We start from the raw sequence: 57,671 nt of genomic DNA on the forward strand, positions 1-57,671 counted from the left end.
CCGTGCACCACAGCCAACAGGTCGGCGCCGTGGGCCACCAGCGGCGCGGCGTTTTCCAGCGTGACGCCGCCAATGACGGCAATCGGCAGCGAGATGCGCTTGCGGGCGTCGGCCAGCATTTCGAGGCTGCACGCCGGTGCGCCGGGCTTGGTGTTGGAATTGAAGAAGCGCCCGAACGCGACATAGGTCGCGCCATCGGCCTTGGCTTTTTCTGCCAGCTCAAGCTGTGCGTGGCAAGTCGCACCGACGATAGCTTTGTGACCCAGCAGTGCGCGGGCGTCGGGCAGTGAGCCGTCGGTCTGGCCCAAGTGCACACCAACGCCGAGCCGGGCGGCGACTTCAGCGTCATCATTAATGATCAGGCGGGTCTTGTAGCGCTCGCACAGTTTCAGCAGTTCCGAGGCCTCGCGCAGGCGGCGGGTTTCATCACCGGATTTGTCGCGGTATTGCAGCAGGGTGACGCCGCCATCGAGGGCAGCCTCGACGTAAGACAGAAATTTGCCGGCCAACAGTTGGCTGTCGGTCACGGCATACAGGCCACGCAGTTTCATGGGGGTGCCTCTTTTTCGTGGCGTTACGAGCAAAAATCCAGCGGCAGACGACGAGGGACGAATTGGCCTTTGCCCAGTTGTTCGGCGTCGCGCAGCGTGCGCCAAGTGTAGTCCAGCGCGGTTTGCACGGCGCTGATCACGTCCTGCCCGAGCGCCAGTCGACCGGCCAGCGCACTGGCCAGCGTGCAGCCGGACCCGTGATAACTGCCCGGCAGTCGCTGGCAGGTGAAGGTGCGCGATTCGCCGTTACGCACGTACAGCCGGTTGTGCACTTCGTGTTCGTCGCCATGGCCACCGGTGATCAGCACATGTTCGCAGAACGGCAACAGCTTCTCGGCGCATTCGTCAGCGGTGCCTTCGGGCAGCTCGGCCAGGATGCGCGCTTCAGGCAGGTTCGGCGTGGCAATCGTCGCCAGCGGCAGCAGACGCTCGCGCATCGCGTATCCGACTTCATCCTTGCCCAGTCGGCCGCCGCCGCCGGCACGCAGAACCGGATCGCAGACCAGCGGCAGATGAGGATTGGCTTGCAGCAGCTCGACCACGGTGTCGACCATCTCCAGCGAACCGAGCATGCCGAGCTTCACCGCCGCAACTTGCGAATCGTTGAGCACGGCATTGGCCTGGGCCAAGACCCACTCGCGGTCCAGCACGCGGAAATCGGTGACGTTGACGGTGTCTTGCACGGTGAGGGCCGTGACCGCAGGCGCGGCATGGCAGCCCTGAGCGAGCAGAGCTTCGATATCTGCCTGCAAACCGGCGCCGCCACTGGGGTCGTGGCCGGAGAGACAGAGGACAACGGGGCGGGAGCTATAGATATTCATGGTGCGCGAGCTTACCACTAAAGCTTTTGCCGGGCCGCTGGTCGGCGTCAGAATTTTCGTGGGCAAACCCGTGCGGGCTCTAGACCGGGCTTCGTCGGCATGATGATGCCAGTCATCTAAATGGCGTCAGGAAAATCTGACATATGACGATACAGATGGTGTCACCCAGCTATCAGTCGCTATGCTGTCGGCTGTAAGCCTCAAATCTGTCTGAAGAGTGAATGCAAGTGCGTTGCCTGTTGAGCTCCTTTTCCGTCTCAAACCTGACGTCGTCCCCCACTGATCGGGGGCAACACATCGCTCCTCACATGAATGTCGGCGGTGTTGCATGCGCGCTCTGCTGACGTGGCTGTTGATCCTGCTGCCCACGCTGGCCTGCGCGCTCGATTTCGACGAGACCACGCGCACGCTGCCGCTGGGCCGTGCGACGTATGTGTTCGAAGACCCTACCGGCACGGCGACAATCGGCGACGTGTCATCTGTCCAAGGCCAGGCGGCATTCCGCGCGCTGGATGCGGGGGCGTTGAACGCGGGTTATTCGCACTCCGCGTTCTGGTTGAAGGTGCAGTTGACCTATCGGCCGATGAACCCGGTGACCTCTGCCGACTGGCTGCTGGAACTGGCCTATCCGCCGATGGACCATGTGGATCTCTATCTGGCCAGCGAAAACGGCGAGCCCAGCCTGACCTGGCAAACGGGCGACATGCTGCCGTTTCAGAGCCGTCAGATAAAGCAGAACAACTATCTGTTCGACCTGAACCTCAAGGCCAATGAGAGCAAGACGGTCTATGTCCGCGTCGCCAGCCATGGCTCGGTTCAAGCGCCGCTCAACCTTTGGGCCAGTCACGCGTACATCGAGGAGCAGCCTGCGAGGCTATACATTCTCGGCATGATCTACGGCGCGCTAGGCGTGATGCTGGTCTATAACCTGTTCATCTACATGAGCGTGCGCGACACCAGCTACCTCTATTACATCCTCTACATCAGCTGTTTCGGGCTGTATCAGGTGTCGGTCAACGGCGCCGGTATCGAATTCCTGTGGCCAGACAACCCGTGGTGGGCCAACACGTCCACGACCTTTTTGATTGCAGCGGCGATTTTGTTCGCCAGCCAGTTCGCCCGCAAGTTCCTGCAAACGCCGGGATTGGGTCGTTGGCTGGACGGGCCTTTGGTGCTGATGATGCTCTGCTCGGCAATTATCATGGGGCTGTCGCTGACGCTGGATTACGGCATAGCGCTGCGTCTGGTGACGGGGCTGGTGCTGCTGTTCACGCCGGTCATTCTGCTGATTGGCATCGTCGCCTGGCTGAAAGGCCGCCGCGTCGCGCGTTACTTCATCGTTGCCTGGTCAGCGTTTCTGCTGGGCGGGGTGATCAACGCCACGATGTTGCTGGGCCACTTGCCGAACAATTTCTGGACCATGTACGCCAGCCAGATCGGCTCCGTGGTGGAAATCGCGCTGCTGTCCCTGGCGCTGGCGGACCGTATCAACACCATGCGCGATCAGCAGACGCAGATCATGGCGCAGTCGAGCAAGGAGCTGGAGACCCTCAACCAGCAACTGGCGGTCAGTAATCGGCTCAAAGATGAGTTTCTGGCCACGCTCACCCACGAGTTGCGCACGCCGATGAACGGGGTGATCGGTTCGCTGGAGCTGATGCAAATGGACGCCTCGCACGATGAGATCGAGCTCTACCGGCAGACCGCTGCCGATTCGGCGCAGAACATGATGGGCATCGTCAACGGCATTCTGACCCTGACCGAGCTGCAGGCCGGACGTATCGGACTGCAAGCCGAGGCGTTCAGCCTGCGGCATCTGTTGTTTCAAGTGCGCAGCACGTTCGAGCCGCCGGCGCGTAGCAAGTCGCTTGGGTTCAGCGTCGAGCTGGACGAACGCCTGCCTGACAGCCTGATGGGAGATGCATCGAAACTGCGTCAGTGCCTGGATTGCCTGCTCGACAATGCCGTCAAGTTCACTAAAGGCGGTGCGATCAAGTTGTGCGTCAGTGGCCATGCCGACGAACGGCAAGTCCGCCTGCTGCTGGACGTGATCGACACCGGCATCGGTTTTGAGCGTCTGGATGACGACACGCTGTACGCCAATTTCTATCAGGTCGACGGTTCCATGACCCGGGAGTACGGCGGCCTTGGGATCGGGCTGGCGATCTGCCGCAAGATGATCGAATTGCACGGCGGGCGCCTGAGTCATCAGTCCGAACCAGGGGTGGGCAGTCAGTTCCGGTTGAGCGTGGACATTCGGCGAGTGCCTTCGCCGGTGACGTAGGCATGACTGATTCATTGTCGTCGCTGCCATCGTGCTTCCGGCGTCTCCTACAGGATTTGTGGCGTATCGGAGTCTTGCGTACACCCCGGGTGTTGCGGCGTTGGGCGCAGATACCGCCGACCACAGGGTCTCTGTAGGAGACGCAGGTGGGACGACGGCAGCGAAGGCGGCGTGTCAGACAAAAGCGGATCGTGCTTTCGCACATGGCAAACCCGCCGTGCTTTAGTCGGCTATGGCACTGTTTTCGGTTTCGTGCGCGTGATTCACTGACCCGCATCTGCGCCATTGCCGCACCGACCCGAAACGGAGGCCGCCATGAACCTGCATCAATTCGCCGAAACCCACGACGTCACCAATCAACCGCCCTCACTGGACGGGGTCAATCTGTATCGCATCGACCTGCCGTTGCAGGAGTGGTCCAGACGCTACGGGGCCAGCTGGGCGGAGTCGAAGATCGATGCTTACGGCGCGCTGGCGGGCGGGCCGCTGATGGAAGCTGGCTTTCTCGCCAACCAGAACAAGCCGGTGTTTGCCAGCCACGACCGCTACGGTCATCGCATCGACTTGGTGGAGTTCCACCCCGCCTATCACCAACTCATGCAAACCGCGGTCGAACATGGCATCCCGTCATTGCCCTGGACTGACCCGAGGGAAGGCGCCCATGTCGCCCGCGCGTCCATGAGTTACTTGCACAGCCAGGCAGAAGCGGGCAGCGGCTGCCCGTTGACCATGACCTTCGCCAGCGTGCCCGCCCTGCGTTTGCAACCGGATCTAGCGGACGTCTGGCTGCCGAAAATCCTCGCCACTCAGTACGACCCGCGTAACGTGGGCATCGCCCACAAGGCCGGAGCCACCATCGGCATGGCGATGACCGAAAAGCAGGGCGGCACCGACGTGCGCGCCAACACCACCCGCGCTTATCCCGTCGGCCAGCCGGGGCCCGGTCAGGCCTACGAACTGGTCGGCCACAAGTGGTTCTGTTCAGCGCCGATGTGCGACGCCTTTCTGACCCTGGCGCAGACTGACAAAGGCCTGACCTGTTTCCTGCTGCCGCGTCATCGCCCGGACGACACCCGTAACGAGTTCTACATACAGCGTCTGAAGAACAAACTGGGCAATTGGTCCAACGCGTCCAGCGAAGTCGAATTCCGGGGCGCGCTGGCATGGATGGTCGGCGAAGAGGGCCGTGGCGTGCCAACGATCATCGAAATGGTCGCCATGACCCGCTTCGATTGCATGACCGGTTCCAGCGGGCTGATGCGTCAGGCGCTGACCCAGGCGGCGCATCACTGCGCGCATCGCAGCGTCAGCGGACGCGTGCTGAGCGAGCAACCGTTGATGCAAAACGTGCTGGCGGACTTGGCGCTGGAAAGCGAGGCCGCGCTGGCATTGACCCTGCGCATGGGCCGCTCGCTAGAGCGCCTGGACGATTCCCACGAAGCACGTTTTGCGCGGCTGGTCACGGCGGTGGGCAAGTACTGGATCTGCAAACGCGCCCCGGCGATGATCAACGAAGCCGCGGAATGCATGGGCGGGGCGGGGTATGTGGAAGACACCATCCTGCCGCGTCTTTACCGGGAGGCGCCTGTCAATTCGACGTGGGAAGGCTCGGGGAATGTGCAGTGTCTGGACGTGTTGCGGGCGTTGTCAAAAGAGCCGGGGGTACTCGACGCGCTGTTCGACGAACTGGGCGACGGCCATGGCGACGCCCGACTTGCTGCACATATCGAGCAACTGAAAACCGCGTTTACGGACACCAGCGATATCCAGTACCGCGCCCGGCAACTGACCGAAGACATTGCCGTCGGCTTGCAGGCCAAGCTGCTGCTGGAGGCTGGCAACTCGGTGGTCAGCGACGGGTTTATCGCTGGCCGCTTGCAGCATCCCGGGCGCGTGTACGGCGCGCTGCCGCGAGGGGTCGATGTGGAAGCACTGGTGGCGCGCTCGACCCCGCAAGTTGCGTGACTTGCAGCGGCACTGATCTTTTCTCGTGCGAGCCAGCCTGCTGGCGAAGGCGGTGTGTCAGACACCAATGGGTTGAATGACAGACTGCATTCGCCAGCAAGCCGGCTCCCACAGGTACGAAGCTCGCAGGCTCACTGTCATCCGTGCAGCAAGCCTGCTCCCACGGATACGACGTCGGTGCAGATTTCATGACCTATGCATGGCCCTTGTGGGAGCCGGCTCGCTGGCGAATGCGGTTTGCCAGCGAGCATAGAATCCCCCACAGGTATGAAGCTCGCATGCTCACTCTCATCAGTGCAGCAAGCCAGCCCCCACGGATACGACGTCGGTGCAGATTTCATGACCTATGCATGGCCCTTGTGGGAGCCGGCTTGCTGGCGAATGCGGTTTGCCAGCGAGCATAGAATCTCCCACAGGTACGAAGCTCGCGGGCTCACTCTCGTCAGTGCGGCAAGCCAACTCCCACGGTTATAGGCCAGAATCGGATCGTATTGCGCCTTACTCATTGCGTGCCTTCCCCCGCCGTTGCAGGCAAGATGGAGCCTTGCAAGATCAGAAGGATGCGCATCGTGACTGAAGCTTTCATTGTCGTAAAAACCGCGGAGCAAGCTGTGGACCGGCTTGCCGAGTTGCACGGAGCCGCAACCTCGGCCTTGAGCCAGGCGCTTAAACGTTACCTCAAAGACCGCGTTGAGCCAGACGCCGCCGAGCGTCTGCAGTTCCGCTACCCCGAATTGCGTCTGACCTACCACTGCCACGGCGAAGTGCCACTGACCACCCGCGCCTACGCCAAGGTTCAACTGCCCGGTACCTACAGCGTCACCGTCACCCACCCGGCGGCATTTCGCAAATACCTGATCGAACAGCTTACCCCGCTGATGAACGACTTCACCGTCACGGTCGAGGTGGGCGTCAGCGAGCAGAACATTCCGTACCCGTACGTCGTCGAGCAAGGCGATGAACTGGCAGGCACCGGCGTGACAGCGGCGACCCTGGCCCGCGTATTCCCGAGCACCGACCTGTCTGCGGCCACCGATGGCATTGCCGACGGACTCTATGACTGGGCCAACACCGATCCGCTGCCGCTGGCACTGTTCGATGCCGCGCGTGTCGACTTCTCGCTGCGCCGCCTGGTGCATTACACCGGCAGCGACTGGCGCTATGTGCAGCCCTGGATTCTGCTTACCAACTACCACCGCTATGTTGACCAGTTCATCGTCCACGGCCTGGAAAAACTCCGCGACGATCCGCGCTTCGTGAAAATGGTGCTGCCGGGCAACGTTGTCGTCGACAAAAGCATGGACCACGGCGAGGCCCAGGCCATCGTCTCCAGCGTGGTCTGGCACCGTTATCAGATGCCGGCCTATCACCTCATCGCCGAAGACGGCCATGGCGTGACCCTGGTCAACATCGGCGTCGGCCCGTCGAACGCGAAAAACATCACCGACCACCTGGCCGTGCTGCGTCCGCATTGCTGGCTGATGATCGGTCACTGCGGCGGCCTGCGTCAGTCGCAGACCATCGGTGACTACGTGCTGGCCCACGCCTACATGCGCCGCGACGGCATTCTCGACCGCGTGCTGCCGCCGAACATTCCGATTCCGGCGCTGGCCGAAGTGCAACTGGCGTTGCAGGAGTCGGCGGCGCAAGTGACCGGCGAGCGGGGCGACGACCTGAAAAAGCGCCTGCGCACCGGCACCGTGCTGACCTACGACGATCGCAACTGGGAACTGCGCTGGGCGCAGGAGCGACCGCTGATCAACCTGTCCCGCGCTGTCGCCGTGGACATGGAAAGCGGCACCATCGCCGCTCAAGGCTATCGGTTGCGCGTGCCGTACGGGACGCTGCTCTGCGTGTCGGACAAACCGCTGCACAGCGAAATCAAACTCCCGGGTTCGGCCAACGCCTTCTATGAGCGCGCCGTGACCCAGCATTTGAAGATCGGCATCGCCGCGTTGGATCTGATGCGCACGCAGCTCAATTCGCTGCACTCGCGAAAATTGCGCAGCTTCGACGAGCCGCCGTTCCGTTGAGGCTAGGCGTTTAGCGAAAGGGCCACTAAAGTGGCCCTTTCTGTTTTCGCGCTTTGAGTGGTCATGCCCCGTCATCAACGTCCCGTTTCCCGCCGTCCTGCGCCTGGCTCTTCCAGTGCGCCCCGTCGCGTCGCCAAAGCCCCGCCTGCCGAACCCCGGTTGATCCTGTTCAATAAACCGTTCGACGTATTGACCCAGTTCAGTGATGGAGAAGGGCGCGCGACGCTCAAGGACTTCATCGACATCCCCGGTATCTACCCCGCCGGACGTCTGGACCGCGACAGCGAAGGCCTGCTCCTGCTGACTAACGACGGGCAATTGCAGGCGCGCATCGCCGATCCCAAGCACAAACTGGCCAAAACCTATTGGGTGCAGGTCGAGGGCGAACCCAGTGAGGAGCAATTGCAGAAGCTGCGCGACGGCGTCGAACTGAATGACGGTCCGACCTTGCCCGCTCAAGCCCGGCAACTCGATGAGCCTGCGCTCTGGCCACGCAACCCGCCCGTGCGGTTTCGCAAAAGCGTGCCCACGAGCTGGTTGGAATTGGTTATTAGGGAAGGGCGCAACCGGCAGGTGCGTCGGATGACAGCAGCGGTAGGGCTGCCGACCCTGCGGCTGGTGCGGGTGCGGATTGGCGAATGGGATATCGAAGGGCTGGATCAGGGGCAGTGGCGGGAGGTGACCGCGAAGTTGTGATGGCATTCATGCTGTGCGATTGGCTCAAGGCCGTCACCTGTAGGAGTGAGCTTGCTCGCGATACGTTCTGTCAGACATGTTCTAGTGCCTGACAGACAGCCATCGCGAGCAAGCTCACTCCTACAGAAGCTCGCGCCCAGGCCGGCTATTTATGCTGCTCAATGTAGCCAATCACCACGCTCTTGATCACAAACGCCAACACCCCCAGCCCCAACACGCCAAACAGAATGATCGTTCCGAAGCGCCCGGCCTTGGACTTCTTTGCCAGGTCCCAAACGATGAACCCCATGAAACCGATCAGCACGGTCACCAGAATGGTCATCATCCATTCTTCGAACAGTTCGGGTTCCATGGTCATCTCCTTCGAATCCGCAGTGCGGCGTGAGTGAAAAAGGTCATCAGCTTCTCAAATGCACCAGCGGCAGTTCAGTGCTGGCCAATACCTGATTGAGCACGAAGCTCGAACGGACGCTGGTCACGCCGTCGATGCGGGTCAGATGGCCCAGCAAGAATTTCTGATAGTGGTCCATGTCCGGCACCACGACCTTCAGTTGGTAGTCGGCATCGACACCGGTGACCAGGCTGCATTCCAGCACTTGCGGCAGGCTACGAATCTGCTGTTCGAAGTGTTCGAAGCGATCAGGGGTGTGACGGTCCATGCCGATCAGCACGTACGCGGTCAGGCTCAGCCCCAGTTTCTTGCGGTCGAGCAGGGCCACCTGGCGCACGATATAGCCGTCGTCTTCCAATTGCTTGACCCGTCGCGAACAAGGCGAAGGCGACAAACCGATCCGCTCGGCCAGCTCCTGATTGGAGATGCGCGCGTCGCGTTGCAGTTCGGCCAAAATACTCAGGTCATATCTATCGAGCTTGCTCACGATTGACACCTTTATGAAAGCGATTGCGCCGAATTATTCATCTGAAGGGAAAAATTGCGCAAGTGGTGTTTTCGTCAGCAACATTCGCAATCCTCTGCCGCTCCGTCAGGCCTATTCTTTTAACCAGAATCACTGCCCGGACACAGCGTCCAGCGCGGCCCGCCGAATCAGGTCAGCCGCGGCCTCCAATCCGACAGGGTTGATCAGGCCACCGGGCTACGCACTGTCCAGAAGACGATGCGAGGTGAGCCGGCGCCAAAAGCGTCGCGCCAGGACGAAGCATTCGAAAGAGGGCCCCTCAAAGGCCCTCTTTTTTTGTGCCCACGATTTCAGAACGCAAGACCTAATTGGAGCGTGGTTTGCCCCATGATCGGCTACAAAGCGGTCGTGAAGGTCTCGGCCCAGCCAGATCATTGTGTCTGGCGTGTTTGCTGCCGCCGCCTGGCAGACCATTGGACAGGCCGTGCGCGTTCAGGCGATGCTGTTCGCCAACGGACCCTCGCTGATAGAGTGCGGCGAACGGGGCTTCGATAATGCAGTCCTATCAACAGGTATCCGCGCCGTAGTGAGGAAAGCATGAACATGCGCATCTGGCGTTTGGCAGGTGTCAGTCTTTTGGCCGTGAGCATCAGCGCTCAGGTGGTGGCCGACGATAACAATCAACAACAGCAGCGCAACGAGCAGCGCCAGCAACAGCAGCGTGGCTTCGAGATGCAGCGCCAGCAGCAACAACAGCAACAACAACGCAGTTTCAACATGGATCAGCAGCGCGAGCAGCAGCAACAGCGTCAGCAGCAACAACAGCAATACCAGCAGCAGCGCCAGCAGGAGCAACTCAATCAGCAGCGGCAGATTCAACAGAATCAGCAGCAGCGGGCCGATCAGCAACGCATGCAGCAGGATCGCGAACGCAACCAACAGCGTCAGGATCAGATGCAAGAGCGGCGGCAACAGCAGCAACGCCAGCAGGAGCTTCAGCAACAGCAGCGTCAGCAACAACAACAGTTACAGCAGCGTCAGTTGCAGGATCGTCAAAGTCAGCTGCCGATTCAGAGCCGCCCCGACACCGCCATTCAGACCCAGCCGCCGCGTCAGGGTTTCTACCGCGACCAGCCTCGGGACAACCCATGGCGTGGCGGCGATAATCGTCCTGGCAACAACGGTCGGCCCATGGCCCACGGCGACGGCTGGGGCGGTGGACCGCGTTATCGTCCGGGGTATGAGATCGATCGCATTCCCGGCGGCTATTCCCGCGTGCCCTATCACGGCAACGACTATTTCTATTCGGGTGGCTATTGGTATCGCCCGCAAGGCCCGCGTTACGTGGTCGTCGCGCCGCCTCGTGGCGTGCGCGTGCGATACCTGCCGGATTACGCGCAGCAAGTCTGGCTCGGCAGCGCGCTATTCTTCGTCGCGGCGGGCACCTACTACACCTACGAGCAAAATACTCAGGAATATGTGGTCGCTGAACCGCCGCAAGGCGTCGAGCCGGTGTACTCGCCTCAGCAGGCCGTGCAAGAGCAGCCCGCAGACCCCTATGACGTGATCGCCTATCCGGCCAATGGTCAGACGCAGCAACAAATCGAGCAGGACCGTTACGATTGCTACCGCTATGCCGTACAGCAGAGCAATTTCGACCCTGCCGCTGCGACCTACCAGCCTGCGCCAGAGGTGGTCGGGATTTATCGTCAGGCCATGGCGGCGTGTTATGCGGGGCGGGGGTATAGCGTTCAGCAGTGACCCAATGAAAGGACAGACCGTGGCTGTGGGAGCGAGCTTGCTCACGAATGCCGAGTTCCCGTCTCTGCATCTCAGGCGGACACGCCGGCCCTTTCGTCCGCAAATTCCCTCTCAGAGTGAATCAGTTCATCGTCTGATGGCGGTTAGTTCATCACCGGACCATTGGCCCGATTCACCACTTCCTGAGGGTCGGCGTGCACCAGCACTTCGGCCTTGGGGAATTCAGCGATGATCGCCCGTTCGACCTCTTCGCACAGCTCATGGGCCACCAGCAGCGTCAGCGCACCGGGGAGCTCAAGGTGCAGTTGCACGAACCAGTGATTACCCGAAATTCGCGTGCGCAGATCATGCGCACCCACCACCCCTGGCACACCTTGGGCCAATTCCAGCATTCGCGCGCTCACGCCCGGTTCCAGCTCGGCGTCCATCAGCACCGACACCGTCTCTCGCGCAATGGAAACCGCACTCCACAGAATGTAAAACGCGATCGCCAGGCCGAAATACGCGTCCAGTTGGTCGTAGCCGATATACGCCAGGCCTAGCGCCGCCATGATGCTGACGTTGAGCAGCAGGTCGGAGCGGTAATGCAGCGAGTCCGCGCGAATGGCCGCCGAGCCGGTCTCTTTGACCACTTTGTGCTGAAACATCAATAGCGCGACGGTCAGCACAATCGACAGCACCATGACCAACAGCCCCAGCGCTGGCGCCCCCAAGGCTTGCGGATGCTGAATGCGCTCGATGGCCTGAAAGCCGATCAAAAACGCACTGACCGCGATGAACAGCGATTGCGCCATGCCCGACAACGCCTCAGCCTTGCCATGGCCGTAACGGTGGTCCTCATCCGCCGGACGCAGCGCGTAATGCACAGCCAGCAGATTGAGGAACGATGCTGCCCCGTCGAGCAGGGAATCGGTCAGACCCGCCAGCAGGCTGACCGACCCGCTCAACCACCAGGCGACAGCCTTGGCGATGATCAGAATGCTCGCGACGGCCAGCGACGCGCGAGTGGCGAGACGCAATAACCGGGCGTGTTCAGGGCTGCTGCTCATGGCGCTTCCTTCAGTCATGCATCGAAAACATCAGGCGGACGGCACCAGACCCAGCGACGCCAGCTGCTCAACGCTGCCCTTGTGCTGAATCAGACGCGGATCGTCCAGCGGCAGGTTGCGGCCCAGCTCGGTCTTCAGGATGGCTTGCAGGCGAAGGTTGTCCACCGAGCCATCGGCGCGCACGGCGGGTTGCAGTTTTTGTGGATCGATCTGAGCGTGCTTGCCTTCAGGCAGGTAAATCGCACCGGTGGCGAAGTCGACGCCGAACGCGATCACGCCCGGGAGGATGTAAAACAACAGGCCGATGGCGTCGAGGACCACGATGGCTGGGTCCATTCGACCGCTGCCTTGAATCTGACCCCGGCGTTCAGGGTAAAAAATACTGCCGCAAGCAGTCAGTTGCGCCAGCAGGCTGACGACCAGGGCACCGCCAATCAAACGGGAAGGAATGCGCATGAAAATCTCCTCAGAGGAAGTCGCAACTATACAAGGCAAATGCCTAAGCAATAAGACTATCCGAGTCGTAGGACGGTTCTGCGTTGCGCCGAACAAAGATGAAGTCGCGCCCGTATAATCAGCGCTCTGTTTTGGAGCCCCTATGATTTCTCTGCCCATTGATGCCGTGTTGCCTGCGTTACGCCAGGCCTTGCTCGAGCGTGACGAAGCCGTCCTCGAAGCGCCACCTGGCGCAGGCAAGACCACCCGCGTGCCGCTGGCGCTGTTGCAGGAACCGTGGCTGGCGGGCCAGACCATCCTGATGCTTGAACCTCGACGTCTGGCGGCCCGTGCGGCGGCAGAGCGTCTGGCCTCGGAACTGGGGGAAAAGGTCGGAGAGACGGTCGGCTATCGAATTCGCTTGGAAAGCAAGGTCGGCCCGAAGACCCGCATTGAAGTCGTCACAGAGGGAATCCTCACTCGCCGTTTGCAGGAAGACCCTTCGCTCGATGGCGTGGGACTGCTGATTTTTGACGAATACCACGAGCGCAGTCTGGATGCCGACCTTGCCTTGGCGTTGAGCCTCAATGGTCGTGCACTGTTTCGTGACGAGCAGGCGCTGAAGATTTTGCTGATGTCAGCAACGCTGGAGGGCGAGCGGCTGTCGAGTTTGCTGGATAACGCACCGGTGATCAGCAGCGAAGGGCGCATGTTTCCGGTGACGATGCAGTGGGGTCGGCCGTTCCAGCCGGGTGAGTTCATCGAACCGCGTGTGGTGCAGACGGTTTTGGATGCGCTGGGCAATGAATCCGGCAGTTTGCTGGTCTTTCTGCCGGGGCAGGCGGAGATCCGGCGCGTCAACCAACAACTGGCGCAAGCACTGGGCGAGCGCAGCGACGTCATACTGTGCCCCCTGCATGGCGAGCTGGACCTCAGCGCCCAACGCGCCGCCATCGAACCCGCGCCGAGCGGTCTGCGTAAGGTCGTGCTCGCCACCAACATCGCCGAGACCAGCCTGACCATCGACGGCGTGCGTGTCGTGGTTGATGCCGGATTGGCGCGGGTGCCGCGTTTTGATCCCGGCAGCGGCATGACCCGGCTCGACACCCAGCGCATCTCCCGCGCAAGCGCTACACAGCGCGCCGGTCGGGCGGGGCGTCTGGAGCCGGGCGTGTGTTATCGGCTGTGGTCCGAAGCGCAGCACGATCAATTGGCCGCGTACGGCGCGGCAGAAATCCTGCAAGCCGACCTTGCGGGGTTAGCCCTGCAGCTCGCCCGCTGGGGCGTCGAACCCTCGCAGCTCGTTTGGCTCGACGTCCCGCCTGCCGCCGCCTATGCGCAGGCGCAGGATTTGCTCGGTCGCCTGGGCGCGCTGAGTCGCGAGCCTGGCGAAGACTGGAAACTTACCCCTCACGGCCAAGCGATGGCCGAAGTGCCTGCCCATCCTCGCATCGCGCATTTGCTGCTGCGCGGGCAGGACTTGGGGCTCGGCCCGCTGGCTTGCGACGTCGCCGCGTTGTTGGGCGAGCGCGACATTCTTCGAGGGGCCGGCGCGGATCTGCACAGTCGCCTGACGCTACTGGCAGGCACTGAGCGAGCCGGACGCAGCGCACAGGGCGGCGCACAGCGGGCTAAACAGTTAGCGCGGCAATATCGCGGTTACCTGAAGGGGGCGTCGACACAACCGGTTTCCGATCCCGATCACCCGCGCTGGTTGGGCGCCCTGCTGGCCTTGGCCTATCCCGATCGGGTCGCGCACCAACGCAAGGCCGGGGGCGCCGAATACCGATTGGCCAACGGTCGTGCTGCGCTGTTTGCTGAACCCGATGCGCTGATGAAAGAACAATGGCTGGTGGTCGCGGACCTCGGCAGCCGACAGGGGCAGCGGGAGGAGCGGATCTATCTGGCAACGGAACTCGACCCGACGCTGTTCGAGTCGGTTCTGTCAGAGCAGGTGATGAGCGTCGATCAGCTCGACTGGGACGAACGCGAAGGGGTGTTCCGAGCTGAACGTCAGCGCAAGGTCGGCGAGCTGATCATCAGCCGCGAGCCCCTGACCGGGCTGGATGAGTCGGCCCGAAGCCAGGCGTTGCTGGCGTTGGTGCGCCGTAAAGGTCTGGAGCTGCTGCCGTGGACCCCGGAGTTGCGCCAATGGCAGGCGCGGGTCGGGCTCTTGCGTCAGTTAGATCGGGAAAAACAGGACAGCAGCGAATGGCCGGACGTCAGCAACGAGGCCTTGCTGACGCGCCTGGAGCAGTGGCTGATGCCCTATCTGGGCAAGGTCACGCGGCTTAGCCATTTCGCCAATCTGGACCTGTCGTCGATCCTGCACAACCAATTGCCCTGGCCGCTGCCGCAGCGGCTGGACGAACAGGCCCCACATCATTTGAGCGTGCCCTCGGGCTCTTCGGTGCGCCTCGATTACAGCGAAACCCCTCCGATTCTGGCCGTGCGCCTGCAAGAGCTGTTTGGGCTTTCCGATACCCCCCGCATCGCCAATGGCAGGCAGATCGTCAAACTGCACCTGCTGTCCCCGGCGCGCCGACCGGTGCAAGTCACCCAGGACCTGGCCAACTTCTGGCGCAGCACCTATGCCGAGGTGAAGAAGGATCTCAAGGGCCGATACCCCAAGCACTACTGGCCGGACGACCCATTGATCGCCGAGCCGACAGCACGGGCGAAGCCGAGGAAGTAAATGCACGAAGCGTCCGTGTATGCCTGCGCTCGGGCGATGGCGTCGGGTCAGTGGATGATGCGGCGTCTGGCACACCGCCTCGCGGCCGTCGTCCCTCCGGCTGCTCCTACGGGCTCAGCTCCGAGCCTGAATCCTCGGCACCCCGCGATCTCTGTAGGTGCCGCCGGAGGCACGACGGCACGGGCCGCGGTCGGACGGTAGCGTCGGGTCAGTAGATGGTGCGGCGTCTGGCACACCGCCTCGCGGCCGTCGTCCCTCCGGCTGCTCCTACGGGTTCAGCTGCGGGCCTGAATCCTCGGCACCCTGCGATCTCTGTAGGAGCAGCCGGAGGCACCACGGCCGCGATCTGGCGCGCAGCGGCAGTAAGTCCTGTGCACAGGGTGTGTCAGGTATACCGCGTCATCAGGTATCCCTGCCGGACTTCTGCTGTTCGCCGGCAAGGCAATTTACTGCGGCGCAGCCGGCAGCAGAAACCGCCCAATCACCGGCAGGTGATCGGATATCAATAACGTATCGCCTTGCCGAACCTGCGCATCGACCCGTTTCAACATCGGGCTGTAGAACAGGTAGTCGAGCGTGCGGTCCGGCCCGTTCACCCGCGGGTCGTTGGGGAAGCGGGTGTACCACTTGCGCGGATGCTCACCATTGACGTCGTCGTTGCTGGGGATCATCGGGAATTTTTCCCACAACGCATGCAGCTGGCTTTCTGCCGCGTAGGACTCGCGCTGTTCGGCGGGCAGGCGTTGGTACTGCCCTTGAGGCAGCAGATTGAAATCACCGCCGGTGATCCACGGCGTTGCGCTCTGTTCGAACGTGTCCAGCAGTTGGGTCGTCGCTGCCACTTGGCGCTGCAGGGTGTCGTCGCCGGGTCGGGAGTCCTCCAGATGCGTGTTCACGATCGCCAATTGCCCGCCGTCGCGCAGCGGCAGATAGCCCACCAACAAGGCGCGTTTGGGTTCGAATTGACGGCTTATCCAGTTGCCGCCGGGAGAGGGCAGTTGCAGGCGTTCGGCCTTCTCCATTCGATACCGGCTCAGTGTCGCCAGTTTGGTGCCGACGCTGCCGTAGATATGCGGGTTGGGGACGAAGTCTGCTTTCCAATAGAACGCCTCAGTGCTGCATGGGTAGAGGTCGGTCACCCGCTCCTGCAGCAGCGCCAATTGGTTGGTGTAATCGGTGTTCTTGGCGCCATCGTCGACCTCCTGCAACAGCACGATGTCTGGCCGTTCGTCGCGAATGACCCGCGCCACCTCGTCGAGGTTGTACGCAATGTCTTCGGGAGTAGGGCGCTCGTCCGGGCCGCTGCCATCTGCCAGGTCATACCAGAACACGTAGCGCTTGCCCGCCAGGTATTGAATGTTCCAGGTCATGATTTTCAGCGCCTGACCCGGCACCAGCACTGGGGGTTTGGCGTCCTTGGCATTGCACATGACCGGCATCTGCTCATGACGGGCGGGATGCCAGGTCATGTCGTAGATCAGACCGCCGACCAGCATCAGCAGCAGCGCGAGCACGATGAGGTAGCGCAATGAACGTTGCATCAACGCTCCTCAGACAGGTTGCGCGGGCTCGTCGATCAGCATGAATAAACGGAACATCACCACGCTGATGAACAGCTGCAAGAAACTGGAAACGCTGTCGACGGTCAGCGACAGCAGCGGGCTTTGCTGATCAGGCAACACGTACAGGCTCAGGCCTTCCAGGATCGACAACGGAATGTAGACGAACAGCACGCACCCCAGAATCCGCAGCAGATGCCCTTGAGTCATCTTGAAGCTTTCGCGCATCGCGTCCAGCGGCCCGAGACCACGTAGCACCAACAGGTATTCCGAGAATACCAACTTGATCATCACCCACACGCCGGGAACGATGAACAGCGACAAACCGGCCATGATCAGCAGCGTACTGAGGGCGGTGAGGACCGCGAACGTCGGCCACAGGCGCAGGGTCGCAGCCAGCAGATCACGTTTGGAGGGGGGTTCGCCGCGAGTCTTGGCGGCGAGAAACAGAATCAATGCACCTGTGTAGAGGGGATAGAACAGCAGCCCGATCAACAATTGCCAGCTCGCCGAACCGTCAGGCCCTGTGGCGCTGGCAAGCATTTGCTTGGTCAGCGCTTCAAGTATCACCAGTGGCAGGCACAGCGTCACGATGCTCACGAAATGGCGGCGGAAGAAGTACAGCGAGTCTTGAATGATCGTCAGCGGATTCATGAAAGGGTCACAGAGAAAACCAGGCGGACACTTTAACGTAGGAGCGGTCTTGCGAGCCAATGGGACAGGTCTGGCCCGTTTCTTAACTTTTTCTACACGCTATTGAATCGCCCTTGAAACGCCCCATTACTGTTTGTGTCTGACCATCGCGGTCATGTCACAACGTTGTGGTCACGTCACCGAATTCCTACGGCAATCTAACGAGGTCGCCATGAACAGCGAAGAGCAAACCCTGATCGACGGCTTGTTTACCAAACTCAAACAAGCGGAAACCGAGTCGGCCCCCCGAGACGCCCAGGCCGAGGCGCTTATCAGGGATCACCTGACACGGCAGCCCGGCGCCCCGTATTACATGGCGCAGGCGATCCTGGTTCAGGAAGTCGCTATCAAACAGCTGGAGGCCCAAAGCCGCCAGCGTGACGAGCAGATCCAACAGCTACAGGCTGAGCTTCAGCGCGCCAGGGCACAGGCACAAACCGCGCCCGCGCAGGGCAGCGGCGGATTCCTGTCGAGCATCTTCGGTGGCGGTTCCCGCGATCAACAGCCGCAGCAACCGGCATCGTCCTTTTCACGGCCCTCGAGCCCGCCCCCGTCGGCAGGCGGCTGGCGCGACGGCCCTGCCAACCCGCCGCCGTACAACCCGCCGCCACAAGGCAACTACGCGCAGCCTCAGCAACAGGTCCCGGCGGCGCCTATCGGTAGTGGTTTTCTGGGCGGTGCACTGAAAACCGCAGCGGGCGTTGCGGGCGGCGTGATGCTGGCGGAAGGGATCAGCAGCCTGTTCCACCACAACAGCCAACCCCAGGAAATCGTCGAAATCATCGAGCAACAACCGGCGCAACCTGCAGCCGACCATGACCAGGGCGGTGGAACTGGAAACGGCGACTGGGGCGACGATCAACAACGCGTGACCAGCAACGACGGCTGGGGCAATGACGCGGGCGGTTTTGCCGATACCGACTACGGCAACGATGACAGTGGCGGGTTCTTTGGCGGCGATGACGACGATTCGTATGTCTGACAGCTAGAAACCTGTGGGCGTCGGCTCGCTGGCGCAGTTGGTGGCTCAGTCAATGCAGAGGTGACTGACCCGACGCCTTCGCCAACAAACCGGCTCCCACAGGGTCAGAAGTACCCTCAGCCTGATCCGATAGCCCGCAAATCCAACTTGCCCTTCAATCCCCTCCTCAAACTGGCATACTGAGCGCCGGTCCGATGTTCGGGCCGCTGTCGCCTGTCAGCGCATCGAGGAGTTCCGGTGAGAAGAATCGCGGTGTTTGCCGACGTACAAAATCTGTATTACACGGTGCGTCAGGCTCATGGTTGCCACTTCAACTATGCCGCGTTGTGGGCGGACATCAGCCAGCGTGGGCAGATCGTCGAGGCCTATGCTTACGCCATTGATCGCGGTGACGCCAAGCAGCAGCAGTTTCAGCAGATCCTTCGCAACCTCGGTTTTACCGTCAAACTCAAACCCTACATCCAACGCAGCGATGGCTCGGCCAAAGGCGATTGGGACGTCGGTATCACCATCGATATCATGGACGTCGCGCCGAACGTTGACGAAGTCGTGCTGGCGTCGGGCGACGGGGATTTTGACCTGTTGCTGGAGCGCATCATCAGCAAGCACGGCGTCGAGGCCATCGCCTATGGCGTGCCAGGCCTGACCGCCAACTCACTGATCCGTGCAGCAAGCCGCTATGTGCCGATTGAGGGCGGGTTGTTGCTCAAAAGCTGAGCATAAACGTGTAGGAGCGCGGCTTGTCCCGCGATCGGCTGCGCAGCAGCCGCAATCCCGGTACACACGGTGTATCGGGCGCTACGGATTGTCAGGGTTTACTGCCGGTGCCCGGCAGGTCGCGGGACAAGCCGCGCTCCTACAGGGTTTCTGCGCAAACAAAGGTTTTTCCCATGCAAGAACGCATCGCCGTCATCGACTTCGAAACCACCGGCATCTCCCCCGGCAGCCATTGTCGGGCCACTGAAATCGCCGTGGTGATTGTGGCCGAGGGCGTCATCGTCGAGCGCTATCAAAGCCTGATGAACGCTGGCGTGCGGATTCCGGCATTCATCGAGTCACTGACCGGGATCAGCAACAGCATGCTGCGCACGGCGCCGCCTGCCGAGCGGGTGATGAATGAAGTGGTGGAGTTCGTGGGGCAGACCCCCTTGGTGGCCCATAACGCCGCGTTCGACCAGAAATTCTGGGATTACGAGCTGTCGCGCATCAAACGCAGCCGCGAACAGAGTTTCGCCTGTTCGATGCTGCTGGCGCGACGTCTGATGCCTGCCGCACCCAATCACAAACTCGGCACGCTGACCTCATGGGCAGGGCTGCCGCACACCGGCAAGGCTCACCGGGCCATGGCCGACGCCGAGATGGCCGCCAACCTCACGGTCCATCTGAGCCAGGAACTGCGCACCACTCACGGCCTGGCCGGGGTTTCCCACAAATTGCTTTGCACCTTGCAGAAGGTGCCCGCAAAAAAAATAGCTGACGCAATCAGCAAGCACCGCGGATTCTGATGACGGATCGGGCTCGACTGAAAAGTGTATGGGTCGTTTAACACGCAGTTGTGACTGATCCTCTCAGTACGATGTTCCTACAATACCGTTCCAAAAAAATCCGAGTGACTGTCCCCTGCCGGACCAACGCTCAGAACAAAAAGACGAGCCTTTCATGCCTGCTTCCCGCCGCTTTCCCTTGCTGCTCATCGGGGCCTTTTTCGCGCTGTACGTGATCTGGGGTTCGACCTACCTGGCCATTCGCATCGGTATCGAAACCTGGCCTCCGTTGATGATGGCAGGAGTCCGCTTCACCATCGCAGGCTCGCTGCTGTTCGCGTTCATGCGCTGGCGTGGGGTGCCGATGCCGACCTGGAAGCAATGGAAGGCGGCGGGCATGGTCGGGTTTCTGCTGCTAGCCTGCGGCAATGGCGCGGTAACCCTGGCTGAGCATGCCGGTGTCGCCTCGGGCGTGGCGGCCCTGGCGGTGGCGGTGGTGCCGCTGTTCACCCTGTTGTTCGGCTTGATCTGGGGGCATCGCAATACCCGGCTGGAATGGGCAGGAATCGTGCTCGGTCTGATCGGTATCGCGCTGCTAAACCTGGGTTCGAACCTGCAAGCCAGCCCCTTGGGCGCGGCCATGGTGATCTTCGCGGCCGCAGCGTGGGCCTTCGGTTCAGTCTGGAGCCGCTACTTGCCGCTGCCCGCCGGCCCCATGGCGAGCGCCTGCGAAATGCTCATCGCTGGCGCAATGATGCTGGTCGGCAGCTACATCAGCGGCGAACGAATGACCCAATCCCCCGGCCTGTCCGGTTGGCTTGTCATGGCCTATCTGGTCGTGTTCGGTTCCATCGTTGCGTTCAGCTCGTACATGTACCTGCTGAAAAACGTCCGCCCCGCCGCCGCAACCAGCTACGCCTACGTCAACCCGGCCGTCGCTGTCATGCTCGGCGTACTGTTCGCCGACGAACACATCGGTCCCGCCGAAGCGGCAGCCATGGCGGTCATCATCAGCGCCGTCGTGTTGATCGGCTTGCCGCAGTGGCGCAAGCGGAGTCCGGTTCCAGTGCAGACAAATTCGTAAACGACGAACTGTGGGCGGAAAAGAGAACACTGTCAGCGCTTTCGGCTTCGCCTCGTGAGAATTTCGAGCCAGCAAATGACGGCGAATCCGATCTTGTCTCTTAGCCTCCGCCTGCACTGACCTGCATTAAGCGACAGAAGCATAAGCTGCCACTTTGAATACAGGTTGCTGGTGTTAATCAGAGGGTTTGAGGGGACGCCTAATAGCTGAGAGATCAGTCGAACCTGTCCGAACCACCACCCATCATGGATCCTTCGATACCGTTCGATCAGCCGCCGGATGCCCTTGTTGGCCCCAAGAAGGTTGTGGTCATGCTGCCTATAGTCCATTGAGGGCTCAGAATCGATGTGCCACCTATACCCATTTCTTCGAGCGAACGCATAGCAATACCAGTCGTGGAGGGTCACCTGCGATATCGTCTGCCATTGCTTCGAGACTGATATTTTGAGGTCGCATGCAAGGTGCTTGGTTAAAACGTAAGTGCACCCCGGGCCCGCAGCTTCGAAGAAAAAATCCCACTCCACTTGCGCCTGCGCTTTATCGATCAGGCTTCTACCTCCACTAGGCCAGAACGCACGGACGTTGCTTGAATAGCCCGCTGCGTTTTCCCTCTTCAGCGCTTGCACCGCTCGGACAAGTTTATCGGAGTACCAAATATCGTCCTGATCCGAGAACGCGATGTAATCATAGTCACGCAAATTCACATCACGTATGAGTCGAAAAAAGTTCTGAGATGCGCCGCCGGAGGGTGAGACCTGAGGGAGGATGACAACGTTGGGATGCGCCGCTGCTAAATCATTACACCAATCTTCTGTGCCGTCGTCTGACGGATCGATACTGATATAGAGAGTGACCTCAATATCGATTTGTCGAAGGATAGAGTTAATTTGCTCTTCTATCCATCGAATTCCATTGAAGGCTGCCAGTAAAACGGCAGCGTTCTCCTTGGAAACTATTGAGCCTGGGTTTTGCATGGCGATAGTGGGTCCAGATAGGTATCAGACGCTTTCTGCAGACGAACGAATGCCGTCCTTATATTTAGGATGCGAAAAAGCCACTGATGTACTTGTTATAGACAGCTATGACGCGATAGCTGTCGGCGATCAATTCTAAATGCTAAGCCATTTGATTCAGATCTTGAGAGTAGGACTTGCAAGACTCGATGGCTCTATTTTTTGCAATGAAGTAAGCATTGTGCAGCTGCATGTGTCGGTCCTTCCTCGTCGAAAAATCCGCAGGTGTCCTAAATAGAGAAGTGGTTTTGGCAACGTATGAGAACGTATTGTTAAAACCATACCTTAACCATAAATTCCAATCTTCTAGGTGGTCCATGTCAGTCTCAAAACCGCCTCTATTCAAAAATAAGCTTCGTTTGAATAGAAGGGACTGAATCGGGATAAAGTTATGGTCGAGCAGGATGTTGTAATCAAACGAATGCTTGAAGGTTTCGGGTTCCACATGGCTGACCTCATCATAATAGCCCTGATCATCTACATTGGTTGCAATTTCAATGGACTGGGAATAGGCAGCTGCCGCTTGTGGGTTGTCTAGCATGGAAGAAACGAGCACTTCGACATGATCCGAAAATAAAAGATCATCATCGTCAAGGAACATGCAATATTCACCGGTTGCCATTTCAAGGCCATGATTTCCAGTGACCGAACGGCCGACTTTTTCAAGTCCGTAGTACCGAATGTTTACGTTTGGCATGGTCATAAATTCCGCGACCAAAGGCTGCGTCGTCTTCCCGCCGTCCTCCACAATGATCAGTTCTATGTTTGGGTAGGTCTGGTTAATGACCGAGATAATTGACTGCCGAAGAAATTTTTCGCGTTTTCGATAAGTGCGTGTTACGACAGTCACTTTTGGAAGTGCGCTCAGTGATTTTCCTACCGGCCAAAATGCCCCGCCACGCGTCATCTCATAATCAAACGCCCGAAACGGGTAACCTTCCTCTCCTCTAGGCCCTTTGCCTTTGGAGAAATGCACGATATTTTTGACGAAGGTGCAAGCATTGGAAATGAGATGCCGACGTGCATTCGTGTACGCACTGGGGCTGAAAAGCAACCACCCTTGCAACAACACTCCGGCAACTCTGTCTGTTATGTCTCCATATCGCCAGCGGATATAAAGATTCGCCAGTGTACTACCTCTGTATTGGAGAGGTTTGACCTGGGCCTCCGACTCGTAAGTGTAATGATGCACGAGCGCGGAAGGGCAATATCTAAGCCTGTACCCATATGAGCGGAATCGGTAAGAAATTTCTACGTCCTCTCCGTACATGAAAATTTTTGGCTCGTAACCGCCGCAGCTTAGGTAAGCGGCTCTTCGGATCAAAACACAAGCGTGCGACGACCAGTTAACTTCAAGTGTGACTGGATCATAATACTTGGGATGTTCATACGGGGCTTGGCGTGCCTCCCAAGACGCGATCTCGCAATTCGAGTCTTCGCCCGCGGCTGCGACAAGTGTGTGGATGGCCTGGTCAGTGAATTCGATGTCGATATTTGTGACCAAGACAAATTCTGCCTCAGAATTCCTCATTACGCGGTCGTGACCTCCGCCAAAGCCGACATTGGCGCCTACCACAATCTGAAAATTTGCCACAGCCCCCGAAAGCTGTTCACGCCAGCGCTCTAAGTGCCGAACAGTGTCATCGGTTGATCCGTTGTCGACAAAATACAGTCTAACTTTATTCAGCGGGTACGCTTGCGTTGTAAGAGAGTGGATAAAGCGGTCGACCCATTTCGCGCTGTTGTACGTGACAATCGAGATATCAATGATCGGCTCATTGGGAGCTGAACGTCTTGGGGCCAATGAGTAGGAAAAACGCCGGTCTGTTAGCGCTTGTAACGCCTTCGCGTTGTTTTTTGAGTGAAACGTAGCAGAGACGGTCTTTTTAGCGTATGCCCTAGCCCGTTCAAGTCTGATCTTCAAGATCAATAAAAAAGTTTTTCGTTGATAATAATCGCGTAGAAAAGCTCGATACTCGCCGAGCTTTGCAGATGCCGCACGTATTGGCCGAGTGACCCGCCATGAGTTAGAGCGCTCCATCGCTGTAAGAGATTGAGTCAGCCACTTGATCTGAGCTTGCATTTCAGCTTTGCACGCCGTGGTTTCAGCGCTCAGGCGAGCAAACTCGGCTTTGTGTGCTTTGTTTATATTTTTTAACCGATTGACCAGCGTGTGCTGCTGGAAACCATCACTCTTCTCGATGTCCCTTGTATTCGCACCCCTGGAGCCTTGGTATTTCAACTTCTCGAAATGGCAAAGGGGTTCGATAAACTGAGCAGGCGAAAGAAAATAGTATCGCTCTGCAAAATAAAGTGCTCGCGCCCTGAGTTCAAGATCAGGCGTGAACGAGTTCTTGTGGTTATCCCAGGCTTCGGGCAGTGCGCACGGATTCGGAACGTCGACAGTCAGTCCAATATTGGAGTACGCCGCGTCTCCCAAAACATAGACGGTTTTCCCTGCCAGCGCTGCTTCGAAGCCGGCAGATGAGTTGAGGGTGAAGACGACTTCCACCGAGCCTATCAGTTTTTCGATAGAGGCAGCCTTGTCGGCAACTGTTACACCGTCTGGGAGATGCGGTAGGTCATCCAGCGGGTGGGGTTTGACCGTAATAGGCATGCCAGAGGGCGCGACGGCCTTGAGGACGCAATTGACAAAGTCCGCCATCGCTGTAAACGGCGAGCCTGTGATAGCGTTAGAGTCATCTCTGACTTGAAGCAGAATCAGGCATCCGGACGGACGTGCACTTCCCTGTGGACAATAGAGTTCTTCAAGTGCTCTCAACCTCGCGATCGCGCTTTCCAGATTCAGTGCTCGACTGCACGCGTTGGATTGAGGGAATTGCGTCTGGAAACTGCTACGAGCATTGACGCCGCAGGGGTCCGAGAAGTAGGTCAGAGGATTTGGCGCACGAAGCATTCCCAATTCGTTGAAAAGGAGGCTGATGTCGTACTCCGAGCATGCGGTTTCAAGTGCACTGTCAAAGTTCCAACAAAAAACCAGATCTGGCCGAGCCCGATGTATCAAGGTGGACACAAATTCTTGGTGAAATTCAGGTGATCGACCACTCAATATGCCCGCCCAATCTTGCAACCAGTCGGAACGCATCCAATCGGGGTACTGGCACGCCATCGTAGCGGGACTTATCCATTCGTGAGCAAACTCCGGATATTCACGGTGTAGCTCGTCTGTACCAACGAATACACAGTCCCAACCGTCGACAGCAAACTGATTAGCTAACGGGAGATAAACGTCTACGATACTGCTGAAGAGTGTCGGGCGCTCTCGGAGAACCATTGGCAATGTGTAAAACATGACCTTTTTATTCTGATGCGCGCCACTCGTTTTTGTTGGCAGCAACGCCTGTGTCTTGCTGATCGGTGCAATCGCCCTTCGAGGAGAGGGGGCGAGACCGTCTTGTTCCGGCAAGGGCATGATTACTTAACCTCGATCAAGTGAACAGTAGATGGGCAAAAAGCGGCACCGACCACAGTGCGTGAACTTGTAATAGTGATTTTTCTCAGCGGCCATCTTTGGTCGAGTTCGATTCTTTCCTGACCCAGATGCGCCATGCCGATAAATAAAAAGTATTCGCCAGGTGCAATGTGCAACGCGAAGTTGAAGCTTAATTTATAGTCTCCACGTTCCAGATTTAACGTTTGACCTGCCAGCAATGTATTGTCACCAGCGACATCCAGCCCCTTGGTGTTTCTCAGGGACCAGCCTACGACGACGTTATTCAGCGTTTGTTCGCACTGAATATAACAATGCATCGTCACACAGTCTGATGGTGAAAATTGATTGCTGACGTTGCCGCCCACTGTAATGAAATCGACCGCGTTTATTTTTGCTTGACCTGAACCGAATCTGACCTCGGAAATGTCACCCAATTCTTGCTCATAACTGATGTCATCCTGCATGGGCGGGGCCGCGTGAAGCGGAATCGCAGCGTTATTTCGGGCCTGCTTTTCATAATTTTTTGCTGCGGTTAATACGTCATGGCTGTATTCGATTATCCGCCCTTGATCCATGACGATAACGGCTTGGCAGAACCGGATCACGGATTGTGTATCGTGAGAAACAAAAAGAATGGTTGTGCCGCGAAGTTGCATTTCCTGCATCTTCAACATGCACTTCAGCTGGAACCCTGCATCCCCTACGCTCAGTGCCTCGTCAATGATCAGTATGTCAGGGTCTACATTGATGGCGACGGAAAATGCGAGGCGCGCAAACATTCCGCTACTGTAGACCCGGACAGGTTGCTCAATAAAATCCCCTATATCAGCAAATTCCAGAATCTGCGGAAGACGTTTTTTCATTTCGGATGCGCTATAACCCATCAAAGCGCCTTGAAAATAAATATTTTCCAGCCCTGTGTAGTCGGGGTTGAAGCCTGCGCCGAGCTCCAGCAGGGACGCTACACGCCCTGTAATTTGTACTTTGCCTTCACTAGGCGTTAGTACCCCGGTGAGGATTTTCAAAAGCGTGCTTTTACCTGCGCCATTTTTCCCCAATATGCCAATGGTTTGCCCTTTCGCTACGCTGAAACTGATGTTGCATAATGCATGAAACGCGCGGTGTCGGAGTTTTCCTGAAAATGACAGCGCCTCCAGAAAACGATCGACAGGCTTTTTGTACAGTTTGTATTGTTTTCCCACGCCCGTCACAGCTATGGCCTGAGTTGGTGAATTGTCCATCACATCACATCCGAGAAGTGAGGCCTGAGTCGTTGAAACGTATATCGACTCGCCAATGCCAAGATAATCACTCCCACCCAAAATACAGCGCTTTGAGTCGGATGTTCCCAAAACCAGATGCCTCTGATCATAGAGTCTCTGAAGCCTTCAACGATGTAAGTAAAAGGATTCAGATAAAAGTATTGGCTCACTGAGTTCGAAAGTGCCTTGATGTCCCAAAATACGGGCGTTAACCAGAATCCGAGCTGAGTCATCATCGCTATGATTTGTGATAGGTCAGGGAAAAATATGACGATCGCGCTGGTGAGCCAGGCCAATGAAAGGAGGAGTGCAGAAAGACAGATAACGTAGTAACCCAATTGAAGCCAGTGAGCTGAAGGTGAATATCCGTATGCCAAAAATAATCCGAATAGAATGCAAATGAATAGGCAATGTACGGCGAGTGCCGACGCTATCTTAACGATCGGCAGAAGAGAAACGTTGAACACAATTTTTTTGACCAGAAAGCCATTATCTTTTACCGCATGGCACCCCGTATTCAGTGACTCTGCTATGTAGAACCAAGGGATCAGTCCGCACACCAGCCACAGTATAAAAGGATAATCTTGGTGTGGAGGAGCTTTGAATCCGTATTCGAAAACGAACCATAAAATCAGCGCAGTTGCACAGGGTTGAATAAGCACCCATAGAAAACCGAGGTAGTTGGTGAGGTATCGGGCCTTAAGGTCGTTGATAATCAGGCTCAATAATATGGGCAGATGTTTAGGTGTCTCGGTAGACATGTGTGTCCCGGGGTTCTATCGGCGGATTCAAGAGTCCAGGTAATACCTGGTTGATTTGTATATTGAAATGATTGGGATTTTCATTTCCGGCGTGTGCAAGTCTACCGGGTTTAAACACGGGATGTTTCTTGGAATTCTGTGGGACCTTTCTCGCTCGTACGTTGTTTATTTGAAAATTCTTACGTCGGCTTTAGGAAGGTTCTTATCTTTTATTACAACGGCAGAGCCAGTGGGTGTCGTTCACCCTGTGCTATTCGTACTGATTGCTGCTGCACTGTTGCGAGCAGATCATGGCCTAGACAGGTTAAACTGCGCGCCATTGGCTCTTCGCAGCCCCTTATGCGCTGACTTTTTCACGGTAATCCCATGACATTCGCTTCTCTCGGCCTGATCGAACCCCTGTTGCGCGCGCTCGAAGCGCTTGGCTACCAAACACCCACGCCTGTTCAAGCCATGGCCATCCCGCCGGTGCTGGAAGGTCGCGACCTGATGGCCGCAGCGCAGACCGGCACCGGCAAGACCGCAGGGTTTGCCTTGCCGCTGCTGCAGCGCCTGACGATGGAAGGCCCGAAGGTCGCGGCCAATTCGGTGCGCGCGCTGGTACTGGTGCCGACCCGTGAACTGGCGGAGCAGGTGCATGAGGCGATTCGCCAATACGCTGAGCATCTGCCGCTGACAACCTATGCCGTGTACGGTGGCGTCAGCATCAATCCGCAAATGATGAAGCTGCGCCGTGGTGTGGACGTGCTGGTGGCCACGCCAGGCCGCTTGCTCGACTTGCATCGTCAGAACGCGGTGAAGTTCTCTCAGGTTCAGACCCTGATCCTCGACGAAGCGGATCGCATGCTCGATCTGGGTTTCTCGGAAGAATTGCGTGATATCTACGCCGCGCTGCCGAAGCGTCGTCAGACCCTACTGTTCTCTGCCACGTTCTCCGACTCGATCCGCGGTTTGGCGGGACAGATGCTCGACAACCCGCTGAGCATTGAGGTCAGTCCCCGCAACGTGGCGGCGTCGTCGGTGAAGCAGTGGGTCGTGACGGTCGACAAAAAGCGCAAAAGCGAGCTGTTCATACATCTGCTGAAAAAGCACCGCTGGAGCCAAGTGCTGGTGTTTGCCAAAACCCGCGTAGGCGTCGACCAGCTGGTGGATCGCCTTCAGGGCTTGAGCATCAACGCCGACGGCATTCACGGCGACAAGCCCCAAGCGACCCGCCAACGGGCACTGGACCGTTTCAAAGCGAGCGAAGTGCAGATTCTGGTAGCGACTGATGTTGCGGCGCGAGGCCTGGATATCGACGACCTGCCAACTGTGGTCAACCTCGACCTGCCGATCGTTGCGGAAGATTACGTGCACCGCATTGGCCGCACCGGCCGCGCCGGGCAGACAGGGGAGGCGATTTCGCTGGTCTGTGCGGACGAAGTCGAATTGCTCAGCGCCATCGAAGTGCTGACCCGACAGACCCTGCAACGCCGCGAAGAGCCGGATTTCGTTCCTGAACACCGCGTCCCCGTGACAGACGCCACCGGGCAAATCCTCAAAAAGCCGAAAAAGCCCAAGAAACCCAAGACCGGTGGAGGCGGGGGCAAGCGCAATCTTGGCAAGTGGGTCGACAGCGGCGAAGTCGCGGTCGAAGCGCCCGCGGCCAAACCTGTGAGAAAGGTGCCTGTGTTCAACACGGGGCCGAGGAAGCGCAAGCCTTAACGCGGTGGCACAGGGCTGAGGTGTGGTGAGACGATCGCAACGGTCGTCTCAGCGTCTTGCCCTTGCGATACCGTGCCAAGGCTTTATCACGCGCTTGGCTAGCTTCACTGCTTCAACTTTCAGCGCGCACACTGGCTTGATCCAGTATGCGCGAGCAGATGCCTTGCGATCAGAATTGGAAATAGATGAACGGATTGAATCCTGATTCCACGACCGATATCGCGGAACACAGGTAAAGCCCCAGACACCCCAGCGCGATGCATTTCCGGTAGCGGAGAGCCTTTGCTCGCAGACGATAAAACGAAACGTCACCGACGAAGCAAATCACAACGGCCAGTGCCAGTAGGGCCAGCGTCTTGTAATCCTGCAATGCGCTGTTGCTGGCGACCCAAAGATGCAGATCACTCCCGTGCCCGAACATGGCCGACCAAAATCTGACCGCCTCCTCCATGCTCCCAGCCCTGAAAGGCACCCAAAGCAGCGTGGCAAGGATGAAAACGGGAAAACTGCCCAACTTGAGTGCGCGCAAGTTAATCCAGCCCGCACGTTCTGCGACGATCAATAGGCCGTGGCCCACACCCCAGACGAGAAATGTGTAAGCGGCGCCGTGCCAAAGGCCGCACAGCAGGAACACGACGAACAGGTTTCTCAGCGTCGTGGCTTTGCTGCCTCGGTTGCCCCCCAAGGGAATGTAGAGGTAGTCCCGGAACCAACGGGACAAGGTCATGTGCCAGCGTTGCCAAAACTCGGTGATGCTTGCCGCAGCGTAGGGGCGATTGAAGTTTTTCGGGAACCGGAACCCCATCATCCTGGCCATGCCGATCGCCATGTCGGTGTAGCCGGAAAAGTCAAAATAGATCTGGAACGAGTAGCAAACGGAACTCAGCCAGGCTGAATAGGTGGTCAGCACGAGGTCGGGGCGATGACCCAGCGTCACGACGTTTCCCAAGGGATCGGCAATCAGTATCTTTTTGCTCAAGCCGATAATGAAAATGACCAGCCCCCAAAACAGATCACTCTCGACAATCGTTCGCCGACGCACGTGCAGTTGTTCAGCGATCTCGGAAAAGCGGACAACGGGACCTGCGATCAGATGTGGAAACAGGAAGATGTAGATCGCAAAGCGATGGAGCGCTTTCTCGGGTTTAATGTTGCCCCGATAGACATCGACGATGTAGGAGATGAAATGAAAGGTGTAGAAGGAAATGCCAAGTGGCAGGGCTAACGTCCATCTTTCAATGACGGCACCCATGTTCATCCCGGTCGTATCCATCCATACCTGCAGAAAAAACAGCAGGTATTTATACATCGCCAGTGGAAGCAGGTTCAGCGCCACTGCGACCAATAAGATCGCCTTGCTCGTGCTTCCGCCTGGCGAGCGATTTCGTGACGCATCGAGGCAAAACGCAATGACCCAGTTCGCCACCAGCATGACGATCGCAACAGCCGTCAAAGCCCCGGCCCCAAAGACATAAAACCCGATGCTTGCTATCAGAATCAGGCCATTTCTCAGTGATTTGGGGACCGCTAGATAAGCCAGATAAAACAGTGGAAAGAAAATAAACAGGAATACCGGTGAAGAAAAAACCATAAGAAGCTACCAATACCGTGACAGTTGATGCGGGCTCAGGAGCCCAGTCCTCTACGCTGGAACGCGGCCCAGTGCTGTATTTGCAAATCCAGGATCTGAACGATCAGGTACTTACATCTGCCACGGATCAATGCCGGTATCTCTGACATGTCGCGTGTCCGATCCAGCTTGGTGAAGGATTCGAAGTAGTCCGCGATCCCCGCCTCCAGCATGCCGTCGCTGAAACTGTTTCCGAACATGCATGCGGAAGGAAGTAACCCTTTGTCGGTGATCGCATTCGTCTCAAACTCCAGTCCGGTCTTCGAGGCATCCATCGGCGTTTTTTCATGCACATCAGCCCAGGCATGATTCAGCTGTGGCTCGAATACAGAGTCCCGTGCAAAAAGACGGGCGGAAAAACGCGCATCGGAACCGGCGTAAGGCTTGAGGCTGTAATCCATGGGGTGTGACCAGGACAGCGATGAGCCTTCCCAGCGGGCGATGGTGTCGACGATATCCTCTGAAACCGCCATCGCGGACATATTGGTCCAATGGAAGTCCTGTCTATAGAACGTTGGCGTGGTGACTTGAAGTTTGTCGAGAATGCCAACCACATCCACTACGTTTAGTTGTGGCTCGTTATTCAACTGCGTGTAGAGGCTGAAGAACTGGCTCGAACGGTCTAGCTTGGGTGCGAAGAACGGAAGGCGGTTTGGCCAAAAGTACTCTTTCTGCAGCGGTGTGACGAATAACACCGTGACCCCTTCGGCCTTGAGTGCCTGGGTAAAGCTAATCATCCCTCTTCGCACGTAGTCGGCGTTGCCTGGTGTTGTCAGAAAGTTTTCTACTGCCGGCAGCTCAATATCCAGAAGATGACGGCCATAAATTTCTTTGCCCGAGGCAAAGTACACGCGGGAGGATGATCTGAACAAACGGTAATCGAGCTCGTTTTTTGAGCGAATCATCAAGTCTCTAAAGGCCAGACGATCTCCGAACCATTTTTCGAAGCGGTGATAATTCTTGTCGCTGTCGTACCAGCGCCCCTCCCACGATTGCGGAAATGTAATCAGTGGACGCAGCTCTTGAACAGGCTGCACAACAGCGTGATACCACTGAACTATAGGGTTGGACTCGATGCGGTCCTGTTTCCATATCGAGATGATCGTTGCCATCAGCGGAACGATAGAAAGAAGCAGGAATAGCGTGACAAAAAAAAGCTGAAATCGACTTCGATAGGCAAACAGATGGGCTTTCCGGCGCATTAAACGTCAAATCCTCTGACACATCGTGAATGGACTACACCGCGTCACAAGGGGCTGAGTTACCGTCGTTAGCGATATGAGGCGCGCGGGAGTATACATGCCGGGCGCCTCGCGCTGAGCTGTTTTTATGAGAGACGCCGAGGATGTTTGTTTTCTGAAACCTATGGCGTAACAGGCACATTGTCCGGATGACAAAGACGCCATTCGGGTCTCAGTGGGCGCTCACAAGCTCCTGATACAGCGCCGCATACGACCGCACCATTTTCTCGGCCGTGAATACTTCTTCGTAACGCTGAGCGGCCTTAATGCCCATGCGCCCGGCCATTGCACGGTCATTCCATAGGGTGTTCATGGCCGCCGCCAAGGCGCTTGAATCCCGCGGTGGAACGACCAGGCCGGTTTCGTTCGCGATGTTGATAAATGTAGTGCCGCTGCCCATTTCGCAGGAAATCATCGGCTTGCCGTACATGGCACCTTCCAGCAATGAAATGCCGAACGACTCCGAGCGCAAGTGGGACGGAAACACAAACGCTTCGCACAGGGTCAGCAGTGCGTTTTTATCTTCATCGCCCAACCCGCCCACGAACGTCACATTGTTCAGTCCCAGCGCCTTGGCCTTCGTCTTCAACTCCTGCTCTTCATAGCCGCCGCCCATGATCACGACCGGCAGTCGGGTCTGATGCGCGGCTTCAAGCAGGAAGTCGAGGCCTTTGTAGTAGCGCAGCGCCCCTACGAACAAAAAGAAACGCTCACCTAACTGCTGCTTCCAATGCGCCAGCCTGGAGGGCGAGGGAGCAGGGTAGGTCGTACGGTCGAGGCCGTAAGGGATGATGTCGACCTTGTCCTTGAACCGGGTCAACACTTCACTGCTCGCCGCGTAGTTCGGTGACGACGCCACGATGCGGTCGACGCTGCCGAGGAAGCGGTTCATTAACGGTGAATACAGTTTGAGCAGGGTTTTCTGTTTAACGATGTCCGAGTGGTAACTCACCAACGACGGCTTCTTCAGACGGGTCGCGAAGTGGGCCACGTCCATGTACGGCCATGGAAAGTGGTAATGCACGAGATCTGCCTGGGCCGCCAGTTGCTTGAAATCCCGAATCCCGGACAGCGAAAGACCGGTCGACGCAATGTGTAAGTCCTGCCTGGAGCGGTGGGTGACATGATTGCCCACGATCTGGTTACGTGCCGAGCCGTTGGCGCTGAGGTACAGCACCTGCGGCTCGATGCCATGGATTGCGCTGCCCTGAGCCAGTTGAAAAATGACTTGCTCGATCCCGCCGCCCGGCGTTTCTGGGTAATAGGTTTTGAAGAAATGGAGAACTTTGATCATTGCTGTTCCGAACGTACGAATCCAGGTGCGTGGCCGGTGTCGCGTGCAAGGCCCGCCGTCGAAAGCCGACTTTTACTGAACAGCTCGCAGAGAGGGCTTCGACGGGGCGCGAGCGGGGCCGGCTGCACCCATCATCTGGAGGCAGCCGGCTGGACGGCCATGAAAGTGCGGGGGGAGCCCGATCAGTTGGCGCGACCGTACACGTCTTCGAAACGGACGATATCGTCTTCACCGAGGTAATCGCCGCTCTGCACTTCGATCAGCACCAGATCGATGACGCCCGGGTTGCTCAGGCGGTGTTTATGGCCAGCGCGAATGAACGTCGATTCATTGGTGTTAAGCATCAGTTCCTGGTCATCGTTGACGATCACCGCCATGCCACTTACCACGATCCAGTGTTCGCTGCGGTGGTGGTGCATTTGCAGGGAAAGCGACGCCTTGGGCTTGACCACGATGCGTTTGATCTTGAAACGCTCACCGTTCTCCAGGGTGGTGTACGTACCCCACGGGCGATGCACAGTCCGGTGCAGCAGGTGCAGGGTGTGGCCGGATTTCTTCAACTGACCGACGATGTTCTTGACGTCCTGCGCGTGATCCTTGTGCGCAATCATCAGCGCGTCCGGGGTGTCGACGACCAGCAAATCCTGAACGCCGACCAGCGCGGTCAGACGGTCTTCACTGTTGACGTAGTTGTTCTTCGCGCCATGGGACAGGACCTCGCCTTCGAAGCGGTTGCCGTGTTCGTCTTCGGGGGTAAGTTCACTGACGGCGTTCCATGAACCGATGTCGCTCCAGCCGATGTCGCAGGCCACGGTCACGACCTTGTCTGAGCGTTCCATCAGCGCGTAGTCGATGGAGATGTCCGGAACGTCGCCGAACGAAGCGGGGTCCAGCGCCAGGCAGCGGTAGCGGTCGGCCTGTGTCAGACGCGAACGTTCCATTGCGACTGCAACGGCGCTAAGGACGTCCGGGGCATGTTTGGCGAACTCTTCCAGCACGGTTCCGACCTTGAAGCAGAACATGCCGGAGTTCCAGAAGTAGTTGCCTGCTGCCAGATAGGATTCGGCGGTCGCCAAGTCCGGTTTCTCGACGAAGCGTGCGACTTGCAGGCCGCCGTTCGAATCGATGGACGTTCCCGCTTCGATGTAGCCAAAGCCGGTTTCCGGGTATTGAGGCTTGATGCCGAAGGTGACCAGAAAGCCTTTTTCTGACAATTGCACGGCATTGGCGACCGCTTGTGCGAAAGCGGCTTCGTGCTGGATGAGGTGGTCGGCAGCAAGAACCAGCATGTGGGCGTCGGAGCCGTGAGCTTCTTTCAGCTGCAGGGCTGCGAGCGCGACGGCCGCTGCTGTGTTGCGGCCAAAAGGCTCAAGGATGTAGCTCTGAGCGACACCCGTGGTGTTGACGGTCCGATACTCGTCTTCCGTTTTGAAGAGCAATTCGCGGTTGGTGACCGTCAGCACTTCTGAGACGTTTTCCAGCGCCGCCGCACGCAGGAAAGTCTTCTGAATCAGGTTCTGTCCGTCAGGCAGCGTCATGAACGGCTTGGGGTGGGCCTCGCGGGATACGGGCCACAACCGGCTACCAACGCCACCAGACAAAATTACGGGTATCAATCCCATGTTTTTTCAATCCTTAAAGTGCCAAATGGTTGCAACTTGAAATAACAACGCCATGCGGGCTCGCGGCACTGTCCGATGTGCTCGGCTCTGTGAAAGCACAGAGACGAAGCCGTCCGATTCAACCCGATTTCACGGGGCTTCGTCTCATTCTGGAGGGCTGCAAGAATACCAGAGAACTGCAGCCGAAGCTGCTTCGGTCAGGGGGGCATCAGCCGTTTGGCATTGGCAAAAACGGCGAGCATCGTCTTCCGGAAAGCCTTCTTTCTGCGCTCGACCAGATACCCAAGAATGAAGACAGGGATCAGCGTGCCCAGATAAACCATTCCTCTCAGAACAGGGCTATAGAAATCCCCGGTTGGTCCCAGTTCCGCCTGCCAGAAAATAAGCAGCGGGAAGTGAAAGATATACAGGCTGAACGTGTAGGAGGCGAGCTGTCGGATGCACGTTGCAGCACGACCATTGGCGTTGAATCCCGTGGACAGGCACATCCGACGGACAGCAAAGAGGTGGACGGCGACCAATGCTGCAAGCAGATATCCCCAGCCACAATTGGCGGCGCCATCCAGTCCATGGCCGAAGATGCGTTCGATGTGCATCCCCACCAGCGGATACGACCAGTCCCGCGGGTTGCTCAACTGCAACGCAACGAACACCACGGGAGGCGCCACGCACATTAACCACAGGGGGAAACGTCCCAGGTTGAAACGATCGCGGCAGCGATAAATGGCTACGCCGGTCAGCCAGATCGGGAGCAGCAGCCACTGTTTAGGGCCTGTCAGCACCAGTGCCAGCAGCACGAGGCCGACTCGCCAATGCCCCCGAGTGAACATTGCCAGCCCATAAATGACGTAACACCACACCTCGAATGACAGACTCCAGTACGGGCCGTTGCCGAACGGTCGGATATCGTCCCACCAGAACTCGTTGGTGAATGACAGCGTACGGCTGAAGTAGTAGAGCGGCGTCTGAAGTTGAAACGCGTCTGGGTAGAGCGCCGGGTTTATGCGGCTGCCCAGGCTCATGAGCAGCCAAGACAACAGCACGGCGATGACAGCCACAGGGAATATTCTTGCGATGCGGTTGACGCTGTAGGTCAGGCCGTCCCGCTCTTTCGTGTCCACTGCGTGGCTGATGACGTAGCCGGATAGCACAAAAAATACCACCACCGCGTCATATCCGAAGTTATAACGGTCTGTTATCGCGGCCTGGCCAGCCGTCAGCGGGTAATGGGAAACCATCACCGTGGCGGCGGCGACGACACGAAGCAGGTCCAGATAAACTGAAAAGGCATCAGGCATTCTGGCAGACATGAAAGGCGCCCCAGGCATTTAGCGAAACGCGCGCAGGTCTCTGCATAGGCCGGAACTCGCGACTGGCACTTCCAGTCAAGTGCGTACACCCCGGCATCGTTAGCGATTCTGTAGTGGGCTACACGGCGGTTCGACTTAACTGAGCGACATAAAATTGCGTCTGCAACGCGGCGTGGTCCTTCGCGGAGAGCGACAGTGCCGGTGGATGATAAGTGTCGTAGTGAATCGTTTTGAGACGTAGCTCTTCGACGTTTCCGATCTCGAAAAACTCATAGTCGTCACGCAGCTTGAATTTCATGTAATCCACGAACGCGAAGTTTCTGGAGATGATCATCCGCTTCGACAGCTCGGCCACTTCGCTGCAGATGGCCGACGCTTCCTGCCCGACTTCGCGATACGGCAGCCAGGAGTAGTCCACACCGGCAATCGCCTTGTACATCGCGGTGTCGTCCACGCTGCCCATGAAAAACGTACGGGCCAACACTTTGTGTTTTTTTGCGAGGTTGACCAGTTGGTCGATCTGCGATGTGTCGGATTGCTTGATCGCTGTCGGATGCAAGCCGGAAAAAATCAGCAGTTTGTGCTTTTCGGGCAGTCGGGCGATGCACTGGATGGCGTAGTCGAAGCCTTTGTAGCCTCCGAAGAAACCGAAAACGCCAATCAGTCGATCATCGTCGTTCAGACCGAGCCGAGTGACCAGCTCCTGCCGGCAGGCCTGATGATCGTATTCGGACTTCTCCTGCTCAGTCGTGTAGCAAAGCGGATGGCATTCGACATTGACCAACTTGAAACGCTGCTGGAGTACGCGTTTGGTCGTTTCGGTATGTACGATCACTTTGATCTTATGTTCACGGATGAACTGGAAGAGCCCCAGTTCATAACGTGCGGTTCTGCTGGATTGCCAACTTCTGGCGAAGTTCATAACGGTCGAGCGGGGTCGGAACACCCATCGAACCAATGATGGGAATGCAACGTCCGCGGAACTGGAACGGCTGAAGAGGGTATGAAACGTGATCGTGGTGTTCGGGTTCGCTGACAGCAATCGTTTGATGCGCTGAATCGCGACGTGCACCGAATCTGAAAACAGACCGTATTCACATTGAATGGAAACGGCATCGAATGTCTTGAGTTGTTCGCAGATCGCACCGATGTATTGGTCGGCTTCCGCATCGCTCGCGCCAAAGCTTTTTTTGAGTTCTTGCGGAGGAAGTTCGAATATCGAAACTTCATTGTCCTTCGTCAGGTTGCGGTACAAGACTTCGGAGAACCGCGCGATGCCGCATTCGAGATTGTAGGATGACACTATCGCTATTTTCATGGCGGTTATCCGATGAGGAAGTCTTCGGTTATTTTTCCGTGCTCAAGCCGGATGCAACGGTTGCAGATACTGTTGATCAAGTCAGGGGAATGTGAGGCCAACACCAGAATCGACGCATTGGACGTCATCTCATTCAAGCGCGCGTTCGCTTGCTCCTGAAATTGCGCGTCGCCGACGCCCAGCCATTCATCCATCAAGATGATGTCGGCAGGAAAGGCAGTCGAGATCGAAAAGCCCAGGCGCACCAGCATGCCGGACGAATAGGTACGCAGCGGCAGGCGGAGGTAGTCGCCCAGTCCGGAAAACTCGGCGATATCGTTGATCGTCTGTTTGATTTCGCCGGGCTTTACGCCGAGGATCGCACCGCGCAGAAAGATGTTTTCGTACCCGGTGGCTTCCACTTCCATTCCCAGGGTCAGGTCGAGGAGCGACGTGATTCTCCCGGATGACCGAAGCGAACCGAGGGTCGGCCAATAAACATTGGCCATCACCTTGAGCAAGGTGCTCTTGCCGGAGCCGTTGTGGCCCAGCAGGCCAATCTTCTCACCCGGACGGATCTCGACATTGATGCCGTCCAGCGCCCGAATGCTCAGATGGTGTTTGGCGTTTTCGCCAATGCGTCCGCCCGTCACCCACGACAGCGCGTCCTTTTTGAACGAGCGGCGGCCGACGTCCAGAATCGGATAATCCACGGTGACGCCTTCTGCGATCAGGTAAGCCATGATCAGATCCAGTAAGGAATGTGTTTGCGATTGATGAAGAGCGTTGCGAGCGCCGCGATCCACAACACCACGCCCATGGCGAAAACCAGCCCGGCCGATGCTGCGGGGAAGACGCCGTTGAGCATTGGCTCACGGATCAGGTCGATGAAATAGACGAAGGGGTTGTAGCAAATGACTTCGCTCAAGCCTGCCAATTGGCTGGGGTGCCACATCACGGGCGTGACGAAGAACAGCAGTTGCAAGGCGCTGGCGACCATTGGCAGCACATCACGGTAGCGGGCGCAGATCACGGCCAGCAACGTGGCAAAAGGTGTCAGCGTGAACACCACCAATGCGATCCCCAGAATCGAACACAGCAGGCCGAACCAGGTCAGGTAGCCGTACCACATCAAGAGCGGGATCAGGATGATCCAACTGTGCAGGAAGATCAGCGTGTTGCGGAAGGCGACCCGCATGATGTGGGTAAGTACCGGCATGCTGATCTGTTTGATGATGTGCCCGGAGTTGATGATTGCGCTGGCGCCCTCGTTGATGAAGGTCAGGATGAAGGTCCAGGCAATGATTCCGCACGCCAGGAAGGGCAGATATTCCTTGAGATCCAGATTCAGCAGTCGCGAATACACCAGCCCCAGTCCGCCCACGAAAAACAATGATGTCAGGGTGATCCAGAACGGGCCGATGACCGAGCGCCGATAACGGCCTTTGACGTCGTGAAGCGCAAGCAAATACCAGGCGTGCCAGCCTTCAATAAAAGTCCCAAGCTCTCTTTTTAGAAAATCGGCCATCTTCACCGGTTATCTCTCGATGGATACATATAGTTGAAATCGTGCATATGATTACGCCGAATACACCTGAATAAGTGAATAGAGGCAGTTTGGCTTAGGGTCTGAATCAACCCCGCTGTGGGCCGGGCAGAGAGTTTATATATAAAGAAATTGAAAGGATGTAGGACGGCTCTGAAGTGTCCGTAGGTGGGTATCCATATGCGTCAGTCCATTGTTCTATATGAAATGTCGTGCTGCCCGACAGATGGCAACTCGCTCCAGCGCGCAGCATTACTTGGCAAGTGGGGAATGCTCGCCGTGTTCAACATCTGTAAGTACGGCCTGCACATGACGTTCACCCTTCACATTGCGCGACATGGGGCGCTGGCAAATACAACCGGGTGAAGAATCAGGCGACTCAGGCGCGGCCAGTATATGGGCAAAGTTTGCAGAACTGGCAGAGCGAAGTTGTGGACTTTGAGATTAATTCGCTATATGTCACCGACGTATTCGATCTAATTTTTTTGAGTGCATTCGACCGAGTGATTGCACCGCGCCATTGCCTTTCCCCCTTCAACCCCTCACCATCGCTTTCCGGTTTTCCGTTTGCCTGATGGACTCGACGAATTGGCAGTACGTTCAGCTCACAAGCGCCCAGGGGTGTGGTTGCTTTTTGCGCTTGCACTGGTGTGCACGGCGTGTGCGGGCTATCTGAGTGCCGATTGGGATTTCGCGCTGATCAGCAGTAGGGCGCAAGCGTTGTACGGGCCGCTGGGGGCCGGCAAGCAGCGGATCGACGCCTGGCAAAACCTGCTGGCGACAGAGAAGCAGGTCAGCGAAATGGACAAGCTGACGGCGGTGAATCAGTTCTTCAATAAACAGATGCGCTACATGGAAGACATCGACCTGTGGCACGAGGTCGATTATTGGTCCACGCCCATCGAATCGTTGTGGAAGGGCGCCGGTGACTGTGAAGACTACGCCATCGCCAAGTACTTCAGCCTGCGCCGGCTAGGGGTTCCCAGCGAAAAGCTGCTGATCACTTACGTCAAGGCCTTGCGCCTGAACCGCGCGCACATGGTCCTGACCTATTATTCGAGCCCCAACGCCATGCCGCTGGTGCTCGACAGTCTCATCAACGAAATCAAACCTGCCAGTGAGCGACCGGACCTGCTGCCGGTGTACGCCTTCAACGCCGAAGGGCTGTGGCTTCCGGGTGCGCAGGGCAACAAGAAAGTGGGCGATACCAAGCGCCTGTCGCGTTGGCAGGACGTGTTGAAAAAAATGGCCGCCGAAGGCTTCCCGACCGAGCCTGAGAATTAGGAGTACTGATGTCTCTGTTCAAACAGCTGTTGATCGCTATCTGTCTGTTTCTGGTTGTCGCGTTTGCGGGCAGTTTTGTCGTCAGCCTGGAGAGCTCGCGGGCTCAGTACGTCAATCAGTTGCAGTCCCATGCACAAGATGCGGCGACGTCGCTCGCGCTGTCGTTGACGGCCAACATCGACGATCCGGCGATGGTCGAGTTGATGGTGACCTCGATCTTCGACAGCGGGTACTACGCCAGCATCCGCGTGGTGGACCTGGCGACCAACGCCGTGATCGTCGAGCGCAGCGCGACGCCGGACAATCAAGGTGTGCCGCAGTGGTTCGTCAACGCGATCGGTCTGGCACCGGGGGGCGGGGAGGGGGTCGTCAGCCGCGGCTGGCAACCGACGGCGCGGGTCGAGGTGGTCAGCCATCCGATGTTCGCGCTGGCCAAGTTGTGGCAGAGCGCGCTGGGCAGTCTGGGCTGGCTGGTGCTGTGTGGCATCGTCAGCGCTTTGCTGGGGGCGTTGCTGTTGCGGCGCCAGCTCAAGCCGCTGGATTACATGGTCGCGCAGTCCCAGGCGATTGCCCGTCGCGAATTTCTCACGCTCCCGGAATTGCCCCGCACGCCTGAACTGCGTCGGGTGGTTCAGGCGATGAACCAGATGGTCGAGAAGCTCAAGGCGCTGTTCAAGGAAAGCTCGGAGCGCAGCGAGAAACTGCGCATCGAGTCCTATCAGGACAGCCTGACCGGGTTGTCGAACCGGCGCTATTTCGACATGCAGCTCAAGGCCCACGTCAGCAATCAGGAAGAGCATCGCGCCGGGCATTTGCTGCTGCTGCGGGTGCAGGATCTGGCCGGTCTGAACCAACGCTTGGGGGGCAAGCGCACCGACGCCTTGCTGGTCGCGGTCGCGCAGATCCTGCTCGAACATTGCGAGAAATACCCGAAGACTCGACATCTCATCAGCCGTTCGCGAGGTGGCGAATTCGCCGTGCTGGCGCCCGGGATGGCTCGCGACGAGGCGCTGGCCCTGGTCGGCGATCTGGAATTGGCGCTCAAAGCGCTCGGTGCGACCGGGGCGTCCGATGTGGCGCCTGTCGCGCACATGGGATTGGCGCCCTACGTCCCGGGCGAGGCGCCGCTGACGCTGCTCGGTCTGGCGGACCAGGCGCTGACTCAGGCCGAAACCCAGGGTGAGCAGACCTGGTGCTATGTCGAAAATGGCGAAGTCGCGCCGACTGGCGACGATCAGCACACCTGGCATCGGGTCTTGGACCATGCGCTGACCCATGGCGGCTTCGAGTTGTTCTTCCAGCCAGTGGTCGATACGCGGGACATCACCCGAGTGCTGCATTACAAGGCGTTGTCACGCTTGGTGAACGAGCAGGGCGAAGCGATTCCGGCAGGGCGGTTCCTGCCGTGGATCGAGCGGTTCGGCTGGTCGAGCCGGCTGGATTTGTTGATGCTGGATCAAGTGCTCAAGCACCTCCACACCCACAACCAACCGTTAGCGCTGAACCTGTCGGCTGCCACCTTGAACGACCCGGCGGCGCTGAATCAGGTATTCGATGCACTGCGTCAACATCCGAAGCTGGCAGGGCGGCTGACCATCGAAATCGGCGAAGAACAGCTACCGGAACAGGCCGTGCTGGAGAAACTGACCCGTCGCCTGCAAGCCGCAGGTTTCACCTTGGCGCTGCAGCGGTTCGGCGGGCGCTTCAGCATGATCGGCAACCTGGCGCACCTGGGGCTGGCGTATTTGAAGATCGACGGCAGCTACATCCGCGCCATCGACGAAGAAAGCCACAAACGCCTCTTTATAGAAGCCGTGCAGCGCGCCGCCCACAGCATCGACCTGCCGCTGATCGCCGAGCGTGTCGAGACCGAGGGAGAGCATCGGGTGATCGTGGAGATGGGGATCGAAGGGGTGCAAGGGCAGTTGTTTGGGGATCCGGCGCCTTGGAAGTAAAGGCGCGGACTTAGGCTTTTGATCGTTGGCCGGCAGCGCCTACGCCGGCGGCAGAAGCGGGGGAGTTACGCCTTAACAGTGATGATGATCCCGGCGATGATGACGGCGACACCCACGAAATACTGGCTTTGGAATTTCTCGCCAAAGATGAAGTAACTGCCGATGGGCACCAGCACGAAGGCCAAAGCCATCAGCGGGTAGACCTTGCCCAGTTCGACCTTTTGCAGCACCCAGACCCATGCCAGCGTCGTCACGCCATACAGTGCGAACGCTGAAAACAGCGTCATCAGGGTGCCGGGGTCGAACAGGTTGCCGGTCTTATGCAGCGAGGTGGCGCTGAGTTTGAAGAGGATCTGACCGGCAGCAATGCCCAACACGCAGATCAGCGCGACGAAATAAATCATGGTTTAGGGCCTTGGCAGAAGAGTTTTTTCTTCTTGTGCAAATGAAGGACGCGGCGAGGGACAGAGGCAATGTCCTGCCCCAGAAACGCCAGAATGAACTGCGTGCCTACGATGATCGGCAGCGCCGCCAGCATCACCGTACCGGGCGTCGTCTGAACGCCGGAGCTAAGCGCGCTGATCCAATGGTTCAGGCCGAAAACCGTGCCCGCCAACACCAGCAACACGCCGATCGGCAATTCAATTGACGCCAGCGACATGTCGCGCAGGTAGTAGTTGTAGAACACGCGCTTGCTCATATTGCGGATGTGCTTGCGCAGAAACTCGCCCACGACCTTCGAAATTTTCAGGTTGCTGACTTCGTCGTCGTATTTGGCGTCCATCGGCACGTCGATCACCACGGCGCGCAGGATGTTCAGGCGAAACAGCATGTCAGTTTCGAAGAAATATCGGTTGCTGATCTTTCGCATCGGCAGGTGGGAGGCGATGTTCGCGTGAATCGCCGTAAAACCGTTGGTCGGATCGAACAGGTCCCAGTAACCGGACGACAGTTTGGTCATGAACGACAGCGCAGCGTTGCCGAACAGACGCACCTTTGGCATCTGACGAATCTCTTCAAGGTCGAAGAAGCGGTTGCCTTTGGTGTAATCCGCTTCGCCATTGGCGATAGGCAATACGAAATCGGGGATGAGCGCAGGGTCCATCTGCCCGTCGCCATCGACCTTCACGATGATGTCGATGCCATCGGCAATCGCGGCCTCGTAGCCGGTCATCACCGCGCCGCCAACGCCCTGATTGACCGGGCACAGAATGACGTTGACCCGCGGGTCGGTGCAGTGGGCCTTGACGTACTCGCCTGACTGATCAGGACAGCAGTCGTCGACCACGTAGATAACGTCGACCTCCTCACCGATACATTGGAGGACGCCAAGGATGTGAGCTTTGACCTTGTAGCTGGGGATGACCACAGCAATTTTTGAAGAATGAATCATTGCTAATCCTTAGCGGAAATCGAAAATCGACGGCTGTGCTTCTAACGAATGAGCTCGACAGCGCGAGCCGTCGGTCGGACATCGTCAAACAATTGTCATCGAGGGCAGCGGTCAGCGGTCGAACGACTACGCTTGATCCCCTACCGCCTGTCGCATGGTCCTGCCAGCCTTGTTCCACGGGCGCTTGCGGCCGGCCAATTAGGGCGCGCCGATCCGCCGGTTATCTGGCTTGCTGCGAGGCTCATTCGGCCCATGAGGATGATGGCGGGCCCGAGTCTAAGGGGCTTGGCACAGGGCGGCAAATTTTTTGCAATGCCACCGTGCGGGTGGCGTCCTTCGATCTTTGTAGAAATGTCACACGAGTCGTAGGGAAAATACCTGCGTCCCTAAACACCTTTTCATTTGTCAGGGATAGTGGCGATGTTACACTCGCGCGCTTTTCCTGTTACCCAAAGCGGCAGTAGTCAAATATGCGCAGCACACATGAAAACAGCTTGCAGGCTGCTCTGAAATCTTGCAGAAGCAGTTTCATCTCGGTCGGCTTTTTCAGCTTGTTCGTCAATGCGCTCATGCTGGTCCCTACCTTTTATATGCTTCAGGTTTATGGTCGGGTCGTGACCAGCGGTAACCTCACGACGCTGGCAGTACTCACCCTGATCATGACCATTCTGGTCATCACCATGGGTTCGCTCGAGTGGATTCGCTCGCGGATCATGGTTCGCGTCAGTACACGCCTCGACGTGCTGCTCAGCCGTGACGTCTACAAAGCCAGCTTCAAGCGCGCCCTTGAAAGCGGCGGTATGGACGCCTCGGCCCAGTCGCTCAATGATCTGACCGGCCTGCGTCAATTCCTGACGGGCAACGGCCTGTTCGCCTTTTTCGACGCCCCTTGGCTGCCGATTTACGTGGCCGTGATGTTCCTGTTTCACCCCTGGTATGGCTGGGTGGCGATTGGCAGTGCCATCGTTCTGCTGATTCTGGCGTACCTCAACGAGCGCTTCACCGGTAAGGCGCTGGGTCAGGCGAACAAGGAAAACATCTCGGCGACGCTGTACACCACCAAAAACCTGCGCAACGCCGAAGTCATCGAATCGATGGGCATGCTCAACACGCTGATCGAGCGTTGGAGCCGTCGTCAGCGCAATGTCCTGCTGCTGCAATCCCAGGCCAGCGACAAAGGCGGCGTCATCAGTTCCATTTCCAAAACCTTCCGTATGCTGATCCAGTCGTTGATTCTGGGCCTGGGTGCGTACCTGGCGGTCAACCACGAAATCAGCCCGGGCCTGGTGATCGCCGGTTCCGTTCTGCTGGGCCGCGCACTGGCGCCCATCGACCTGATCATCGGCAGCTGGAAAGGCTTCATTGCCGCTCGTTCTCAGTACGATCGGTTGAACGCCATTCTCGACAAGCAGAAAGCTGAGCCAGAGCGCATGTCGCTGCCGGTTCCACAGGGCAACATTCTGGTCGAGAACCTGATCGTCGGCGCGCCAGGTTCCAAAGCGCCGATCATCCGTGGCATCAGCTTCGCCGTGCCCGCGGGCGCGGTGGTGGGCATCATCGGTCCGAGCGCGTCGGGTAAATCGACCCTCGCCCGTGCGTTGATGGGCGTATGGGCGCCGCAGCATGGCGTGGTGCGTCTCGACGGCGCCGACATCGCCAACTGGGACAAACACGAGCTGGGTCCGCACCTCGGTTACCTGCCTCAGGACATCGAGCTGTTCGAAGGCAGCATCAGCGAGAACATCGCCCGTTTCGCCGACGTCGACCCTGAACTGGTGGTCAAGGCAGCGAAGACCGCAGGCGTCCACGAGATGATCCTGCAACTGCCGGAAGGCTACGACACGGTCATCGGCAGCGACGGCGTCAACCTGTCTGGCGGCCAGCGCCAGCGCGTGGGCCTGGCCCGTGCGATCTACGGGTCGCCTCGCCTGATCCTGCTCGACGAGCCGAACTCCAACCTCGATGAAGTCGGCGAGCGCGCGTTGGCGACCGCCATCCAAGAACTGAAGCAGACCGGTGCCACGATCTTCGTGATCACGCACCGTACGACGATTCTGTCCCAGCTTGACCGCCTGCTCGTCATGAGCGCCGGTGGCATCAGCATGTACGGTCCACGCGACCAAGTGATGGAAGAGCTCAACAAGCAACAGATCGCCGCTCAACAAAAAGCCCAAGTGGGCACAGGCGCGACCGCTCGCGCCTGACAGGAAGATATCGATGACCCGCACGCTCAGTATCCAACCCGATAACTTCTCGGATTTACCCGTTTCGGACACCAAGACCCGCCGTCTGGGTTTCACTATCCTGCTGGTCACGTTCGGCATTTTTGGCGTCTGGGCGGGCGTTGCCCCGATCGATGGCGCGGTTTATGCGCCGGGCGTCGTGACCGTACAGGCCTACCGCAAGACCGTTCAGCACCTGGAAGGCGGCATCGTCAAAGACGTGCTGGTGCATGACGGCGATATGGTCAAGACCGGTGACCCGTTGATCGTGCTCGATGACGCGCAGCTGCGCGCCGAGTACGACATGAACCACAACCAGTTGATCGCCGCCAAGGCGATGGAAGCGCGCCTGATCGCCGAGCGCGACAACCTGCCTTCCATTGACTTCGGTTCCATGGCCGAAGCCGACACCCCGCGCGGCGTCGAAGCGCGGGCGGGCGAAACGCAGGTGTTCAACGCCCGTCGTGGCGCGCGTCTGGGCCAGATTTCGGTGTTGCAGGAGCGCATTGGTCAGCTCAATCAGCAGATCAAAGGCACCGAGGACATGATCGGCACCAAGAACAAGCTCGAAGGTTCTTACACGGGCGAGATCGGTGACTTGAAAGACCTGCTGGCCCAAGGCTTCGTCGATAAGCAGCGCATGCTCGAACAGCAGCGCAAGCTGGACATGCTGAAGTCTGAAGTAGCGGATCACCGCTCGACGATCACCAAGACCCGGTTGCAGATCAACGAAACCCAATTGCAGATCCTGCAGATCAACAAGGACTTCAACTCTGACGTTGCCAAGCAACTGGCTGAAGTGCAGACCAAGGCCTACGACCTGCAAGAGAAGACAGCCGCGTTGGCTGACCGCCTGACCCGCATCATCATTCGTGCCCCCGCCGACGGCATGGTCATCGGCATGACCGTTCACACCATCGGCGGCGTCGTGCGCCAGGCCACGCCTTTGCTGGACATCGTGCCTTCGGTGTCTGATCTGGTGGTCGAAGCTCAGGTGCCTCCACAAGACATCAACCGCGTGGGCATCGGCAAACTCGCCGACATTCGCTTCAGCGCGTTCAACAGTGCGACCACACCGGTGATCGAGGGCATCGTCACGGCCGTTTCGGCGGACCGCCTGACCAACGAAAAAACCGGCCAGCCTTACTACCTGGCCCGGGTGAAAGTGACCGAGGCCGGCGCGCACAAGCTGGGTGACCGCAAATTGCTGGTGGGTATGCCGGCTGACGTGCTGGTCAAAACCGGCGAGCGGACCATGTTGCAATACCTGCTGCAGCCGGCGCGTAACGCCATTTCGCAATCGTTGATCGAGGAGTGACCGTGCGTCTGTTTCCATGTTTGATGTTGGGAATGCTGGCGCTGCAAGTCCAGGCCGCTGAGCCGAAAACCGCCGAACCCTCGAAGCCCAAACCCCCGGCGACCAGCGTCAGCGCGAAGACCTATTCCGCTGACCTGATGCAGCTGTATCGCGAATCGCGTCTGGAGGACCCTCGGGTCCTCGCTTCATATTCCCGTGCCCAGTCCAGCAAGGAACAGCAGCGCGAAGCATTCGGCGGGTTGCTGCCGCAGGTGAATATCACGGCGGGAAAGAACCGCATTCACCAGGAAAACGAACTGATCACTCAGTCGTACAGCAGTGAAAACTACGCCATTCAGTTGAGCCAGCACATCTACAACAAAGCGGCCTGGGAAAACTACGAGAAGTTCAAGAGCCTGGCCAAGCAAGCCGGCGAAGAATCCAAGGAAGCCCAGGCGGAGGCGACCGTCGACCTGGCGCAGCGGTATTTTGCCGCGCTGGCGGCGGACGACGAGCTGGAACTGGTGCAGGCGGAATTGCGCGCCACGCAGAAGAACCTTGACCGGGTCAATGCGCTGTATTCGAAACAACTCGCAATGATTACTGACAAGCTCGACATTCAGGCGCGGGTCGACTCGTTGGCCGCTCAAGAGGTCGATGCGCGCAACCAGGTTCGGGTGACCCGAGCAGCGCTTTCGGAAATCGTCGGCCGCCCGGTGACCGAGCGTTTGAGCCGGGTTCGTGACGACGTCGAGCTTAAAGTCTCGGCGGAAAGTCTCGACAGTTGGGTGCAATTGGCGACGATCACTAACCCACAGATTCTCGCCAGTCAGCATGCAGTCGAAGCGGCGGAGGCCGCACTGCGCGGGGGCAAGGGCGGTCACTATCCGACCGTCAGCCTGAACCTCAGCGCGCAAAATACCAACGAAGGCTACAACAACGCCCTGGCGCCGAGAACGGACAGCTATGTGGCGGGCGTCAATGTGCAAATTCCGATCTATAGTGGTGGTTCAACCTCTGCGCGTGTTCGCGGTCTGTATCAGGATCAGATTACGGCGGAGGAACAAATGGAGGCGACACGTCGGCAAGTCGTCAAAGAAACGACAAATGCTTACTTGACCGCAGACTCCAGTGTCGAAAAAATACGCGCCAACCGGAACGCCCTTAGTTCTGCCGAGCAATCGAGCATTGCGGCAGACAAGGCGTTTTCTTATGGGGTGGTGAATGCGGTGGACGTCTTGACTGCGACGCAGAACGAATTCAAGGCTCGTCGCGACTTGCTCAAGACTCAGTACGATTTCATCACAAACCTGTTCATCCTCAATCGTTGGGCTGGCAAGCTTTCCGAGGAAAGCGTCGACAGTGTCAACATCTGGTTGAGTAACAACAGTAAAACGGACTCTGTCCCACAGCGGAACATGAAGCAATGAATGCACCCAGCAAATCAGTGATCATCACAGGCGTCACCGGTCAGGACGGCGCCTACCTCACCCAGTTGCTTCTCGAAAAAGGCTACAAGGTCTACGGCACTTATCGCCGTACGAGTTCGGTCAACTTTTGGCGCCTTGATGAAGTCGGCGCGTTGAATCACCCGAACCTGGAACTGGTCGAGCACGACCTGACCGACCTGGGCGCCAGCATTCGCCTGCTGCAGAAGGCCGAACCTTCCGAGATCTACAACCTGGCAGCCCAGAGCTTCGTTGGCGTGTCCTTCGAGCAACCGGTCACCACGGCAGAAATCACCGGCATCGGCGCAGTGAACCTGCTGGAAGCCATCCGTATCGTCAACCCGAAGATCCGCTTCTACCAGGCGTCCACCTCCGAGATGTTCGGCAAGGTGCAGCAGGTGCCTCAGACCGAAGCCACCGACTTCTACCCGCGCAGCCCTTACGGCGTGGCCAAGCTGTACGCCCACTGGATGACCATCAACTACCGCGAGTCCTACGGGATCTTCGGTTCCAGCGGCATCCTGTTCAACCACGAGTCGCCACTGCGCGGCAAAGAATTCGTGACCCGCAAGATCACTGACGCTGTCGCCCGCATCTCGCTGGGTCAGCAGGACGTGCTCGAACTGGGCAACATGGACGCCAAGCGTGACTGGGGTTTCGCCAAGGAATACGTCGAAGGCATGTGGCGCATGCTGCAAGCTGACGAGCCGGACACCTTCGTCCTGGCGACCAACCGCACTGAAACCGTTCGCGACTTCGTGTCCATGGCATTCAAGGCCGTGAACATCGAACTGGAATGGAAAGGCAGTGCCGACAACGAGCACGGCATCGACACCAAGACCGGCAAGACCGTCATTCAGGTCAACCCGAAGTTCTACCGTCCTGCCGAAGTCGAATTGCTGATCGGCGATCCGGAAAAGGCCAAGCGCGTCCTCGGCTGGGAAGCCAAGACCACGCTGGAGCAGCTGTGTGACCTGATGGTCAAGAGCGACCTGGAACGCGTCAAGTCCGGCAAATCGTTCTGATCCGTCCGTGGCACCGGCAACGGTGCTGCGCATAGCCATGCGTTGATTTGGCTATATATATAGAAGAGGCCGCGTACCCACGCGGCCTTTTTCATTTCCGGCTCACGGCTTGAGGGCGAGTGTTCGGAATGCGCGGTCTGACCTGACAGACCTCATACACCGGACGATCTGTCACGAAGCTTCAACAAACTCGGCGCCCCCGCTCTATCTCACCCCCCCAACGCATTAATCCCCCCTCAAATGAACCCCAACCCCCTCAATCCCTCATATACCGCTGCCATTCTTTTTTTCAGTGATCGATAATCCCTCTTTTTCATGTTCACCTTCATCCCGGGCTTTTCAATGCAGAATGAAGCACGCGTCACTATTCATCAGTTCGCCATCAGCGTCAGCGTGGGCGATGGCATCAGCAATGGCATGCTCCTGACCCGCAAACTGCTGCGTCAGGCGGGGGTCAACTCCGATATTTATTGCATCAAGCCCAACGAGCAAATGCAGGGCGACGTCCTGTGCATGGACGACTACCAGCCCGGCAGCGCCGATGCGTTGCTCGTTCACCATGGCATTGGCAACCCGGTCGAAGGCTGGTTGCGAGACTTGCCCGAGCGCAAGTTCATGGTCTTTCACAACATCACGCCGGGCGAGCTGTTCCCGCCGGATCACGCCATTCAACCGATGCTCGCCCATGGCTGGGAGCAGGTGGACACCTGGAGGCACTGGCTGACCGGCAGCATCGCCGATTCCCAGCAAAACCTTCAGGAACTGCTGCAGCGCGGCTACTCCACCGAAAATTCCACCGAAATCCCGCTGTTGGTCGACCTCGAACGCATCGAGCCCCACGCCATCAAGCGCAATGACCTCCCGCGCCCGTTCACGCTGTTGTTCGTCGGCCGCATCATGCCGCACAAGAACCAGCTGGGCGTGGTCGAGGCCTTCGCGCAGTTGCTGCGTCGCTCCCATGTGCCGCTGCACTTGTACATCGTGGGCGGCTTCACGGTCATGGATTACAAGGACCGGATCGAGAAACGCATCGCCGAACTGGGCATTGGCGCGTTCGTCAGTCTGACCGGCAAGGTCGACGACGACACCCTGAATGCCCTGTATGCCCGCAGCGACCTGTTCGTCTCCCTCAGCCATCACGAAGGCTTCGGCATGCCGCTGATCGAGGCCATGGCCCATGACCTGCCGGTACTGGCGTACGACGCGCCGTCCAGCAACGTGACCCACACCCTCGCGGGCGCCGGGCTGCTGATCAACAACGATGACCCGCAAGTGGTCGCGGCCACGATCATGCAGCTGATGGAAAACCCTGCACTGCGCCGCCATCTCAAGCGTCGCGGCGCCGAACGCCTGCACGAATTCGCCTACCAGCACCTGTACGATCGCCTCAGTGCATTCCTCAGTCGTTTCGACCTGCACCTGCCGCAGCACAGTTTTGAAAAGCGCGCGCCGCAGCTCAACGTCGATTACCGCATCGAAGGCCCCTTCGACAGCACCTACAGCCTCGCGCTGGTCAACCGTGAGCTGGGTCGCGCCCTGGCAGAGAACGGTCATCGCGTGGCCCTGCGTGCCACCGAGGGGCCGGGGCCGATTCCGGTCGATCCTGAATTCCTCGCCGCCAACCCCGATTGCGCTGCTCTGCATGACCGTGCCGAACGCCCGGCCAGCAACGTGTTGCGCTTGATGTATCCGCCCCGTGTCAGCGACATGGCCGGTGATTTCAACGTTGTGTCCTGCTACGGCTGGGAGGAGTCCTGCCTGCCGCAAGCCTTCGTTCACGACTTCAACCACCAGGCGCACCTCGTCACCAGCATGTCCAGTTGGGTGACCCGCACGCTGATCGACAACGGCGTGACAACGCCGATCATTACCGTGGGCCTCGGCGCCGACCACATCCTGCGAGCCGACATCGACGCCTCGACCTTGCCGCCTCTGCCGAGCGCCACCCCTGAACGCCTGAAGCTGCTGCACGTCTCGTCGTGCTTCCCGCGCAAAGGCGTGGACGTGCTGCTCAAGGCCTACGGCCAGGCGTTCAGCGCCGAGGACGCCGTGGTCCTGATCATCAAGACCTTCCCGAACCCGCATCACAACATCGCGCAACAGGTGAAGGACTGGGCCTCGGCGCTGCCGTCTGCGCCTGCGGTCGAGTTGATCGTTCAGGATTTGCCGGATTCCGCCATGCGCGCGCTGTACACCTTGGGCGACGTGCTGATCGCGCCATCCCGTGGCGAAGGCTTCGGCCTGCCGTTGGCCGAAGCGATGCTGCACAACCTGCCGGTGGTCACGACAGGGCAGGGCGGTCAGTCGGATTTCTGCACCCCTGACACCGCCTGGCTCATCGACTACCGCTACGAACGCGCGCGCACGCACCTCGAAGCGGCGGCCTCGGTGTGGTTCGAGCCGAGCGCCGACCACCTGGCGAGCCTGCTGGGTGAATTCCACGACGCCTGGAAAAACGGCAAATTCGCGGCGTATATCGGTCAACGGGTCGAAGCGGCCGACGCGCTGATTCGCAGCCGCTTCACCTGGTCGGCAGTCGCCAAGGCCATGGTCCAGGCCATCGAAACCGCGCAACAACAGCCGCTGCTGAAGAAAGCGCCGAAGATGGGCAGCGTGACCACCTGGAACAGCGCCTGCGGCATCGCCACCTACAGCACCAAATTGCTGGAGCCGTCGTTCGGTGAAGAATGCCTCGTGTTCGCCAACGACGACGCGATCCTCACGGCGGGGGATCAAGATCATGTCCAGCGCTGCTGGAGCGCGGGCGCGACCGACACGCTGGATCGCCTGAAAGCGGCCGTCGAAACGTCCGGGGTCGATACCCTGTTGCTGCAATTCAACTTCTCGTTCTTCGGCATCAAACCCTTCGCCAGCTTCCTCGACTGGGCCCATAACCGGGGCATTCGCACGCTGGTGGTGTTCCATTCCACCGCCGACGTGATGCACGGCGAAGAGCTCAGAACCCTGCGCGACATGCGCGAATCCCTCGCGGGCTGCGAGCGTCTGCTGGTGCACAGCGTCGGCGACCTCAACCGCCTCAAGGATTTCGGCCTCAACGACAACCTGCTGATGTTCCCCCACGGCGTCATCGACACCCCGCCGCCGGCACCCGGCCCGCGTCAGTTGGCGGCGAACCTGAAAGGCAAAACCATCATCGCCAGCTACGGCTTCCTGCTGCCCCACAAAGGCACGCCGGAATTGATCGAGGCCTTCGCGATGCTTGCGCAAAAAGACAAGTCGCTGCACCTGCTGCTGGTCAACGCGCAGTACCCGGTTCCAGCCTCGGCTGAACTGGCCGAAAGCTGCCGCCAGCGCATTGCGCAATCGGATTTATCCGGACGAGTGACGCTGATCACTGACTTCCTTTCGGATGAAGAGTCTCTGGCCTGGCTGGGCATGGCCGATGCCATTGTCTTCCCGTACCAACACACGCAGGAATCTTCCAGCGCGGCCGTACGATGGGGCCTCAGCACCGGTCGTCCGGTTCTCTGCACGCCATTGTCGATTTTCGAGGATGTGTCCGATGCTGTTACATTTTTGCCGGGCACTGATAGCGAGGCGCTATCGAAAGGCATCAGGGCCGAATTAGACGCATCGCCCCGTGCCAAGCAGGAAATCTGGCTGAAAAACCATGGCTGGAGTGCCGTATCCGCTCGTCTGAACAACGTGTTGCGCGCTCTATCGGCGTAAATTCACGGAACTTTAGGCTACGGAAAATAACGAAACTTCCTACTGACCCAATCAAGAAAGCCCTATGGACTTTCATAAAAAAGATGGATCGTGGCTATTGTTTCGCCGCTATTTTGACATGTATGATCGGCGCGCAATCGTCAGTTATCTGTCTGAAGAGCTTTGAAAAAATGCTTGGGTCAGTAGCAGACGGCAGGGTTAGCGAATGATCGCTGACTTCCCATAAAGGGGGCCACGGCCCGCTGGGACGTGGCAACAGGCTTAGGCCGACGGGCCTTCTATCCGAACGGATGCCTGAGTGTCGATATCGACTCATATTGGAGATGAAAACGTAATGGCTATCACGACTGCACAGATTCAACAGCTTTATGTGGCCTACCTGGGCCGTGCTGCCGACAAGGCTGGTCTGGACTACTGGGCTGACCAACTGAACACCGTTCCAGCCAAGCTGACTCTGGACGACCTGCGCGCTAACTTCGTTAACGAGCAACCAGAATACAAAGCTATCTACGGCGGTCTGACTCGCGAAGACGCCGTTGTTAAGATCTACAACAACCTCTTCGGTCGCGCTCCTGATGCAGATGGCCTGGCCTACTGGACTACCGGTGGCGGCGCTTCCGTCAACGCTGACCTGCTGTTGACTGCTTTCGTCAACGGTGCTGCCTCGGCGGACGCTCAAGTCGTTGCTAACAAGGTTTTGGTTTCTGAAGTTTACACTTCGACAGCTGCCGGCCAGTACACAGCCGCTGACGCCAAGGCAGTGATTGCTGACGTTAACGGTAGCAACACTAGCGTGACTGACGCACTGGGCAAGCTGACTGACGGTTCGCTGAGTGGGATTGCTGTTCCTGCCGCTGTTGCCGCTCTTAAAGCTGACGCTGCCGCTGATGCTGCCGTGACCGCCTATCAAACCAACAAGTTGGCCGACATCAGCGCTTTGGCAAAAGAACTGACTGCTCTGACTGTTACCAATGACAAAGCTGGTCTGATCTCCAACGTGAACATCACTGTCGACAACACCAGCACATACGCTGGTTTGAAAGCAGCGATCGATACTGGCATTGATACTGCTAAAACTGGCCTGGACACTAAGGCACTGACCAGCACTGTAGCTACCGATACTTCGGATCTGGCTACCGCCCGTACTAACTATCTGACTGATAGCACGTTGTCTAAAGAGCAACAAACCGCTGCCCAAGCAAACATCAATGCATATGACGCAGCCGTCAAAGCAGTTGCTGCTAACCAAGGCGCGGCTGATGGTGATGTTACTCAAGCTCAGACTACCTTTGCTGCCTATGCAAATAACGATGCCAACAAAGCTACTTACGCTGCTGCTGTGAAGGCTGCTGGTCTGGCTGATGGTACGACTACCACCACCATCTTCAATACTCTGGTCGACGCTAAAACTACTTCTGCCCAGATCGATACCATCACCAAGGCATTCGCTGGCATTTCGGCCTTTGATTCCGTGAAGACTGTTACTGCTCTGGAGCATTCGCAAGCAGTTGCTCAAGCTTCGTTTGACAAGGCCAATGCCGCTTTGACGAACGCTGATGGTGATGATGATGACACTACGCTGACCACTGGCGACGCTTACAAAGCTGCCTACGACAAGCTGGCTGCTGACACCGCAAAACTGAATGCTTCGAAGTCGGTTGACGCGTTTGTTGCTAAATACGGTTCGCTGGACAATGCGTACACTGCTTTGACTAAAGCAGCTTCGAATTCTCAAGCAGCAGTAGACGACAACAAGGCCTTGCTTCCAGCTACAAACGGTGCTGGCACTGACGACAAAGCTGACGTTTTCTTCTTCCCAAGCAAAGTCGCACAGACTAATGACTTCGGGATCAAGTTCGGCACTGGCGACTCTCTGTATCTCGGCGAAGGTTACACGCTGGGTACTGCTACCGTTGATGCTTCTGGTCACCTGGTTGGTGGTAACAACAACGCTCTGGAAGTGTTCTTCGTCAAAGATGGTACCGATGTTAAGGCAGTAGTTGAAACTACCGCTTTCGGTAGCTCGACTGCCGTGCTGGCGACTGCTAACGCTACCGACAACGCTGCCGTCATCACCCTGACCGGCGTTACCGACGTTTCGCAAGTTACCTTCGCGAACGGCGTTATCTCCCACGTAGCTTAATCGCCTCGTGAGTGATAACTGCGATGGGCTTCGGCTCATCGCAGGCTGATCTCAAAAACCCGCCCCTTAAAAGGCGGGTTTTTTATCGCCTGCCAAAAATCCCATCCCACTTCCAAGACTTTTCACGTGTCGCCTGTCCTCCTGCGCTCTATAATCCCCGTCCATTAGCGCCCAGGGAATCTGCTTCATGCCTTGTCGCCGACTTCCGCCTAGCCTGTCGGACGTTTCCAACGACTCTGCCTGTCAGCACACACCCCGCGGGATGCGACGTTTAAAAAACCAATAATGAGCGTGTCCAGGGAGATTCAGCGTGAAAGGGACTTCGAAGATTGTCTTCGCCAATCAATTGCGAGGCGTTGCGGCGTTGTTGGTGGTGCTTTCGCACCTGTGCTGCGTGTTCTGGGGCGGAAAGGCGACCGTGGCGGCCTACACTGGCGCGCTGCCCGCGGAAGGCGATCAACCCTGGTTCAGTGCCTACATCAACGGCGAATACTGGAACTCGGGCGTGTTGGGCGTCGCCATCTTCTTCACCATCAGCGGCTTCGTCATTCCCATGTCGCTGCACCACACCGACCGGCTCAAATTCATCGCCGCGCGGTGCTTTCGGATCTATCCCACGTATATCGCGGGTCTTTGCCTGGCGTTGGCGGCGGTCTGGTTGTCCTGCCAGTACTGGGGCAAGCCGTTCATGTGGGATTTCGGCACCGTGCTGCGCAACATGCTGCTGATCCACACCCTGACCGGCACGCCTTCGGTGGACCTGGTCAACTGGACGCTGGCCATCGAACTCAAGTTCTACCTGCTTGCCGCCTTGGGCGCGCCCTTGATTCTGGCCGGTCGGGTGTGGCCGCTGATTGCAGTGTCGGCGGTGGTGTACGTGGTGAACCGTTACGCCCACACGGCGCTGGGTACTGAGCTGATGTTCGTGACGTTCATGTTCATCGGGGTGCTGTTCAACTACCTGTTCAATGGGCTGATCAGCGTGGCGCGTTTCTACCTCGCGTTGCTGGTGATTCTCGGGTTGTTCATCGCCGGATGGGGTGCGACGCCCTGGCCGGACATTTTCTGGATCGTGGCGCCGAGCTACGTGTATGGCATGTTGATCTTCGGCGCAGCGTACTTCGCCCGGAACCACTTCCGCCGTTTTCGTCCGCTGGATTTCCTCGCCGACATCAGTTACCCGCTGTACATCGTGCACTCGCTGGTCGGCTATTCGGTGATGCGCGTGCTGTTCGATCACGGCCTTAAACTGCGTTTCGTTGCGCCGATCACCGCGGCAACGGTGATCGGTGCAGCGCTGATTATTCACCTGTTGGTGGAGCGGCCTTCAATTGCCATCGGCAAGACCTTCAAGAAGTCGTCGCGTGTGCCAACGCCCGCTGCGCCGACCTCGCAAACCCGGCCTGCCGCGTAGCGCTCCGGGCGTCGCAGCGGGTGTTTTTATGGGGGCAGAGTGCGTATCCTCTGCTCCTTCTTTTTGTACCGGATTTGTCTGAATGAACTGGAACCTGATCGTCAACTTCACCCGCCAGGATCTGATTGACCGTCATTCTGCCTCGATGCTGGGCGCGGCCTGGACCTTCATCCTCCCGCTGATCAACATCCTCATTTTCACCCTGGTGTTCTCGAACATCATGGGCATGCGCCTCGGCGGCCTCGGCCAGGATCTTGGCCCTTGGGGTTACAGCGTTTACCTCGTCAGTGGCTTGCTGGCGTGGAACTGCTTCGCCGCCACCTTGAGCCGCATCACCCAGGTGTTTCACGACAAGGCCCACCTCATCGGCAAAGTGCGCATGTCGCTCTGGACCCTGCCGGTGTACGTGGTGCTCAGCGAAACCGTGCATTACCTGATCGCCACCGGGTTTTTCATGATCTTTCTGATCGCCATCGGCTTTCACTTCACGTGGGCGCTGTTGTGGTGGATTCCGATCTTCCTGTGTCAGCAGTTGCTGGCGTATGCGCTGGGGATCACCTGCGCGATTCTGTCGGTGTTCATGCGTGACATCGGGCAGATCGTGGGCGTGGTGGTGCAGCTGTGGTTCTGGCTGACGCCGATTGTGTACGTGGCGAACATCCTGCCGGGGTTCATTCAAGAGCTGGTGGCGCTTAACCCGTTTTATCACCTGGTGCT

The 57,671-nt window shown here is 58.2% G+C and carries 45 protein-coding genes (2 of these 45 cut by a window edge); 22 read left to right on the plus strand and 23 right to left on the minus strand.

Going from position 1 to position 57,671, the window contains the following annotated elements; all coding sequences use genetic code 11:
- Positions 1-551: the 5' portion of a thiamine phosphate synthase gene (thiE, locus tag B3N48_RS26065; protein ID WP_296188627.1), read on the minus strand. It extends 79 nt beyond the left edge of the window; 551 of the gene's 630 nt are visible here — the first part of the coding sequence; the start codon lies at positions 549-551; its stop codon lies off the left edge, out of view.
- A gap of 23 nt (positions 552-574) precedes the next feature.
- Positions 575-1,372: a hydroxymethylpyrimidine/phosphomethylpyrimidine kinase gene (locus B3N48_RS26070; RefSeq protein WP_296188629.1), complete on the minus strand. Its 798-nt coding sequence runs from the start codon at positions 1,370-1,372 to the stop codon at positions 575-577.
- A gap of 328 nt (positions 1,373-1,700) precedes the next feature.
- Between B3N48_RS26070 and B3N48_RS26075 the strand changes: the two genes are divergently transcribed.
- From B3N48_RS26075 to B3N48_RS26090, 4 genes are all read left to right on the plus strand, one after another.
- Entirely contained in the window at positions 1,701-3,656 is a 1,956-nt protein-coding gene (locus B3N48_RS26075) for a sensor histidine kinase (RefSeq protein WP_296188630.1), read from the plus strand.
- 315 nt (positions 3,657-3,971) lie between these two features.
- Positions 3,972-5,621: an acyl-CoA dehydrogenase family protein gene (locus B3N48_RS26080; RefSeq protein ID WP_296188632.1), complete on the plus strand. Its 1,650-nt coding sequence runs from the start codon at positions 3,972-3,974 to the stop codon at positions 5,619-5,621.
- Positions 5,622-6,157: 536 nt separating this feature from the next.
- The gene (amn, locus tag B3N48_RS26085; protein WP_296188714.1) at positions 6,158-7,654 is read left to right on the plus strand and encodes an AMP nucleosidase; all 1,497 of its coding nucleotides are present in this window, start codon (positions 6,158-6,160) and stop codon (positions 7,652-7,654) included.
- A 63-nt stretch (positions 7,655-7,717) separates the two neighbouring features.
- Positions 7,718-8,350, plus strand: coding sequence for a pseudouridine synthase (locus B3N48_RS26090; protein WP_296188633.1), 633 nt, complete (start codon positions 7,718-7,720; stop codon positions 8,348-8,350).
- A gap of 145 nt (positions 8,351-8,495) precedes the next feature.
- On the opposite strand, the gene B3N48_RS26095 is transcribed toward B3N48_RS26090, so the two are convergent.
- The 3 genes from B3N48_RS26095 to B3N48_RS26750 form a co-directional block, all read right to left on the minus strand.
- Entirely contained in the window at positions 8,496-8,702 is a 207-nt protein-coding gene (locus tag B3N48_RS26095) for a DUF2788 domain-containing protein (protein ID WP_296188634.1), read from the minus strand.
- Positions 8,703-8,748: 46 nt separating this feature from the next.
- A complete protein-coding gene (locus B3N48_RS26100; RefSeq protein WP_166597505.1) occupies positions 8,749-9,228 on the minus strand; it encodes an Lrp/AsnC family transcriptional regulator in 480 nt (159 codons plus the stop codon).
- A 471-nt stretch (positions 9,229-9,699) separates the two neighbouring features.
- Positions 9,700-10,227 carry a hypothetical protein gene (locus tag B3N48_RS26750; RefSeq protein ID WP_349677044.1) on the minus strand — a complete coding sequence of 176 codons (528 nt, stop codon included), beginning with the start codon at positions 10,225-10,227 and terminating at the stop codon, positions 9,700-9,702.
- Between the two features lie 21 nt (positions 10,228-10,248).
- On the opposite strand from B3N48_RS26750, the gene B3N48_RS26755 reads away from it, so the two are divergent.
- The gene (locus tag B3N48_RS26755; protein WP_349677045.1) at positions 10,249-10,968 is read left to right on the plus strand and encodes a DUF6515 family protein; all 720 of its coding nucleotides are present in this window, start codon (positions 10,249-10,251) and stop codon (positions 10,966-10,968) included.
- A gap of 143 nt (positions 10,969-11,111) precedes the next feature.
- Here the strand turns inward: B3N48_RS26755 and B3N48_RS26110 are convergent, their stop codons facing one another.
- Together B3N48_RS26110 and B3N48_RS26115 are read right to left on the minus strand one after the other, a co-directional pair.
- Complete coding sequence (locus B3N48_RS26110) at positions 11,112-12,017, minus strand: cation diffusion facilitator family transporter (protein ID WP_296188638.1); 906 nt, start codon at positions 12,015-12,017, stop codon at positions 11,112-11,114.
- A 30-nt stretch (positions 12,018-12,047) separates the two neighbouring features.
- Complete coding sequence (locus B3N48_RS26115) at positions 12,048-12,473, minus strand: polyribonucleotide nucleotidyltransferase (RefSeq protein ID WP_296188639.1); 426 nt, start codon at positions 12,471-12,473, stop codon at positions 12,048-12,050.
- A 142-nt stretch (positions 12,474-12,615) separates the two neighbouring features.
- On the opposite strand from B3N48_RS26115, the gene hrpB reads away from it, so the two are divergent.
- The gene (gene hrpB / locus B3N48_RS26120) at positions 12,616-15,147 is read left to right on the plus strand and encodes an ATP-dependent helicase HrpB (protein WP_296188640.1); all 2,532 of its coding nucleotides are present in this window, start codon (positions 12,616-12,618) and stop codon (positions 15,145-15,147) included.
- Positions 15,148-15,593: 446 nt separating this feature from the next.
- Here the strand turns inward: hrpB and B3N48_RS26125 are convergent, their stop codons facing one another.
- Together B3N48_RS26125 and B3N48_RS26130 are read right to left on the minus strand one after the other, a co-directional pair.
- Complete coding sequence (locus tag B3N48_RS26125) at positions 15,594-16,688, minus strand: endonuclease/exonuclease/phosphatase family protein (protein WP_296188641.1); 1,095 nt, start codon at positions 16,686-16,688, stop codon at positions 15,594-15,596.
- 9 nt (positions 16,689-16,697) lie between these two features.
- Positions 16,698-17,360, minus strand: coding sequence for a YciC family protein (locus tag B3N48_RS26130; RefSeq protein WP_296188643.1), 663 nt, complete (start codon positions 17,358-17,360; stop codon positions 16,698-16,700).
- Positions 17,361-17,571: 211 nt separating this feature from the next.
- Here B3N48_RS26130 and B3N48_RS26135 point away from each other — a divergent pair, with 211 nt between their 5' ends.
- The 4 genes from B3N48_RS26135 (at position 17,572) to yedA (ending at position 20,949) form a co-directional block, all read left to right on the plus strand.
- Positions 17,572-18,381 (plus strand): DUF2076 domain-containing protein, encoded by an 810-nt coding sequence (locus B3N48_RS26135; RefSeq protein WP_296188644.1) that lies wholly within the window; start codon positions 17,572-17,574, stop codon positions 18,379-18,381.
- A gap of 237 nt (positions 18,382-18,618) precedes the next feature.
- A complete protein-coding gene (locus B3N48_RS26140) occupies positions 18,619-19,098 on the plus strand; it encodes an NYN domain-containing protein (protein ID WP_296188646.1) in 480 nt (159 codons plus the stop codon).
- Positions 19,099-19,271: 173 nt separating this feature from the next.
- Positions 19,272-19,886, plus strand: coding sequence for a 3'-5' exonuclease (locus tag B3N48_RS26145; RefSeq protein WP_296188647.1), 615 nt, complete (start codon positions 19,272-19,274; stop codon positions 19,884-19,886).
- A 154-nt stretch (positions 19,887-20,040) separates the two neighbouring features.
- Positions 20,041-20,949: a drug/metabolite exporter YedA gene (gene yedA / locus B3N48_RS26150; protein WP_296188648.1), complete on the plus strand. Its 909-nt coding sequence runs from the start codon at positions 20,041-20,043 to the stop codon at positions 20,947-20,949.
- A gap of 32 nt (positions 20,950-20,981) precedes the next feature.
- On the opposite strand, the gene B3N48_RS26155 is transcribed toward yedA, so the two are convergent.
- The 4 genes from B3N48_RS26155 to B3N48_RS26170 all read right to left on the minus strand — a co-directional run bounded on the left by B3N48_RS26155 (position 20,982) and on the right by B3N48_RS26170 (position 27,439).
- Positions 20,982-21,923 (minus strand): glycosyltransferase, encoded by a 942-nt coding sequence (locus tag B3N48_RS26155; RefSeq protein ID WP_296188649.1) that lies wholly within the window; start codon positions 21,921-21,923, stop codon positions 20,982-20,984.
- A 142-nt stretch (positions 21,924-22,065) separates the two neighbouring features.
- Positions 22,066-25,395, minus strand: a complete 3,330-nt coding sequence (locus tag B3N48_RS26160) for a glycosyltransferase (RefSeq protein ID WP_296188651.1) — start codon at positions 25,393-25,395, stop codon at positions 22,066-22,068.
- Between the two features lie 2 nt (positions 25,396-25,397).
- The gene (locus tag B3N48_RS26165) at positions 25,398-26,657 is read right to left on the minus strand and encodes an ABC transporter ATP-binding protein (RefSeq protein ID WP_296188653.1); all 1,260 of its coding nucleotides are present in this window, start codon (positions 26,655-26,657) and stop codon (positions 25,398-25,400) included.
- A complete protein-coding gene (locus B3N48_RS26170; RefSeq protein ID WP_296188654.1) occupies positions 26,657-27,439 on the minus strand; it encodes an ABC transporter permease in 783 nt (260 codons plus the stop codon). The genes B3N48_RS26165 and B3N48_RS26170 overlap by 1 nt, the downstream gene beginning before the upstream one ends.
- A gap of 366 nt (positions 27,440-27,805) precedes the next feature.
- Between B3N48_RS26170 and B3N48_RS26175 the strand changes: the two genes are divergently transcribed.
- Positions 27,806-29,143 carry a DEAD/DEAH box helicase gene (locus tag B3N48_RS26175; RefSeq protein ID WP_296188655.1) on the plus strand — a complete coding sequence of 446 codons (1,338 nt, stop codon included), beginning with the start codon at positions 27,806-27,808 and terminating at the stop codon, positions 29,141-29,143.
- Between the two features lie 169 nt (positions 29,144-29,312).
- On the opposite strand, the gene B3N48_RS26180 is transcribed toward B3N48_RS26175, so the two are convergent.
- The 8 genes from B3N48_RS26180 to B3N48_RS26215 all read right to left on the minus strand — a co-directional run bounded on the left by B3N48_RS26180 (position 29,313) and on the right by B3N48_RS26215 (position 39,065).
- Entirely contained in the window at positions 29,313-30,734 is a 1,422-nt protein-coding gene (locus B3N48_RS26180) for an MBOAT family O-acyltransferase (RefSeq protein ID WP_296188659.1), read from the minus strand.
- Between the two features lie 35 nt (positions 30,735-30,769).
- Positions 30,770-31,975 carry an alginate O-acetyltransferase AlgX-related protein gene (locus tag B3N48_RS26185; protein ID WP_296188661.1) on the minus strand — a complete coding sequence of 402 codons (1,206 nt, stop codon included), beginning with the start codon at positions 31,973-31,975 and terminating at the stop codon, positions 30,770-30,772.
- Between the two features lie 211 nt (positions 31,976-32,186).
- Positions 32,187-33,308 carry a glycosyltransferase family 4 protein gene (locus B3N48_RS26190; RefSeq protein ID WP_296188663.1) on the minus strand — a complete coding sequence of 374 codons (1,122 nt, stop codon included), beginning with the start codon at positions 33,306-33,308 and terminating at the stop codon, positions 32,187-32,189.
- Between the two features lie 182 nt (positions 33,309-33,490).
- The gene (locus B3N48_RS26195; protein ID WP_296188664.1) at positions 33,491-34,930 is read right to left on the minus strand and encodes a mannose-1-phosphate guanylyltransferase/mannose-6-phosphate isomerase; all 1,440 of its coding nucleotides are present in this window, start codon (positions 34,928-34,930) and stop codon (positions 33,491-33,493) included.
- A 197-nt stretch (positions 34,931-35,127) separates the two neighbouring features.
- Positions 35,128-36,240, minus strand: coding sequence for an acyltransferase family protein (locus B3N48_RS26200; RefSeq protein WP_296188666.1), 1,113 nt, complete (start codon positions 36,238-36,240; stop codon positions 35,128-35,130).
- 118 nt (positions 36,241-36,358) lie between these two features.
- Positions 36,359-37,495 carry a hypothetical protein gene (locus tag B3N48_RS26205; protein ID WP_296188668.1) on the minus strand — a complete coding sequence of 379 codons (1,137 nt, stop codon included), beginning with the start codon at positions 37,493-37,495 and terminating at the stop codon, positions 36,359-36,361.
- A 68-nt stretch (positions 37,496-37,563) separates the two neighbouring features.
- Entirely contained in the window at positions 37,564-38,280 is a 717-nt protein-coding gene (locus B3N48_RS26210; RefSeq protein WP_296188670.1) for an ABC transporter ATP-binding protein, read from the minus strand.
- A 2-nt stretch (positions 38,281-38,282) separates the two neighbouring features.
- Complete coding sequence (locus B3N48_RS26215; RefSeq protein ID WP_296188671.1) at positions 38,283-39,065, minus strand: ABC transporter permease; 783 nt, start codon at positions 39,063-39,065, stop codon at positions 38,283-38,285.
- A gap of 198 nt (positions 39,066-39,263) precedes the next feature.
- Here B3N48_RS26215 and B3N48_RS26220 point away from each other — a divergent pair, with 198 nt between their 5' ends.
- From B3N48_RS26220 to lapD, 3 genes are all read left to right on the plus strand, one after another.
- Positions 39,264-39,449, plus strand: a complete 186-nt coding sequence (locus tag B3N48_RS26220; protein WP_296188673.1) for a hypothetical protein — start codon at positions 39,264-39,266, stop codon at positions 39,447-39,449.
- 222 nt (positions 39,450-39,671) lie between these two features.
- Complete coding sequence (lapG, locus tag B3N48_RS26225; protein ID WP_414704289.1) at positions 39,672-40,367, plus strand: cysteine protease LapG; 696 nt, start codon at positions 39,672-39,674, stop codon at positions 40,365-40,367.
- 8 nt (positions 40,368-40,375) lie between these two features.
- Positions 40,376-42,322, plus strand: coding sequence for a cyclic di-GMP receptor LapD (gene lapD, locus B3N48_RS26230; protein WP_296188675.1), 1,947 nt, complete (start codon positions 40,376-40,378; stop codon positions 42,320-42,322).
- Between the two features lie 65 nt (positions 42,323-42,387).
- Here lapD and B3N48_RS26235 read toward each other — a convergent pair whose 3' ends face one another.
- Entirely contained in the window at positions 42,388-42,726 is a 339-nt protein-coding gene (locus B3N48_RS26235; RefSeq protein ID WP_296188676.1) for a 4-amino-4-deoxy-L-arabinose-phospho-UDP flippase, read from the minus strand.
- Positions 42,723-43,715, minus strand: coding sequence for a glycosyltransferase family 2 protein (locus B3N48_RS26240; protein WP_296188678.1), 993 nt, complete (start codon positions 43,713-43,715; stop codon positions 42,723-42,725). Before B3N48_RS26240 ends, B3N48_RS26235 begins: the two co-directional genes overlap by 4 nt.
- Before the next feature lie 470 nt (positions 43,716-44,185).
- Between B3N48_RS26240 and B3N48_RS26245 the strand changes: the two genes are divergently transcribed.
- The 8 genes from B3N48_RS26245 to B3N48_RS26280 form a co-directional block, all read left to right on the plus strand.
- Entirely contained in the window at positions 44,186-45,919 is a 1,734-nt protein-coding gene (locus B3N48_RS26245; RefSeq protein ID WP_296188681.1) for a type I secretion system permease/ATPase, read from the plus strand.
- A 13-nt stretch (positions 45,920-45,932) separates the two neighbouring features.
- Positions 45,933-47,255, plus strand: a complete 1,323-nt coding sequence (locus tag B3N48_RS26250) for an HlyD family type I secretion periplasmic adaptor subunit (protein ID WP_296188682.1) — start codon at positions 45,933-45,935, stop codon at positions 47,253-47,255.
- A gap of 32 nt (positions 47,256-47,287) precedes the next feature.
- Entirely contained in the window at positions 47,288-48,664 is a 1,377-nt protein-coding gene (locus B3N48_RS26255) for a TolC family outer membrane protein (RefSeq protein WP_414704291.1), read from the plus strand.
- Positions 48,661-49,707 carry a GDP-mannose 4,6-dehydratase gene (gene gmd, locus B3N48_RS26260; RefSeq protein ID WP_296188684.1) on the plus strand — a complete coding sequence of 349 codons (1,047 nt, stop codon included), beginning with the start codon at positions 48,661-48,663 and terminating at the stop codon, positions 49,705-49,707. The genes B3N48_RS26255 and gmd overlap by 4 nt, the downstream gene beginning before the upstream one ends.
- Before the next feature lie 342 nt (positions 49,708-50,049).
- On the plus strand, positions 50,050-53,397 hold the full coding sequence (locus B3N48_RS26265) for a glycosyltransferase (protein ID WP_296188685.1): 3,348 nt from the start codon (positions 50,050-50,052) through the stop codon (positions 53,395-53,397).
- A 334-nt stretch (positions 53,398-53,731) separates the two neighbouring features.
- On the plus strand, positions 53,732-55,540 hold the full coding sequence (locus B3N48_RS26270) for a DUF4214 domain-containing protein (RefSeq protein ID WP_296188686.1): 1,809 nt from the start codon (positions 53,732-53,734) through the stop codon (positions 55,538-55,540).
- Between the two features lie 310 nt (positions 55,541-55,850).
- On the plus strand, positions 55,851-56,954 hold the full coding sequence (locus B3N48_RS26275; RefSeq protein WP_296188688.1) for an acyltransferase family protein: 1,104 nt from the start codon (positions 55,851-55,853) through the stop codon (positions 56,952-56,954).
- 82 nt (positions 56,955-57,036) lie between these two features.
- Positions 57,037-57,671 carry the 5' portion of an ABC transporter permease gene (locus B3N48_RS26280; protein ID WP_296188689.1) on the plus strand. 142 nt of this gene lie beyond the right edge of the window, so 635 of the gene's 777 nt are visible here — the first part of the coding sequence; its start codon is at positions 57,037-57,039; its stop codon lies off the right edge, out of view.

This window comes from Pseudomonas sp. UBA1879, from assembly GCF_002338065.1.
Lineage (GTDB): Bacteria > Pseudomonadota > Gammaproteobacteria > Pseudomonadales > Pseudomonadaceae > Aquipseudomonas.

Coding starts and splice junctions, on each gene's coding strand:
- B3N48_RS26070 (WP_296188629.1), bottom strand. CDS start 1,372: ATGAATATCTATAGCTCCCGCCCCGTTGTCCTCTGTCTCTCCGGCCAC.
- B3N48_RS26075 (WP_296188630.1), top strand. CDS start 1,701: ATGCGCGCTCTGCTGACGTGGCTGTTGATCCTGCTGCCCACGCTGGCC.
- B3N48_RS26080 (WP_296188632.1), top strand. CDS start 3,972: ATGAACCTGCATCAATTCGCCGAAACCCACGACGTCACCAATCAACCG.
- amn (WP_296188714.1), top strand. CDS start 6,158: ATGGAGCCTTGCAAGATCAGAAGGATGCGCATCGTGACTGAAGCTTTC.
- B3N48_RS26090 (WP_296188633.1), top strand. CDS start 7,718: ATGCCCCGTCATCAACGTCCCGTTTCCCGCCGTCCTGCGCCTGGCTCT.
- B3N48_RS26095 (WP_296188634.1), bottom strand. CDS start 8,702: ATGGAACCCGAACTGTTCGAAGAATGGATGATGACCATTCTGGTGACC.
- B3N48_RS26110 (WP_296188638.1), bottom strand. CDS start 12,017: ATGAGCAGCAGCCCTGAACACGCCCGGTTATTGCGTCTCGCCACTCGC.
- B3N48_RS26115 (WP_296188639.1), bottom strand. CDS start 12,473: ATGCGCATTCCTTCCCGTTTGATTGGCGGTGCCCTGGTCGTCAGCCTG.
- hrpB (WP_296188640.1), top strand. CDS start 12,616: ATGATTTCTCTGCCCATTGATGCCGTGTTGCCTGCGTTACGCCAGGCC.
- B3N48_RS26125 (WP_296188641.1), bottom strand. CDS start 16,688: ATGCAACGTTCATTGCGCTACCTCATCGTGCTCGCGCTGCTGCTGATG.
- B3N48_RS26130 (WP_296188643.1), bottom strand. CDS start 17,360: ATGAATCCGCTGACGATCATTCAAGACTCGCTGTACTTCTTCCGCCGC.
- B3N48_RS26135 (WP_296188644.1), top strand. CDS start 17,572: ATGAACAGCGAAGAGCAAACCCTGATCGACGGCTTGTTTACCAAACTC.
- B3N48_RS26145 (WP_296188647.1), top strand. CDS start 19,272: ATGCAAGAACGCATCGCCGTCATCGACTTCGAAACCACCGGCATCTCC.
- yedA (WP_296188648.1), top strand. CDS start 20,041: ATGCCTGCTTCCCGCCGCTTTCCCTTGCTGCTCATCGGGGCCTTTTTC.
- B3N48_RS26155 (WP_296188649.1), bottom strand. CDS start 21,923: ATGCAAAACCCAGGCTCAATAGTTTCCAAGGAGAACGCTGCCGTTTTA.
- B3N48_RS26160 (WP_296188651.1), bottom strand. CDS start 25,395: ATGCCCTTGCCGGAACAAGACGGTCTCGCCCCCTCTCCTCGAAGGGCG.
- B3N48_RS26165 (WP_296188653.1), bottom strand. CDS start 26,657: ATGGACAATTCACCAACTCAGGCCATAGCTGTGACGGGCGTGGGAAAA.
- B3N48_RS26170 (WP_296188654.1), bottom strand. CDS start 27,439: ATGTCTACCGAGACACCTAAACATCTGCCCATATTATTGAGCCTGATT.
- B3N48_RS26175 (WP_296188655.1), top strand. CDS start 27,806: ATGACATTCGCTTCTCTCGGCCTGATCGAACCCCTGTTGCGCGCGCTC.
- B3N48_RS26180 (WP_296188659.1), bottom strand. CDS start 30,734: ATGGTTTTTTCTTCACCGGTATTCCTGTTTATTTTCTTTCCACTGTTT.
- B3N48_RS26185 (WP_296188661.1), bottom strand. CDS start 31,975: ATGCGCCGGAAAGCCCATCTGTTTGCCTATCGAAGTCGATTTCAGCTT.
- B3N48_RS26190 (WP_296188663.1), bottom strand. CDS start 33,308: ATGATCAAAGTTCTCCATTTCTTCAAAACCTATTACCCAGAAACGCCG.
- B3N48_RS26195 (WP_296188664.1), bottom strand. CDS start 34,930: ATGGGATTGATACCCGTAATTTTGTCTGGTGGCGTTGGTAGCCGGTTG.
- B3N48_RS26200 (WP_296188666.1), bottom strand. CDS start 36,240: ATGTCTGCCAGAATGCCTGATGCCTTTTCAGTTTATCTGGACCTGCTT.
- B3N48_RS26210 (WP_296188670.1), bottom strand. CDS start 38,280: ATGGCTTACCTGATCGCAGAAGGCGTCACCGTGGATTATCCGATTCTG.
- B3N48_RS26215 (WP_296188671.1), bottom strand. CDS start 39,065: ATGGCCGATTTTCTAAAAAGAGAGCTTGGGACTTTTATTGAAGGCTGG.
- B3N48_RS26220 (WP_296188673.1), top strand. CDS start 39,264: ATGCGTCAGTCCATTGTTCTATATGAAATGTCGTGCTGCCCGACAGAT.
- lapD (WP_296188675.1), top strand. CDS start 40,376: ATGTCTCTGTTCAAACAGCTGTTGATCGCTATCTGTCTGTTTCTGGTT.
- B3N48_RS26235 (WP_296188676.1), bottom strand. CDS start 42,726: ATGATTTATTTCGTCGCGCTGATCTGCGTGTTGGGCATTGCTGCCGGT.
- B3N48_RS26240 (WP_296188678.1), bottom strand. CDS start 43,715: ATGATTCATTCTTCAAAAATTGCTGTGGTCATCCCCAGCTACAAGGTC.
- B3N48_RS26245 (WP_296188681.1), top strand. CDS start 44,186: ATGCGCAGCACACATGAAAACAGCTTGCAGGCTGCTCTGAAATCTTGC.
- B3N48_RS26250 (WP_296188682.1), top strand. CDS start 45,933: ATGACCCGCACGCTCAGTATCCAACCCGATAACTTCTCGGATTTACCC.
- B3N48_RS26255 (WP_414704291.1), top strand. CDS start 47,288: ATGCTGGCGCTGCAAGTCCAGGCCGCTGAGCCGAAAACCGCCGAACCC.
- gmd (WP_296188684.1), top strand. CDS start 48,661: ATGAATGCACCCAGCAAATCAGTGATCATCACAGGCGTCACCGGTCAG.
- B3N48_RS26265 (WP_296188685.1), top strand. CDS start 50,050: ATGCAGAATGAAGCACGCGTCACTATTCATCAGTTCGCCATCAGCGTC.
- B3N48_RS26270 (WP_296188686.1), top strand. CDS start 53,732: ATGGCTATCACGACTGCACAGATTCAACAGCTTTATGTGGCCTACCTG.